Source organism: Kibdelosporangium persicum, assembly GCF_013280595.1.
Taxonomy (GTDB): domain Bacteria; phylum Actinomycetota; class Actinomycetes; order Mycobacteriales; family Pseudonocardiaceae; genus Kibdelosporangium; species Kibdelosporangium persicum.
The window spans coordinates 1-57,160 of record NZ_JAAATY010000006.1 but is presented as its reverse complement, the minus strand read 5'-3'; the positions used below and the strand labels follow the sequence as shown (position 1 = coordinate 57,160).

The 57,160-nt window shown below is 68.9% G+C and carries 55 protein-coding genes and 1 tRNA gene (1 of these 56 cut by a window edge); 33 read left to right on the top strand and 23 right to left on the bottom strand.

The features are described from left to right. On the bottom strand, window positions 1-70 hold the 5' portion of the coding sequence (locus GC106_RS12990) for a hypothetical protein (protein ID WP_173128987.1). The gene continues 1,169 nt to the left of window position 1, outside the view; only the first 70 of its 1,239 coding nucleotides appear in the window; the start codon lies at window positions 68-70; its stop codon lies beyond the left edge, outside the window. A gap of 101 nt (window positions 71-171) precedes the next feature. Between GC106_RS12990 and GC106_RS12985 the strand changes: the two genes are divergently transcribed. Further along, a complete protein-coding gene (locus tag GC106_RS12985) occupies window positions 172-516 on the top strand; it encodes an MmcQ/YjbR family DNA-binding protein (RefSeq protein ID WP_173128985.1) in 345 nt (114 codons plus the stop codon). Between the two features lie 24 nt (window positions 517-540). Here the strand turns inward: GC106_RS12985 and GC106_RS12980 are convergent, their stop codons facing one another. After that, a complete protein-coding gene (locus GC106_RS12980) occupies window positions 541-891 on the bottom strand; it encodes a hypothetical protein (RefSeq protein WP_173128982.1) in 351 nt (116 codons plus the stop codon). Window positions 892-1,178: 287 nt separating this feature from the next. On the opposite strand from GC106_RS12980, the gene GC106_RS12975 reads away from it, so the two are divergent. Further along, the gene (locus GC106_RS12975; RefSeq protein ID WP_173128980.1) at window positions 1,179-2,687 is read left to right on the top strand and encodes an alkaline phosphatase D family protein; all 1,509 of its coding nucleotides are present in this window, start codon (window positions 1,179-1,181) and stop codon (window positions 2,685-2,687) included. Between the two features lie 11 nt (window positions 2,688-2,698). Then, window positions 2,699-3,901, top strand: coding sequence for a hypothetical protein (locus tag GC106_RS12970; protein ID WP_173128978.1), 1,203 nt, complete (start codon window positions 2,699-2,701; stop codon window positions 3,899-3,901). Here the strand turns inward: GC106_RS12970 and GC106_RS12965 are convergent. Then, window positions 3,898-4,974: a calcium:cation antiporter gene (locus GC106_RS12965; protein WP_173128976.1), complete on the bottom strand. Its 1,077-nt coding sequence runs from the start codon at window positions 4,972-4,974 to the stop codon at window positions 3,898-3,900. The genes GC106_RS12970 and GC106_RS12965 overlap by 4 nt on opposite strands. Before the next feature lie 669 nt (window positions 4,975-5,643). Between GC106_RS12965 and GC106_RS12960 the strand changes: the two genes are divergently transcribed. The 3 genes from GC106_RS12960 to GC106_RS12950 all read left to right on the top strand — a co-directional run bounded on the left by GC106_RS12960 (window position 5,644) and on the right by GC106_RS12950 (window position 11,042). Further along, on the top strand, window positions 5,644-9,354 hold the full coding sequence (locus GC106_RS12960) for an nSTAND1 domain-containing NTPase (protein WP_173128974.1): 3,711 nt from the start codon (window positions 5,644-5,646) through the stop codon (window positions 9,352-9,354). A gap of 153 nt (window positions 9,355-9,507) precedes the next feature. Next, window positions 9,508-10,125 carry a DUF2461 family protein gene (locus tag GC106_RS12955; protein ID WP_217280457.1) on the top strand — a complete coding sequence of 206 codons (618 nt, stop codon included), beginning with the start codon at window positions 9,508-9,510 and terminating at the stop codon, window positions 10,123-10,125. A gap of 251 nt (window positions 10,126-10,376) precedes the next feature. Further along, window positions 10,377-11,042 (top strand): hypothetical protein, encoded by a 666-nt coding sequence (locus GC106_RS12950; RefSeq protein WP_173128970.1) that lies wholly within the window; start codon window positions 10,377-10,379, stop codon window positions 11,040-11,042. 578 nt (window positions 11,043-11,620) lie between these two features. On the opposite strand, the gene GC106_RS12945 is transcribed toward GC106_RS12950, so the two are convergent. After that, a complete protein-coding gene (locus GC106_RS12945) occupies window positions 11,621-12,076 on the bottom strand; it encodes a MarR family winged helix-turn-helix transcriptional regulator (RefSeq protein WP_173128967.1) in 456 nt (151 codons plus the stop codon). Window positions 12,077-12,182: 106 nt separating this feature from the next. Here GC106_RS12945 and GC106_RS12940 point away from each other — a divergent pair, with 106 nt between their 5' ends. The 3 genes from GC106_RS12940 (at window position 12,183) to GC106_RS12930 (ending at window position 15,201) form a co-directional block, all read left to right on the top strand. Beyond that, complete coding sequence (locus GC106_RS12940) at window positions 12,183-13,166, top strand: ring-cleaving dioxygenase (protein ID WP_173128964.1); 984 nt, start codon at window positions 12,183-12,185, stop codon at window positions 13,164-13,166. Window positions 13,167-13,360: 194 nt separating this feature from the next. Continuing rightward, entirely contained in the window at window positions 13,361-14,551 is a 1,191-nt protein-coding gene (locus GC106_RS12935) for a sensor histidine kinase (protein ID WP_173128961.1), read from the top strand. Continuing rightward, window positions 14,548-15,201, top strand: a complete 654-nt coding sequence (locus tag GC106_RS12930; protein ID WP_173128959.1) for a response regulator — start codon at window positions 14,548-14,550, stop codon at window positions 15,199-15,201. The genes GC106_RS12935 and GC106_RS12930 overlap by 4 nt, the downstream gene beginning before the upstream one ends. Here the strand turns inward: GC106_RS12930 and GC106_RS12925 are convergent. The 5 genes from GC106_RS12925 to GC106_RS12905 all read right to left on the bottom strand — a co-directional run bounded on the left by GC106_RS12925 (window position 15,185) and on the right by GC106_RS12905 (window position 20,183). Beyond that, entirely contained in the window at window positions 15,185-17,407 is a 2,223-nt protein-coding gene (locus GC106_RS12925; RefSeq protein ID WP_173128957.1) for a xanthine dehydrogenase family protein molybdopterin-binding subunit, read from the bottom strand. The genes GC106_RS12930 and GC106_RS12925 overlap by 17 nt on opposite strands. Then, entirely contained in the window at window positions 17,404-18,384 is a 981-nt protein-coding gene (locus GC106_RS12920; protein WP_173128955.1) for an FAD binding domain-containing protein, read from the bottom strand. The genes GC106_RS12925 and GC106_RS12920 overlap by 4 nt, the downstream gene beginning before the upstream one ends. A gap of 1 nt (window position 18,385) precedes the next feature. After that, window positions 18,386-18,979 (bottom strand): (2Fe-2S)-binding protein, encoded by a 594-nt coding sequence (locus tag GC106_RS12915; RefSeq protein WP_173128953.1) that lies wholly within the window; start codon window positions 18,977-18,979, stop codon window positions 18,386-18,388. A gap of 200 nt (window positions 18,980-19,179) precedes the next feature. Then, the gene (locus GC106_RS12910) at window positions 19,180-19,485 is read right to left on the bottom strand and encodes an HAD family hydrolase (protein ID WP_173128951.1); all 306 of its coding nucleotides are present in this window, start codon (window positions 19,483-19,485) and stop codon (window positions 19,180-19,182) included. An 80-nt stretch (window positions 19,486-19,565) separates the two neighbouring features. Beyond that, window positions 19,566-20,183: a pyridoxamine 5'-phosphate oxidase family protein gene (locus GC106_RS12905; protein ID WP_173128949.1), complete on the bottom strand. Its 618-nt coding sequence runs from the start codon at window positions 20,181-20,183 to the stop codon at window positions 19,566-19,568. 134 nt (window positions 20,184-20,317) lie between these two features. On the opposite strand from GC106_RS12905, the gene GC106_RS12900 reads away from it, so the two are divergent. Continuing rightward, window positions 20,318-22,324, top strand: a complete 2,007-nt coding sequence (locus GC106_RS12900) for a neutral/alkaline ceramidase (protein WP_173128945.1) — start codon at window positions 20,318-20,320, stop codon at window positions 22,322-22,324. 36 nt (window positions 22,325-22,360) lie between these two features. Here GC106_RS12900 and GC106_RS12895 read toward each other — a convergent pair whose 3' ends face one another. Beyond that, a complete protein-coding gene (locus tag GC106_RS12895; protein WP_217280455.1) occupies window positions 22,361-24,763 on the bottom strand; it encodes an ABC transporter permease in 2,403 nt (800 codons plus the stop codon). Between the two features lie 8 nt (window positions 24,764-24,771). After that, window positions 24,772-25,515, bottom strand: coding sequence for an ABC transporter ATP-binding protein (locus GC106_RS12890; RefSeq protein WP_173128939.1), 744 nt, complete (start codon window positions 25,513-25,515; stop codon window positions 24,772-24,774). 149 nt (window positions 25,516-25,664) lie between these two features. Here GC106_RS12890 and GC106_RS12885 point away from each other — a divergent pair, with 149 nt between their 5' ends. The 3 genes from GC106_RS12885 (at window position 25,665) to manD (ending at window position 28,869) form a co-directional block, all read left to right on the top strand. Further along, complete coding sequence (locus GC106_RS12885; RefSeq protein WP_173128937.1) at window positions 25,665-26,807, top strand: sensor histidine kinase; 1,143 nt, start codon at window positions 25,665-25,667, stop codon at window positions 26,805-26,807. Next, complete coding sequence (locus tag GC106_RS12880) at window positions 26,804-27,472, top strand: response regulator (RefSeq protein ID WP_173128934.1); 669 nt, start codon at window positions 26,804-26,806, stop codon at window positions 27,470-27,472. The genes GC106_RS12885 and GC106_RS12880 overlap by 4 nt, the downstream gene beginning before the upstream one ends. A 209-nt stretch (window positions 27,473-27,681) precedes the next feature. Then, entirely contained in the window at window positions 27,682-28,869 is a 1,188-nt protein-coding gene (gene manD / locus GC106_RS12875) for a D-mannonate dehydratase ManD (protein ID WP_173129777.1), read from the top strand. Between the two features lie 16 nt (window positions 28,870-28,885). Here manD and yczR read toward each other — a convergent pair whose 3' ends face one another. Then, window positions 28,886-30,340, bottom strand: a complete 1,455-nt coding sequence (gene yczR / locus GC106_RS12870) for a MocR-like transcription factor YczR (RefSeq protein WP_173128931.1) — start codon at window positions 30,338-30,340, stop codon at window positions 28,886-28,888. A gap of 61 nt (window positions 30,341-30,401) precedes the next feature. On the opposite strand from yczR, the gene yczE reads away from it, so the two are divergent. The 5 genes from yczE (at window position 30,402) to GC106_RS12845 (ending at window position 35,354) form a co-directional block, all read left to right on the top strand. Next, window positions 30,402-31,067 (top strand): membrane protein YczE, encoded by a 666-nt coding sequence (gene yczE / locus GC106_RS12865; RefSeq protein WP_173128928.1) that lies wholly within the window; start codon window positions 30,402-30,404, stop codon window positions 31,065-31,067. 133 nt (window positions 31,068-31,200) lie between these two features. Beyond that, a complete protein-coding gene (locus GC106_RS12860; RefSeq protein WP_173128927.1) occupies window positions 31,201-32,220 on the top strand; it encodes a LacI family DNA-binding transcriptional regulator in 1,020 nt (339 codons plus the stop codon). 28 nt (window positions 32,221-32,248) lie between these two features. Then, window positions 32,249-33,559, top strand: a complete 1,311-nt coding sequence (locus GC106_RS12855) for an ABC transporter substrate-binding protein (protein WP_217280454.1) — start codon at window positions 32,249-32,251, stop codon at window positions 33,557-33,559. Beyond that, window positions 33,556-34,536: a carbohydrate ABC transporter permease gene (locus GC106_RS12850; RefSeq protein ID WP_173128925.1), complete on the top strand. Its 981-nt coding sequence runs from the start codon at window positions 33,556-33,558 to the stop codon at window positions 34,534-34,536. The genes GC106_RS12855 and GC106_RS12850 overlap by 4 nt, the downstream gene beginning before the upstream one ends. Continuing rightward, window positions 34,533-35,354, top strand: a complete 822-nt coding sequence (locus GC106_RS12845) for a carbohydrate ABC transporter permease (RefSeq protein ID WP_312872621.1) — start codon at window positions 34,533-34,535, stop codon at window positions 35,352-35,354. Before GC106_RS12850 ends, GC106_RS12845 begins: the two co-directional genes overlap by 4 nt. A 117-nt stretch (window positions 35,355-35,471) precedes the next feature. Here GC106_RS12845 and GC106_RS12840 read toward each other — a convergent pair whose 3' ends face one another. After that, on the bottom strand, window positions 35,472-36,149 hold the full coding sequence (locus GC106_RS12840; RefSeq protein WP_173128922.1) for a type 1 glutamine amidotransferase domain-containing protein: 678 nt from the start codon (window positions 36,147-36,149) through the stop codon (window positions 35,472-35,474). Between the two features lie 107 nt (window positions 36,150-36,256). Here GC106_RS12840 and GC106_RS12835 point away from each other — a divergent pair, with 107 nt between their 5' ends. Continuing rightward, on the top strand, window positions 36,257-37,153 hold the full coding sequence (locus tag GC106_RS12835) for a LysR family transcriptional regulator (protein WP_173128919.1): 897 nt from the start codon (window positions 36,257-36,259) through the stop codon (window positions 37,151-37,153). Here the strand turns inward: GC106_RS12835 and GC106_RS12830 are convergent. After that, a complete protein-coding gene (locus tag GC106_RS12830; protein ID WP_173128917.1) occupies window positions 37,119-39,170 on the bottom strand; it encodes a prolyl oligopeptidase family serine peptidase in 2,052 nt (683 codons plus the stop codon). The genes GC106_RS12835 and GC106_RS12830 overlap by 35 nt on opposite strands. A 127-nt stretch (window positions 39,171-39,297) precedes the next feature. On the opposite strand from GC106_RS12830, the gene GC106_RS12825 reads away from it, so the two are divergent. Further along, window positions 39,298-41,037, top strand: a complete 1,740-nt coding sequence (locus GC106_RS12825) for a discoidin domain-containing protein (RefSeq protein ID WP_173128914.1) — start codon at window positions 39,298-39,300, stop codon at window positions 41,035-41,037. Here GC106_RS12825 and GC106_RS12820 read toward each other — a convergent pair. Beyond that, on the bottom strand, window positions 41,025-41,972 hold the full coding sequence (locus GC106_RS12820) for an AraC family transcriptional regulator (protein WP_173128911.1): 948 nt from the start codon (window positions 41,970-41,972) through the stop codon (window positions 41,025-41,027). The two genes, GC106_RS12825 and GC106_RS12820, sit on opposite strands and share 13 nt — an antisense overlap. Window positions 41,973-42,052: 80 nt before the next feature. Here GC106_RS12820 and GC106_RS12815 point away from each other — a divergent pair, with 80 nt between their 5' ends. Next, window positions 42,053-42,886, top strand: coding sequence for an NAD(P)H-binding protein (locus tag GC106_RS12815; protein ID WP_173128909.1), 834 nt, complete (start codon window positions 42,053-42,055; stop codon window positions 42,884-42,886). Between the two features lie 136 nt (window positions 42,887-43,022). Here the strand turns inward: GC106_RS12815 and GC106_RS12810 are convergent, their stop codons facing one another. Further along, window positions 43,023-43,376 carry a hypothetical protein gene (locus GC106_RS12810; protein ID WP_312872620.1) on the bottom strand — a complete coding sequence of 118 codons (354 nt, stop codon included), beginning with the start codon at window positions 43,374-43,376 and terminating at the stop codon, window positions 43,023-43,025. Between the two features lie 82 nt (window positions 43,377-43,458). Here GC106_RS12810 and GC106_RS12805 point away from each other — a divergent pair, with 82 nt between their 5' ends. Next, the gene (locus GC106_RS12805; protein WP_173128905.1) at window positions 43,459-44,091 is read left to right on the top strand and encodes a TetR/AcrR family transcriptional regulator; all 633 of its coding nucleotides are present in this window, start codon (window positions 43,459-43,461) and stop codon (window positions 44,089-44,091) included. A gap of 63 nt (window positions 44,092-44,154) precedes the next feature. Here GC106_RS12805 and GC106_RS12800 read toward each other — a convergent pair whose 3' ends face one another. Next, a complete protein-coding gene (locus GC106_RS12800) occupies window positions 44,155-44,493 on the bottom strand; it encodes a hypothetical protein (protein WP_173128903.1) in 339 nt (112 codons plus the stop codon). 225 nt (window positions 44,494-44,718) lie between these two features. Here GC106_RS12800 and GC106_RS47720 point away from each other — a divergent pair, with 225 nt between their 5' ends. The 3 genes from GC106_RS47720 to GC106_RS12790 all read left to right on the top strand — a co-directional run bounded on the left by GC106_RS47720 (window position 44,719) and on the right by GC106_RS12790 (window position 45,611). Further along, window positions 44,719-44,964 carry a hypothetical protein gene (locus GC106_RS47720; protein WP_246365625.1) on the top strand — a complete coding sequence of 82 codons (246 nt, stop codon included), beginning with the start codon at window positions 44,719-44,721 and terminating at the stop codon, window positions 44,962-44,964. Then, complete coding sequence (locus GC106_RS49295) at window positions 44,943-45,317, top strand: response regulator transcription factor (RefSeq protein ID WP_312872619.1); 375 nt, start codon at window positions 44,943-44,945, stop codon at window positions 45,315-45,317. Before GC106_RS47720 ends, GC106_RS49295 begins: the two co-directional genes overlap by 22 nt. A gap of 99 nt (window positions 45,318-45,416) precedes the next feature. Continuing rightward, window positions 45,417-45,611: a hypothetical protein gene (locus GC106_RS12790; protein WP_173128901.1), complete on the top strand. Its 195-nt coding sequence runs from the start codon at window positions 45,417-45,419 to the stop codon at window positions 45,609-45,611. A 59-nt stretch (window positions 45,612-45,670) separates the two neighbouring features. On the opposite strand, the gene trxA is transcribed toward GC106_RS12790, so the two are convergent. The 5 genes from trxA to GC106_RS12765 form a co-directional block, all read right to left on the bottom strand. Then, complete coding sequence (trxA, locus tag GC106_RS12785; protein ID WP_173128898.1) at window positions 45,671-46,033, bottom strand: thioredoxin; 363 nt, start codon at window positions 46,031-46,033, stop codon at window positions 45,671-45,673. A gap of 166 nt (window positions 46,034-46,199) precedes the next feature. Then, window positions 46,200-47,000, bottom strand: coding sequence for an IclR family transcriptional regulator domain-containing protein (locus GC106_RS12780; RefSeq protein WP_173129746.1), 801 nt, complete (start codon window positions 46,998-47,000; stop codon window positions 46,200-46,202). A 41-nt stretch (window positions 47,001-47,041) separates the two neighbouring features. After that, on the bottom strand, window positions 47,042-48,484 hold the full coding sequence (locus GC106_RS12775) for an amidohydrolase family protein (RefSeq protein ID WP_173128895.1): 1,443 nt from the start codon (window positions 48,482-48,484) through the stop codon (window positions 47,042-47,044). Between the two features lie 3 nt (window positions 48,485-48,487). After that, entirely contained in the window at window positions 48,488-48,997 is a 510-nt protein-coding gene (locus GC106_RS12770; RefSeq protein ID WP_173128892.1) for a DoxX family protein, read from the bottom strand. Beyond that, window positions 48,994-49,857 (bottom strand): dioxygenase family protein, encoded by an 864-nt coding sequence (locus tag GC106_RS12765; protein WP_173128890.1) that lies wholly within the window; start codon window positions 49,855-49,857, stop codon window positions 48,994-48,996. Before GC106_RS12765 ends, GC106_RS12770 begins: the two co-directional genes overlap by 4 nt. Before the next feature lie 127 nt (window positions 49,858-49,984). Between GC106_RS12765 and GC106_RS12760 the strand changes: the two genes are divergently transcribed. The 4 genes from GC106_RS12760 to GC106_RS12745 all read left to right on the top strand — a co-directional run bounded on the left by GC106_RS12760 (window position 49,985) and on the right by GC106_RS12745 (window position 53,375). Next, window positions 49,985-51,121 (top strand): CaiB/BaiF CoA transferase family protein, encoded by a 1,137-nt coding sequence (locus GC106_RS12760; RefSeq protein ID WP_173128888.1) that lies wholly within the window; start codon window positions 49,985-49,987, stop codon window positions 51,119-51,121. Beyond that, on the top strand, window positions 51,118-51,882 hold the full coding sequence (locus GC106_RS12755; protein WP_246365623.1) for a citryl-CoA lyase: 765 nt from the start codon (window positions 51,118-51,120) through the stop codon (window positions 51,880-51,882). The genes GC106_RS12760 and GC106_RS12755 overlap by 4 nt, the downstream gene beginning before the upstream one ends. A gap of 216 nt (window positions 51,883-52,098) precedes the next feature. After that, complete coding sequence (locus GC106_RS12750) at window positions 52,099-52,869, top strand: D-Ala-D-Ala carboxypeptidase family metallohydrolase (RefSeq protein WP_173128883.1); 771 nt, start codon at window positions 52,099-52,101, stop codon at window positions 52,867-52,869. A gap of 80 nt (window positions 52,870-52,949) precedes the next feature. Further along, window positions 52,950-53,375 (top strand): DUF6010 family protein, encoded by a 426-nt coding sequence (locus tag GC106_RS12745; protein WP_376777738.1) that lies wholly within the window; start codon window positions 52,950-52,952, stop codon window positions 53,373-53,375. Between the two features lie 90 nt (window positions 53,376-53,465). On the opposite strand, the gene GC106_RS12740 is transcribed toward GC106_RS12745, so the two are convergent. Next, window positions 53,466-54,812 carry a M20/M25/M40 family metallo-hydrolase gene (locus tag GC106_RS12740; protein WP_312872618.1) on the bottom strand — a complete coding sequence of 449 codons (1,347 nt, stop codon included), beginning with the start codon at window positions 54,810-54,812 and terminating at the stop codon, window positions 53,466-53,468. Between the two features lie 97 nt (window positions 54,813-54,909). Between GC106_RS12740 and GC106_RS12735 the strand changes: the two genes are divergently transcribed. From GC106_RS12735 to GC106_RS12720, 4 genes are all read left to right on the top strand, one after another. Next, window positions 54,910-54,993 (top strand) — tRNA-Leu (locus GC106_RS12735). A gap of 200 nt (window positions 54,994-55,193) precedes the next feature. After that, a complete protein-coding gene (locus tag GC106_RS47710; RefSeq protein ID WP_246365621.1) occupies window positions 55,194-55,571 on the top strand; it encodes a hypothetical protein in 378 nt (125 codons plus the stop codon). Continuing rightward, a complete protein-coding gene (locus tag GC106_RS12725; protein WP_173128877.1) occupies window positions 55,568-56,620 on the top strand; it encodes a tyrosine-type recombinase/integrase in 1,053 nt (350 codons plus the stop codon). The genes GC106_RS47710 and GC106_RS12725 overlap by 4 nt, the downstream gene beginning before the upstream one ends. After that, on the top strand, window positions 56,610-57,155 hold the full coding sequence (locus GC106_RS12720) for a hypothetical protein (protein ID WP_173128875.1): 546 nt from the start codon (window positions 56,610-56,612) through the stop codon (window positions 57,153-57,155). The genes GC106_RS12725 and GC106_RS12720 overlap by 11 nt, the downstream gene beginning before the upstream one ends. Window positions 57,156-57,160 lie beyond the last annotated feature (5 nt).

Here is a 57,160-nt window from a genome sequence, read left to right as displayed (position 1 = left end):
GCTCGGCCGCCGTGCACCCGGCGCCGACCAGGCCCAAGCCCAGTAGTCCGATCGCCAGCCACCGCGTCACCCACATCACCCTCTCCCTGTGCGCGGCGACGGTAACCACGGCCGATCGGGAGGGGTCCCCGGCCCTTAGAATGCCTGCCTGGACTGTTGGGGGTTGAGGGCATGGCCGTGCACACTGATGAGTTCCACCGGATCGTCGACCGGCTGACCGGGGTCGAGCGGGCCGAGGGCAGCAAGTGGACGTCGTTCAGCGTGCGCGGCAAGAAGTTCGGGTACTACTGGCCGCGGACGCGGACCGCCGGGTTGAAGCAGACGATCTCCGAACAGCTGGCGCTGGTGGCCGAGCGGCCGGACGTGTTCGAGGAGCAGTTCACCTCGGGCGGGTTCGGCTGGGTCGTGGTGTACCTCGATCGGATCGAGGCCGACGAGCTGTCCGAACTGGTCTACGAGGCCTGGCGGTTGACCGCGCCGGACGAGCTCGTCGACGCGCTGCCGTTCCCCTACTGATCCCTGACCCGGCGGGGTGCGCTGTCAGTCCATCGGTTCGCGGGCGGGCGGCAGCCCGGGCTCTCCGGCGGGCCCGGCCGAGACCAGGGCGGGCATCTCGTCCGGCACTCTGTCGGCGTGCTCCGCCAAGGCGAGCCGGTGGGCCTCCAGGGCACGGATGTGCGCGGCCCGCAGGTCGTTGCCGTGCCGCATCTCGTAGTAGAGCGCCAACATCGCCGATGCCTGAACCTGCGCGGTCAGCTCCGAGGACGGTTGCGGGGCCGCGTTGACGTCCGGGGCCTCCGCGAACAGCATCTCGGCGAACTCGACCCGGGCATGGCCCATCGCACGGTCCTCACCGGTCGAGACTGGGGGAAACTCGGGCTGGTCGGTCATATCCGGCACGGTAACCCCGGATCCCCCGCCAATCCGAGCGTGCACACCGGATATCACTGACTACGGTCACACGGCGTGACCTGACAGGGCGACTTCGGTTACAGTAAGTGAGGCGGTCCCGCGCCTGCGCGCGGCCGCCCGGCCCACCACCGGCGACACCCTCCGAAGTCCACTATAGACACACAGCGTGGACTTCCCGGGACGGACACGCCGCCGGTGGCGTAACGTCCTGCAAATAGTCGGTTCGCGGCTTCCGCACAGTGCCACGGCGCAGGTAGAAGAAGCTCATGACCCGACTGCATCGAAGGACGTTCCTCGTCGGTGGCCTGGCCGCCGCGGGGGCGCCGCTGCTCAGCACGAGCACCGCGAACGCCTTGGCGTACCCGTTCACCCTGGGTGTGGCGTCCGGCGAACCCACCGCCGACGGATTCGTGTTATGGACGCGCCTGGCCCCCAGACCGCTCAACGCCGACGGGCTCGGCGGCATGCCGGACACCCCGGTCACCGTGGACTGGCAGGTCGGCCTGGACCAGGCCTTCAGCCAGCTGGCCGCGTCCGGCTCGGTGACCGCCGTCCAAGCCTCCGCCCACACGGTGCACGTCGAGGTCGCCGGCCTGCAGCCGGATCGTGAGTACTGGTACCGGTTCCGTGCCGACGGCCACATCTCCCAGGTCGGTCGTGCCCGCACGGCGCCCGCGCCTGGTTCGGGTTCCGCGCTGACGATGCTGTTCGCGTCCTGCTCGCACTACGAGACCGGATACTTCACCGCGTACCGGCGAATGGCCGAAGACCGCCCCGACCTGATCCTGCATCTGGGCGACTACATCTACGAAGGCGCGGCCAACGCACGGGTGCGCACCCACTCCCCTGCCGCTGAGATCTCCAGTCTCGCGAACTACCGCGTGCGGCATGCCCTGTACAAGATGGACGTCGATCTGCAGGCCGCGCACGCCGCCGCGCCCTGGCTTGTGGTGTGGGACGACCATGAGGTCGAGAACAACTACGCCAACCTCGTGCGCAATGACACCTCGCCCGCCGGCGATTTCCGTGCCCGCCGTGAGGCGGCGTATCGCGCGTACTTCGAGCACATGCCGCTGCGTTCGGCGCAGGCTCCGGTTCGGGAGAACATGCAGCTGTACCGCCGTGTGAGGTGGGGCGGCCTGGCGACGTTCCACATGCTCGACACCCGTCAGTACCGCGACGACCAGGCGTGTGGCGACGGCTCGAAGCTCTGCCCCGAGGCCGACTCGCCGACCCGGACGCTGACCGGCACCGCGCAGGAGAGCTGGCTGCTCAACGGCATGGGACAGCGCCTGGGCACGTGGGATCTGATCGGGCAGCAGGTGTTCTTCGCGCAGAAGCTGGCGAAGGCGGACGGCACCAAGAGCATGGACTCGTGGGACGGCTACACCGCCAACCGCAAGCGGATTCAGGACGGCTGGCAGGCGCGTGGCAACACCAGCACGGTCGTGCTGACCGGTGACGTGCACCGCTCGTGGGCCAGCAACCTGATGAACGACTACAGCACCCAGGACAAGGTGATCGGCACCGAACTGGTCACCACGTCCGTCTCCTCGGACGGGGACGGCAACGCCACGGACAACGGCCTGTCGAGCCTCAACCCGCATGTGAAGTTCTACAAGAACCTGCGCGGCTACGTCCGGACATCGATCACGCCGACGCGGATGAACGTCGACTTCCGCGCGGTGGACAGGGTGAGCGTCCGGGACATGCCGGTCAAGACCATTCAGAGTTACGTGATCGAGGCGGGCAACCCCGGCCTGCAGGCGCCGTGAGAGGGACGGACATGAAGCGCTTACTCACCATTACGGCCGTCGGCATGCTGGCCTTCGCGGGCACGGCCGTCGCGGACGGCACCATCACGTGGGCTGCCGCGAACAGCACGGCCACCGGCGACCAGGACAACGCCTCGATTTCGGCCGTGCGCAACGGATATGTCGCCGTCGTCTGGGAGGACGACCGTGACTCCGCCGCGCCGGAGAACTCCGTGCACAGCGATGTCTGGATTCGTGTGTACCGGGACGGCACCTCGCTGTACGAGAAGAAGCTCTCGGCGGGCGGCGAAGGCAACTGGAGCCACCTGCACCCCGACGTGGCCCTGCACGACGACGGCACCGCGGTCGTCGTCTGGGCGGATGACAAGGACGGCAACGGCTACTACCAGATCGCGGTGCGTACGTTGAACACCGCGGGCACGGTCACCGGCTCGGCGACCGCGAACGCCAACTCGGCGGGCCAGCAGATCAACCCGGCGGTCGCCGCGGACCCGGACGGCCCCGGGTTCGCGGTGGCGTTCCAGGACAAGCAGGGCACAGCGGCGCCGACGGTCCGGCTCTCGGGGTACACCTCGATCACCACCAAGGCCTACGAGGTCCAGGTGAACGCGGCCGGCGGTACGCACCAGAACCCCGACGTGGCCATGGGCGCGGCGCAGAACGCGATCGTGGTGTGGGACGAGGACACCGACGCCAACGGCTACTTCAACGTCGCCCGCAAGGCTTTCACGCCGTCCGGTGGCGTGAAGCTCGCGCAGACGGGCGTGAACGCCGAAGGCGGCGGCCAGCAGCAGCACGCGTCCATCGCGGCCAACTTCAACGGTGACCACGTCGTCGGCTGGGAGACCGACCACACCGGAACCGTCCAGATCGGTGTGCGTTCGTTCTCCGCGACCGGCGCGGCCGTTTCCACAGTGGACACGTACGTGCCCGGTACGGACCCGCAGGTGGGCATCGACGACCAGCGTGCCGCGGTGGTCAACTGGACCGAGGCGCAGGACGTCTTCGTGCAGGGCGTCAACCCGGACGGTTCGACCGCGGGCCGCCAGCCCCGGATCACGGCCAACACGAACGTGACCGGCCGTCAGGACGAGCCGGCGGTCGGCGTCAACCCGTGGGGACAGATCTTCCTGACCTACACCGACGACGCCGACGGCAACACGTTCGACCAGGTCTATCTCGGGACCGGGCTGAACAACAGCACCTGGTCCTAGGGGCTGATCGCCAGGAAGAGGAACGCGGCGAGCAGGGCGAGGTGCACCCCGCCCTGCAGCCGCGTCGCCCGGCCCGGAACCACGGTCAGGATCGCCACGACGAACGTGAGGGCCAGCAACACCATCTGCGTGGCGCCGAGCCCCAGCAGCAGCGGGCCGTCCAGCCAGATCGACGCGACGGCGATGGCGGGGATCGTCAGCCCGATGCTCGCCATCGCCGAGCCGAAGCCCAGGTTCAGGCTGGTCTGCATCCGGTCACGGGCGGCGGCGCGCACCGCGGCGAACGTCTCCGGCAGCAGCACGAGCAACGCGATCACCACCCCCACGAAGGACTGCGGGAAACCGGCCGCCGCGACACCGGCCTCGATGGCGGGCGATTCCACTTTGGCCAGTCCGACCACCGCGACCAACGACACGAGCAGCATGCCGAGGCTGATCCACGCCGCCCTGACGGTGGGCGGCGGCGCGTGGTCGTCCTCGGCGGACACGCCGACCGGCAGGAAGAAGTCGCGGTGCTCCTTCGTCTGGGTGAAGACGAACAGGACGTACAAGGCCAGCGAGGCCAGGGCGGCGAAGATCAGCTGACCCGACGAGAACTGCGGTCCGGGCGTCGTCGTGGTGAACGTCGGCAGGACCATGCTGAGCGTGGCCAGGGTCACGACCGTCGCCAGGGCGGCGCCGGCGCCCTCGGCGTTGAACACCATCACCCGGTGCCGTGTCGCGCCGACCAGTAAGGCGATCCCGACGATCCCGTTGCACGTGATCATGACGGCCGCGAACACCGTGTCGCGGGCCAATGAGGCGGTCTCGGGGCCGCCCGACACCATCAACGTGACGATCAGCGCCACCTCGATCACGGTGACCGCCACCGCGAGCACGAGCGAGCCGAACGGCTCACCGATCCTGTGCGCTACCACTTCCGCGTGGTGCACCGCCGTGGACACCGCGCCCGCCAGCGCCAGCGCCACGAGGATCACCAGGACGACGGGCAGCTCGATGCCCCACGTCAGCGCGAGAACGGCCAGCGCGAACAGCGGGACGGCAAGGGGCCAGGACCGGATCAGCGCTCTCATGCCTACACATTCGCACATCGCGCCGCCGCGATCACATCGGCGCGATTGTCGCTTGTGGACCACGAGATACCGGTTGACGCTGCCCCGCCTTGTTTGTCACGTTGTCAGACAGTCAGGAAAAGTGACCAGAATCTCGCACCCGCCGATCCTGGCGGCGTAGGGACGTCCGCTCGCGGGTACTCCGAATCGCGGACATGTGGGACAACGAAAGTGAGGTCAGCGGATGGGCAACCTCGGCGGACTGGAAATCGTGATCATCGGTCTCTTCGTGCTCGTCGTCATCGGGGCGATTGTGGCGGCCACCATCGCGACGAAGAAGCACTGAGCATTTCTCGTGAGCGAAATTGTCTTGAAGGCCCCGGGCCTTTGTCACCCCGCACCGCCCCAGCACCACCACCGGGGAAGGCGGCCGGCATCCGGGTACCCCCAGCCCCCGGATGCCCGCACGGCCGATCAAACGATGACGAGCCCCACCTCAGCTTGGAACCAGTCGCGGTCCTGACGCTGCCCGTACATCCCTGCTCATCCTCTCCATCGATCACCCGGCGGCCTGACCCGGCCGCCGACGCATGATCTAAACGCGGTTAGGTTGTTCCGTATCGAGGGCGGCGCACCGAACAAACAAACCGGGAACAACGCGCGCCTGTGCCACCTGCCTGGAGGGACACCATGCCGAGAGCTGAGCGCCCGCTGGCCACGGGCGATTCGGCGCTGCTGCGGTTCGCCGCCGACCTGCGGCTGCTGCGGCAGAAGGCCGGCAATCCGACGTACCGGGAACTGTCCAAGCGTGCGCACTTCTCGGTGACCACGCTGTCCAGCGCGGCCAACGGCCGCCAGTTGCCCAGCCTCAACGTGGCGTTGGCGTATGTCCGCGCCTGTGACGGTGACGAGGCGGAGTGGGAGCAGCGGTGGCACCAGGTCGCGGCGGAACTTGCAGTCACTGAAACGAAATCAGCCGACGCCGAGGCGGACGTCCGTGCGCCGTACGTGGGTCTGGCCGCGTTCCAGCCGGAGGACGCCGACCTGTTCCACGGCCGGGAACACCTTGTCGGCGAGCTCACAGAGAGGATGATCCGACAACGGTTCGTGGCCGTGTTCGGTGCTTCCGGCGCGGGCAAGTCCTCGCTGCTGCGCGCCGGGCTGGTGCCGCGCTGGACGGGCCCGGTCGTGTTGTTCACGCCAGGGCCCCATCCGGTCGAGGAGTGCGCCGTCCACATCGCACGACTCGCCGGGACCGCCCCGGGCCAGGTGCACACCGACTTCATGGCGGACGCGCAGAATCTGCACCGCGCCGTGCGGATGGCGGCCGACGAGGACGTGCTGATCATCGTCGACCAGTTCGAGGAGACCTTCACGCTCTGCCGTGACGAGGCCGAGCGCACCAGGTTCGTCGATCTCCTGCTCACCGCCGTGACCAGCCCGAACAGCCGCGCCAAGGTCGTGCTCGGCGTCCGCGCCGACTTCTACAGCCACTGCACGCGGCATCCCGGGCTGGTCAGGGCCATGGTCGACGCGCAGGTCGCCGTCGGCCCGATGACCACCGGCGAGCTGCGGCGCGCGATCGTCCAGCCCGCCGTGCGGGCCGGGTGCACGGTCGAAGGTGCCCTGCTCGCCGAACTTGTCGCGCAGGCGGCGGGCAATGCCGGTGTGCTGCCGTTGTTGTCGCATGCACTACGGGAGACGTGGCGGCGCCGTAAGGGAAACGCGCTGACGCTCGCGGCATTCCAAGCCGCGGGCGGGGTCGACAGCGCGCTCGCACGCACCGCGGAGTCCGTCTACTCCGGCCTTACCGAGGCACGGCAGCACCTCGTGCGGGATCTTTTCCTCCGGCTGACCGCGCTGGGCGAGGGAACCGAGGACACCAAACGTAGGATCACCCGATCCGAAGTGGACAAAGACACCACCGACGTCCTCGACGTGCTCGCCGAGGCGCGGCTGATCACCGTCGCCGACGAGACCGTGGAGATCGCGCACGAGGCGCTGATCCACGCGTGGCCGAGGTTGCGGCAGTGGCTCGCCGCCGACCGGGAAGGGCTGCGCACGCACCGGCATCTGACCGAAGCCGCCCAGGAGTGGTCGTCGCTCCGCGAGGACCCCGGCGCGCTTTATCGCGGCGCCCGGTTGATTGTCGCGAAGGAATGGGCGGCGAAGGCCGGTACTTCGCTCAATCCGGTGGAACGCGCGTTTCTCGACGCGAGTGTCGAGCAGGAGGAACGGGAAACCGCGGCGGGCAGGCGACGCGCCCGGCAATTGCGTTATCTCGCGGTGGGGCTGGCCGTGCTGCTGGTGGTCGTGACCGTTATCTCGGTCGTCGCCGTCGAGCAACGAAAGGACGCCGAACAAGCACGGCAGGTCGCCATTTCCCGGCAGTTGGCCACCCAGGCGCTGACGATCGCCGAAACCGATCCCGGGCGCGCGAAACTGCTCAGCCTCGAGGCATATCGCACCGAGCCGACCCTGGAGGCGCGCGGTGCGTTGTTGAGCATGTCCGCGCACAGCGATTACCGCACCGAACTCCCGGCTCACACGGGCGCTGTGTCGCAGATCGCGTTCCGGCCGGACGGCTCGATCGTCAGCGTCGGACGCGACCGGACGGTCGCGGTGTGGGACCCGGCCCGGCGTACCCGGATCGCCACCATGACCGGGCACGACACCTGGCTCAAGGCGCTGGCGACCACCCCGGACGGCAGGTTCGCGGCCACGGGCGGCGACGACACCCGCGTGGTGCTGTGGGACCTGGAGAAACGTGTGATCGCCGGTTCGTTCGACCAGCACACGGCAACCGTCCGGGAGATCGCGTTCAGCCCGGACGGGCGGGTGATGGCGTCGGCCGGCAACGATCAGACGACCCGGCTGTGGGATGTCGCCAGCCGGACGCCTCTGGCCACGCTCACCGGCCATGTCGGCGCCGTGACCACGCTGGCGTTCAGCCCTGACGGCAAGACGCTCGCGACCGGCGGCGACGACCAGACCATCGCGATGTGGGACGTCGCGAGCGGGACGCGCGTCGCCACGCTCGCCGAGAACGTGGGCGCGGTGAAGTCGCTCGACTTCAGCGCCGACGGCACCATGCTGGCCTCGGCGGGCTTGGGGCCGGCCGTGCACCTCTGGGATGTCCGCGGCCGCACGAGGATCACGACCTTCACCGGGCACACCGAGGAGGCCGTGATCGCGCTCAAGTTCAGCCGGGACGGCAAAACCCTCGTCAGCGCGGGCAACGACATGGTCATCCGGATGTGGGACGTGCCCAACCGGGTGCCGCGCGCGGTGCTCGCCGGGCACCAGGCCAGCGTGTACACGCTCGCCTTCAGCCCGGACGGCCGCGTGCTGGCCTCCGCGGGCGAGGAGGGCAAGATCATCTTCTGGGACCCGCAGGCCCCGTCGTTGCGCGGCCTCGGCAGCGTCTACGACATGGCGTTCACGCCGGACGGCCAGACGCTCGCCACGGCCGGCCCGGGCAACACGACCCTGTGGGACGTCAGGACACGCTCGCCCCGCCGCGTCGAGGTCGGCGGCGGTTCCGTCAACGGCATCGCGTTCAGCCAGGACGGGCGCACGGCCGCGACCGTCAAGGAAGCCCCACGGCAGCCTCCCGGGCAGCCCGGCAACGACCTGGAACTCTGGGATCTCACCACGGGCGCGCCACCGGTCAGCCTGCCTGGCCACAGCGCGGCGGTGACGGACGTCGCCCTGACCCTCGACGGGCGCACGGCCGCGACGGCGAGCGCGGACCGGACGGTGATCCTCTGGGACGTGGTCAACCGCACGCGCCTGGCCACACTGGACATCGCCGCCGTGTCGTCCGGGCTCGCGTTCAGCCCGGACGGCAGGCTGCTGGCCGTGGCCGACCACGACAACCAGATGGTGACCTTGTGGGACATCGCGACCCGGTCGCGCAAGGCGCAGTTGCGGGGCCATGGCGGCTGGGCCCGGAGTGTCGCGTTCAGCCCGGACGGCCGGATTCTGGCGTCAGCCAGCAGCGACCAGACCGTGATCCTGTGGGATCTGGCCACGGGCGCGCAGATCACGCGCCTCACCGGGCACAAGGACGCGTACTTCAACGGCCTCGCGTACAGCCCGGACGGCAAGACCATCGCGTACACGAGCGCGGACGACACCGTGCTGCTCTGGGACGTCGAACGCCGGACGGTGTCCGCGCGCCTCACCGGGCACCTGGCCGGAGTCCGGGCGGTCGCGTTCAGCCCGGACAGCCGCACGCTGGCGACCGCAGGCGCGGACGGCACCATCATCCTGTGGGACACCGATCCCGAACGTGTCGCCGACGGCATCTGCGGCACCGTCTCGCGCAACCTCACCGCTGAGGAGTGGGCGCAGTTCGTGCCGGAGCTGGCGCCCCGGGACACCTGTCCCGCGCGCTGAGCCAGGTCAGGCGATCGTCGCGACGAGCGGATCGGCGACCGCGTTGACCCGCACCACCTGGATCGCGCGCAAGTGGCGGGCGACCGATCGGCACGGACGTTCAGGTGACCGCAACCATCGCCCGGCGAAAACATGCCATGCCAGGATGACCAGGTGACCAGGCATTTCACCGGGTGGCCGCGGCAGGCGTACGACGTGCTGCTGGGTCTGGAGGGGCTGCCGTCCAACGAGACCCGCGAACGGCTGCGTCAGGACCGGGAGCGTCTGGTCCGCCGCCCGATGATCGACCTGCTCAACGACCTCGCCGGCGACAACCCGCGCTACGCCGACTTCTCCGTGTGGAGTTACGGCAAGGACCCGTTCTGGTGGCAGCACCAAGGCGGGATCATCCGGATCGCCCGGTGCGTGGAGTACGTCGTCCGGTTCGACCTGGACGGCCTGCACGTCAAGGGCGCGTGGCACTACCCCGATCCCGGTCAGGTACCGCGCTACCGGGCAGCGGTGCACCACAGCGGCCGCGAACTCGCCGCGCTGCTGGATTCACTCCGTGCCAAGGACTACGACATCACCGGCGATGTCATGAAACGGATGCCACGCGAGTACCCGGCCGACCATCCGTACGCGGACTTGTTGCGCCACAGGACACTCGTCGCCGGCCGGACACTGTCCAACGAGGACTGTCTGTGGACTGCCGAGGCTTTGGCGTGGCTCGCTGAGCGCGCCGAGGAACTGGACGACCTGATGGACTGGCTGGCCGGTGCCGTCGCCTAGGCCGTGTTTCAAATGCCCGATCGCGATAGCCGGGCCGGATGCGGCCCCTGACGCCACCGCGGGACCGCCCAAAGACAACCAGTATTCGCGGCGATCCCGCGGCGACGCCAGGAACCGCCCCGATCCCGACTCTCATCGACCGGGACATTCGAAACACGACCTAGATGTGCTGCGGGCCGGGAACATCACGCGGCCGGTGTTCGTCTGTCCAATGGACAACGGCAACACCACCGAAGGGAGCGTGAGAAACCGTGACGGCCACGGACGTCAGGGAGGATCTGGTGCCGCTGCGGACGGACTTCGATCTGGTCTGGCGGGGATACGACCGCGAACAGGTCCAGCACTACGTGCACACCGCCGAGGCCGAGATGACCATCCTCGCGGCCGACCGGGACGCGGCGGTCGCCCGCACCGAGCAACTGGCCCGTGAGCTGGACGACGCCCGCGCCCAGATCGACGCCTTGCGGGCGCGGATCGACCGGATCAGCCGGACACCGATCCCCGCCGACGCGCTGTCCGATCGGCTGCGGCACATGGTCGAGCTGGCCAACGCCGAAGCCGCGGACATCACCGCCCGGGCCCGCGCGGCAGCCCGGCACAGCTGGGCCATGGCCGACCAGGCCGACGCACTGGCCCGCCAGGCGGCGCGGCGCCGTCGTGAACTCGACGAACAAGCCGCGCAAGCACGCGAGCAGGTGCAGGCGGACTTCGAAACCGCCATGGCCGCGCGCCGTGCCGAGGCCATGCGCGCACTGGCGGAGCAGGAGCGGGCCGCCACCGAACGCGCCGCCAGGATCGTCGCCGAAGCACAGGCCGAGGTCGACCGCCTGCACGCGCACAGGGCCGAACTGATCGAGGAACTCCGTGCGGTACAACGAATCCTGACGGACGCCGAGCCGTTGCTGACAACCTCTTGACACGTTCCCGGTTCGTGGTTATAAGAAAAGTATCGGTCAGAGACCCGGTGTAGCCGTCCTGGGAGTGATCGAGATGCCGGACCGGAGCGTGTTGCCGCGGCACAGGGAGTTCGCGGACATCGTGCTCGCCGACCAAGACTGGGTGCGGGCCGAGTTCGATGCCATTGTCGACGCGAACTTCCTCCTCCCCGTGCCGCGTCGCCCACGTCCGCAGTGGCCGCGGATTCCCCCGCGCGACCGCTGGGTCAGCACTCCGTCGCGGGCACCGGGCCGGGTGGAGCAACGGGAACGCTCTCCTCCGGCCGCCTGGTGTCTCGCTCCACAGAGGACTGCGAGGAGGTGACATCAAATCCGGCGCGGTCTTGCTCGCCCCCCGAACGAGCCGGAGGCCGATTCACGAGCCCGGCATGGCGTCACGTGACGCGTACCGCGAGAAGACCGGCCCGCTCATGGTGATGACACATTCTTGGCAAGAAGATTGAGTCCGTTCCCGCCCGCCGTGGCCGCCGGCCGCGGCGGGCACCGCCGACCACCCTGGCGAGCTGACGTTTCAGCGGCGCGGCAACGGTGATCCCGGCTCACTCCGTGGCCCCGTTGGTCGCGCGCAGCGTTCGCATCGCTTCGGCCAGTTCGGTCGACCGGCGCTCCCCCAGCGGCCCCAGCACACGTGCCCGCAGCACCTCGGCGGTGAGCTCGCGGGCGCGCCGGGCCATGTCCAGCCCGTGCGGGGTCAGCACGGCGTGCGTCACCCGCCGGTCGGTCTCGCTGGGTTCCCGCCGAATCAGCCCGGCCTCGGTCATCCGGTCCGCGATCTTGGTGAAGCCCCCGCTGCTCAGCGCCGCCTCCCTGGCCAGGCGCGTCATCGGCAGCCGGTGCCCGGGCGACCGGAGCAACCGCAGCAGGATGTCGAACGGCCCGGGGGCCAGCCCGAGCCGGCTCATCACCTCGGCCAGCAGGCGCTCCTGCGTGGCCTGGTAACCCTCGATCACCAGGCCCCACCACGTCACGATCTCGTCATCCCCGACGTCCGGCATGCGCACAGCCTACCGCGATCACTCGCCGGAATATATCTTGTGAGAAAGATGTTTACGAGATAGATTCTTCTCCACACCGCATGGCGGAACGAGCCAGGAGGCAGTGATGGCGATCAGGACGCAGGGTCTGCACCACGTCACGGCCATCGCCGAGAACCCGCAGCGCAACGTCGACTTCTACGCGCGCACCCTCGGGCTGCGCCTGGTCAAGACCACGGTCAACTTCGACGACCCCGGCGTGTACCACCTCTACTACGGCGACGAGGCCGGCCGCCCGGGCACGATCATGACGTTCTTCCCGTGGAACCAGGTCGCCAAGGGCCGCCACGGCACCGGGCAGGCCACCACGACCGCGTTCTCCGTGCCCGCGAACTCGATCGGGTGGTGGGCCGAGCACCTCGGCAGGACCGGCGTGCCGACCAGCCGGGTCACCACCCACGAGGAAGAGGACACGCTGTCGTTCACCGATCCGGACGGCCTCACCATCGCGCTCGTCGCACACAAGCAGCCAGACCCGCGTGCCCCGTGGGACACGCCGTTGGTGCCGGCCGAGCACGCGATCCGCGGCCTGCATTCAGTGACGCTGTCGGTGGCCCAGGAGGACGCCACCGCCGAGATGCTCACCGAAGGCCTCGGCCTGACGTTCCAGCACCAGGACGGCAACCGGCTGCGGTTCGCCGCGGGCGACGGAGGCCCTGGCGCGCTGGTTGACGTGCTGGTCACCCCGGACGCCCCGCAGGGCCTGGTCGCGGGCGGCACCGTGCACCACGTGGCGTGGCGCGTACCCGACGACGAGACCCAGCGGGCGTGGCGCGAGGAACTGGTCGGCAAGGGCGTGAACGTGACGTCCATCCTGGACCGGCAGTACTTCCACTCGATCTACTTCCGCGAGCCGGGCGGCACCCTGCTCGAGGTGGCCACCGACGACATCGGGTTCACAGTGGACGAGCCGTTGCTGGAGCTCGGCCGGGCGCTGAAGCTGCCGCCGTGGCTGGAGCCCGACCGTGAGCAGATCAGGGCCGGCCTGGCCAAGCTCGACCTGCCCGACGAGAACAACCCCGAGGTCGCGGAGAAGCTGGCCACGCGATGACACTCGACCCCTCGGAGATCGCCTACCGGGACAAGCTCAGCGCTCAGTGACCCATGACCGGGTGACCGGTCCGCGGTGGCCTGCGCCGATCGTCGGCACCGGCCGACCTGTGCCGTCCACAATGGACTGGCCGGGTTCTCAGGATGACGACGATAGCCTAGGCGGCGCCCCGGCCCCCGGCTCATCGAGGTCTCATGGTGACGTCCCGAATCGAGCGGCTGTTCGACCGCAGAGCGACGCTCGTGCGCGTGTCCGCCCTGCTGGCGATGTGCGCGGGATACCTGACGTTTCTCACCGACCCGGCGGACCTACCCGGTGTCCTCGGCGTGCTGCTCTTGCTCGCGGCGGTGACGGTGAGCACGCTTTCCGCGTGGTGGCCGTGGGCGTGTGCGCTCGTGCTGGCCGGTCTGCTCGTCGGGGTGGCGTGGGTCGGGGACGGCGGCACGGATCTGGTGGAGTTCATGGCCAGCTTCGCCCTGTTCCAACTGGCCATGCGTGCGTCGGGGTGGCGGTTGTCGGCCGGCGCGGCGGTGGTGGGCCTGGTACGCCTCGCGATCGCGTTCACTGACGACGGCGCGGACCTGGTGTACGAGGCGTACAAGACCGCGGTCGTGGTGGGTGGGCCGGTGGTGCTCGGCGTCTACATCAGGGGGTTCCGGGTGCGGGCGCGGCAGGCGGAGGAGCGGGCGGAGGCACAGGAGCGGCTGCGCCGTTCGGAAGTGGCGATGGCACGGGTGACGGAACGCACGGCCATCGCCCGGGAGTTGCACGACGTGGTCGCCCATCATGTCGCCTCGATCGTGCTGCGGGTGGGTGTGGCCAGGCACCTGAGGACGGCCGGTGACGCGGGTGCACGTCAGGTGCTGGACGACGTGCACGAGACGGGGACGTCGGCGCTCGCGGAGTTGCGGCGGCTGGTGGCCGTCCTGCGTGATCCGGCGGCACCGGACACGCCCGGCGGTGACCTCGTGGACCCCGCGGAGCTCCCTGCCGCGCTCGCGGCCGCCGTCGAGCGCGGCCGGCAGGTCGGGCTCCATGTCGACGCCGTCGTGGACCCAGCGGTCGCGCGGCTCGACGCGGTACGCGCGCTCGCGGTGCTGCGGCTGGCGCAGGAGGGGCTCACCAACGCCGTGAAGCACGCCGGGCCGAGAGCGCGTGTGCGGTTGTCCGTCGAGCTCGTGGACGGCGACGTTCGGGTCGAGGTCAGCGACGACGGCGGAGGTGTCCCCGCCCGGCTCGGTCCGTCCGGGCACGGCCTGGCAGGCATGCGAGAACGGGTCGAGCTCCTGGGCGGCACGCTGAGAGTGGGCCCGGAAGGTACGGGATGGCGTCAATGTGCCGTGCTGCCCGCGCACGACCTCAGGCTGGGGGTGACCTCGCCGTGATCCGCGTGCTGCTTGTCGACGATCAGCGGCTGGTCCGCGCCGGTCTTCGCGCGCTGTGCGAGCCGGCGCCGGACGTGTCGGTGGTCGGCGAGGCCGAGAACGGTCAGCAGGCCGTCGTCCTCGCCGAGCGGTTGCTGCCCGACGTGGTGCTGATGGACCTGCGGATGCCCGGTGTGGACGGCGTCACGGCCACTGGCCGGATTCTGGCCGCCCGCCCGGCGACCCGGGTGGTCGCGCTGACCACCTTCGACGACGACGATCACCTCTATCCGGTGCTGGCCGCCGGAGCCTGCGGGTTTCTGGTCAAGGACACGTCCCCCGCCGAGTTGCTGGACGGAGTTCGGCGTGCGGCTGACGGGGACGGTCCGTTCAGCCCGGCCGTGCTGCGCCGCCTGGTCCGTCGCGCGGTGGCGGCGCATGCCGCCGCGGGCGCGACGGCGGAGACGGCCGTCGACCTGACCGCGCGGGAACGCGACGTGCTGGCGCTGGTCGGGGCTGGCTTGTCCAACGCGGAGATCGCCGAGCGGCTGCACCTCGGCGTCACCACCGTGAAGACCCACCTGCGCGGTCTGCTGGCGAAGACCGGATGTGCCAACCGGGCGCGGCTCGCGGTGTACGCGGCGCAGGCCGGAGTCATCCCGACTCCCTGACCAGGCGGGCCAGCTTGTCCGGGGTGATCGGCAGTTCGCGCACGCGGATGCCTGTCGCGTGGTAGACGGCGTTTGCGATGGCCGCGTGCACACCCACGCACACCACTTCGCCGAGCCCCTTGGCGCCGTGCGGGTGGGCGTTGTAGTCCGGCTCCTCGACGAACGACACGTCGATCTCGCCGACATCGGCGTGCACCGGCACGTGGTAGTCGGTGAACGCGGGCGTGACGAACAGGCCGGTCGCCGGGTCCTGTGTGAGCTGCTCGGAGAGTGTCTGCCCGGCCGCGAAGACGATGCCGCCCTGCGCCTGGTTCCTGGCCGTCTTCGGGTTGAGCACGCGGCCGATCGCGAACACGGCCACGTGCCGGGTGACGCGTACGCGCGGCACGTTCCTGTTGATGCGGACCTCGGTGAAGTGTGCGCCGAATGTGGCGAAGGCGAACTGCTGGTTCTTCGCGTTCGGGTCGTGGTGGCCCTCCTCCGTGACGGCCTTGACGTGGTTGCGTCGCAACAGGTCCTGATAGGACTCGCCGCGCTCGGGCGCGTCCACCGCGAACAGTCGGCCGTCCGCCGCACCGACCCGGTCCGTCGGCAGGCCATGCAGCGGTGACCGTGGATCGGCCACGGCGAGCCTGGTCGCGGCCAGCCGGGCGTTCTGCGCCGCGAGGTGCACGGCCGTGCCCGTGCTGCCGGTGGACCGCGAGCCGTGGGTGGGCGCGGCTTCTGGCAGGTCGGTGTCGCCGGACACGATGCCGAACCGCCGCACCGGCACACCGGTGCCGTCCGCGGCGATCTGTACCAGCGTCGTCAGGTTCCCGGTGCCGATCTCCGCGATCGAGGTCCGAACCTCGGCGGTGCCGTCGTCCAGGATCGCCACGGTCGCGGTGGCCGCGGTGTGGGGCTCGAGGCGCTGCGCGGAGGACATGCCGAACCCGACCCAGTCGTCGCCGTCCCGCATCGCGCGGGGCCGCGGCGCGCGCCGGTCCCAGCCAAACCGCTCCGCCCCGAGCGCGTAGCAGTCCAGCAGTTGCTTGCCGCTCCACGGTTTGCGCTTGAGGGGGTGGTGGGCGAGGTGGTTGCGGCGGCGCAGTTCGAGCGGGTCGAGGTTCAGCGCGTAGGACAGTTCGTCCATCGCGCTGCCGACGGCGAACATGCCGGGGCCGTCGCCCGGGGTGCGCAGGAGGGCGGGGGCGGGCATGTGCATGTCCGCGACCCGCACGTAGGCACCGAGTGCGGGCACCGCGTACATGCTCGCGCTCGGCGAGATGGTGGGCTCGGGGTCGTCGAACAGGATCGGGGTGCCGTTGGTGGTCTCGTGGATGATCGCCCGCAGCGTGCCGTCGGCGTCGGCACCGACCCGAAGATGCTGGATGATCGGCGGCTGGTGGCCGTGCCCGGTGAAGACCTGTTTGCGGGTGGTCACGAGCCGCACGGGCGGCCCGACCTGCCGGGACGCGACAGCGGCGAGCAGAGTGTGCGGCCACACCGTGGTCTTGTTGCCGAAGGCGCCGCCGACCAGGGTCGACCACACCCGCACATGGTCGGCCGGGACACCCAGCGCGCCGGCGATGATCCGGCGGTCGCCGTGCACGTCCTGGCTCGTCTTGTGGATGTTCAGCCTGCCGCGCTCCCACTGGGCGACGGTCGCGTTCGGCTCGATGGGGGCGTGGCTGTGGTACGGCGTCCGGTACTCGGCGTCGACCTTGGCGGCGGAGCCCGCGAACGCCTCCTTGGGCCCTCCGACCTCCACAACGGACGGGAACAGTGGCTCGAAGCGCCAGACAGGCTCGTGCGCGGTGGGCAGCGCCGCGTCGAGCGAGGCCACCACGGGACGTGCCTCGTACTCGACGGCGACAAGCCCGGCCGCGTACGCGGCCTGCTCCCGCGTGGTCGCGACCACCACGGCGACGCACTGGTCGTGGTAATGGATCTCCGTGTCGGCCAGCGGGAACCGCGGCTCCACGTAGTGCAGGTCGTCCGGCGTGCCATGCCAGCGCGGAACGTTGCGATGAGTGAGGACCGCCAGCACACCGGGCGCGGACTCGGCGGCCCGGGTGTCGATCGCGCGGAGCCGGCCTGCGGCGATCGTGCTGCCGACCATGACGGCGTGGACCATGCCCGGCAACTGGACGTCGGCCGTGTAGACGGCCTGCCCGTTGACCTTGCTCGGTGCCTCGATGCGGGTGATCGGCGTGCCGATGCTCATGACTGCTCCCTGAGTTCCGTCAGTGCCTGCCGCACGACCCCGTGCACCAGATCCACCTTGTACGCGTTGTCCGGCCGGGTCTGCGCGTCGCGGGTCGCCGCGTCGGCGGCAGCCTCGATGACGGCGTCGTCGAGCGGGCGACCGCGTAACGCCTCTTCCGCGGCGGTCGAGCGCCACGGCTTGGGTGCGACGCCGCCGAGGCAGATCCGTGACCGGCGCACCACACCGCCGCGCACGGCCACAACGGCCGCGGCCGAGGCGAGCGCGAAGGCGAAAGAGGCCCGATCGCGGGCCTTCACGTACGTCGAATGCGCGCCGAATGGACCGGCGGGCAACTCGACGGCGGTGATCAGCTCGTCGCGCCGCAGCGCGTGCTCCTCGTGCGGCGTCCGGCCGGGCAGGCGGTGCAGTTCGGCGACGGGGATGCGTCGGGTGCCTCGGGTGCTCTGCACGAGCACATGCGCGTCGAGGGCGAGCAGCGCGACAGCGCAGTCCGACGGGTGCACGGCGATGCAGTTCTCGCTCGTGCCGAAGATCGCGTGGTGGCGGCTGTCGCCGTGCAGCGCCGCGCAGCCCGCGCCGGGCGTGCGGCGGTTGCAGGCGAACTCGGGGAGCCGGAAGTACGGACACCGCACGCTCTGCAGGAGGTTCCCGCCGAACGTCGCACGGTTGCGGATCTGCGGTGACGCACCGGCCCGCAACGCCTTCACCAGCACCGGGTACGCGCGGCCCAGCGCGGGGTCGTCGATCGCGTTACGGCACAGGGCGCCGATCCGGACCGCCCCACCGGGCTGCCAGCTCACCTCGTCGAGGCCCAGACCGTTGACATCCACGAGGTGGGTCGGCGTCCGGATACCGTCACGCAGGAGCGTCACCAGGTCCGTGCCGCCGGCGATCACGTCCGCGCCGGGATGGTCGGCGAGCAGCCGGACGGCCTCGTCGACGGTGCGTGGCGACGTGTAGTCGAAGGTCCGCATGTCAGCCGTCCTCGCCCAGGCCGGCCGCGGTCGCGATCGCGTCGCGGATGTTGCAGTAGGCCGCGCAGCGACACAGGTTTCCGCTCATCAGCTCCGGGATCTCCGCGCGCCGCAGGTCCGGCTTCTCGGCCAGCAACCCGACCGCGGACACGATCTGGCCGGACGTGCAGAACCCGCACTGGAACCCGTCGAGGTCCATGAACGCTTGCTGCATCGGGTGTCGCCGGTCGCCGCTGGCGAGCCCTTCGACAGTCGTCACCTCGTCGCCGTCGTGCATGACTGCGAGCGTCAGGCAGGACAGCACCCGCCTGCCGTTCAGCAACACCGTGCAGGCCCCGCACGCACCCTGGTCACAGCCCTTCTTCGCGCCGGTCAGGCCGACCTGGTCGCGCAGGGCGTCGAGCAGGCTTGTCCGGGGATCGACCTCGAGGCGCCGTCTCGTCCCGTTGACCACCAGAGACACCGACCGTCGCGTGTTCGGCGCGGGTGTCGTGCCGGCGGTCGCTGTCCTGGCCAGTGTGGAGCCGACAGCGAGCCCCGCGCCGACCGTGAGCCCTCCGGCAAGAACCGTCCGGCGGTTCGTCCCCTCCGACATGCCTGTTCCCTTTCGACGACAGTGCTGTTCACCACCACCGTGTCGAAGCGGCGCCCTGGCCGACTCGTCCTTCGGGTCGCACCTGCCGACCTGAAGGACGAGCCTGCGCCGACCATGCACCTGACAGGTGCTCAGGCGCTGGCCGGGCAGGCGGCGGCGAGGCTACGGTGTAAGGGAGCTTGGTGCGACGGTCGACAGCATCAGACGGGAGGCTGCCGTCGCGCAGGGTCTCGAGCCGCCGCGTAGATGCGGGGATCGGGCTTCGCGAACCCGATTTCGCAGGACAGGACGACGACATCCACCATCTTCAGAAGTCCGGCGTTCGCCATCCCGCTGCGCATGTGCGGCCAGGCATTGCCGACGACGGCGAACTGCACCCGGCCGTGAAGGCGACGCAGCCCTTCCAGGAGGGCACCGTCCCACGTCTGCCTGGACACGAGGACCTGGTGGCGCATCTGCGGAAACGGTCGGTGAACCTCACCGCGCACCGCCACCCAGGCGGCCACCAGATCACCCCCGAAGCGGTCGACCTGGGCCCGCGAATGGCTCAGCCGGGGCACGCCTGACGCGTGCCCCGGTTTCCCGCTCAGTACTGGTACTGACTGCCTTTCTCCAGCATCGCGTCGAGTTCGGGGACCGATTGCGGGAGGCCCATCTGGCCCTTGAGGACCGTGCCCATGCTCGGCAGGGTCGCGCGGTCCGGCCAGGTCTCCGGCCGCCACAGCGACGACCGCAGAAACGCCTTGGCGCAGTGCATGTAGAGCTGCTCGACCTCGACCACCACGGCCAGCTTCGGCCGCTTGCCCTTGACCACGAGGTCCTCGAAGAACGGCGCGTCGGACACGAGCTTGGCACGGCCGTTCACCCGCAGCGTCTCGTTCATGCCCGGGACGACGAACAACAGCCCGGCGTGCGGATTGGCCACGATGTTGCGCAGGCTGTCGTGCAGCTTGTTGCCCGGCCGATCGGCGAGCACCAGCGTACGATCGTCCACAACCAGCACGGACCCCGCGGGATCACCACGCGGCGACACGTCACAGGAACCGTCCGGCGCCGCCGTCGCCAACAGCACGAACGGCGAGTGGGCTATCAGCGTGCGGGCGTGCGCGTCGATCCGGTCCTGGATCTTGCACCGCACCTGGTCGAGCGGCTCCCCCGTCAGTTCGACCAGTTCATCGAGTGTCTTGATCTCCGTCATCCCCACCTTCGCAGGCTAGCAGCGCCCACCGACAGGCCATGGTGATCACGCTGTGTCTTGTCCTCGATGCGCTGGATCACTATCGTGCCGAGAAAGATGAATTCCTTTCGCGTATTTCGGTGGCGAGGCGAGGAGGAGCGATGCGAAGGTCGGGCATGCCGGCGGTCCTCGCGGCGGCACTGGTGTTCACCGGGCTGCCGGCCACCGCGGCGCCGGAACCGTACCTGGTCGGACGCGGCATCTCCGACGTCACCGGGCCCGCCGCCGAGAACGGCATGATGGGCTACTCCAAGTTCGACCAGAAGACCACCGGCATCCACCAGCGCCAGCGGTCCCGCGCGTACGTCGTGGTCGACCGGGCAAGCGGCAAGCGGGTGGCGTACGTCAACGCCGACCTCGCGATGATCTTCCGGGCCGTTCAGGAAGCCGTGCTGGCCAAGCTGAAGCCGCGGTACGGCGACCTCTACACCAAGGAGAACGTGCTCCTCTCCGCCACGCACACCCACGCGGGCCCGGGCGGTTACTCACACAACCTCGCGTACAACCTCTCCATCCTCGGCATGCAGCCGCAGACGCTCAACGCGATCACCGACGGCATCGTCGAGTCGATCACCGAGGCGCACGACGACCTCAAGCCCGGCTCCCTGTCGATCGGCCGCGGTGAGCTGACCAACGCGAGCGTGAACCGGTCACGGGTGGCGTTCAACGCCAACGCGGCCCCGGACAAGGCCTTCTTCCCGAACGCCATCGACCCGGCCATGACAGTCCTGCGGCTCAGGCAGGGGTCGACGGATGTCGGCGCGATCACGTGGTTCGCCACGCACAACACGTCGATGACCAACGCGAACACATTGATCAGCCCGGACAACAAGGGCTACGCCGCCTACCAGTGGGAGCACGACGACGAAGGCGTGCGCTATCTGGACAACCGGCCGGGGTTCGTCGCGGCGTTCCCGAACACCAACGCCGGGGACATGTCGCCGAACCTGAACCTCAAGCCCGGCTCCGGCCCGACCGAGGACGAGGTCGAGAACACCCGGATCATCGGCGAACGGCAGAACCGCAAGGCGCAGGAGATCTACAACGGGCCCCAGACCGCGATCACAGGCTCGGTCGACCACCGGATGCGGTTCGTGGACATGAGCAAGGTGGCGGTGGACGGCAGGTACACCACCGACGGCAAACCGGGCAGCACGTGTTCCGGGGTCGTCGGGGCGTCGACCATGGCGGGCAGTGTCGAGGACGGCCCGGCCCTGCCCGGGTTCGACGAAGGCATGCAGAGCCCGTGGAAGAAGCTGTTCGAACCACTGAACATCGAAGTGCCGCAATGGCTGCGCGACTGCCAGTACCCGAAGGCCTCACTCGTCCCCACCGGAATGGTGCAGGCGACACCGGACATCGTGCCGTTGCAGATCGTCAAACTCGGCCAGCTGCACCTGGTGGCCGTTCCCGGCGAGGTCACGATCGTCGCCGGGCTGCGCATCCGCCGCAGTGTCGCCCAGGAACTGGGTGTTCCGGTGGAACACGTGCTGATCCAGGGCTATGCCAACGAATACAGCCAGTACGTCACCACACCGGAGGAGTACGACCTCCAGCAGTACGAGGGCGGCTCGACCCTGTTCGGCCGCAACACAACCCCGGCCTACCAACAGGAATTCGGCAAACTCGCGGCATCCCTGCGCGCCGGGACCGCACTGCCCGCGGGCCCGGCGCCGGGCAAACCCCCGTTCACCGACATCAACCTGCAGACCGGCGTGGTGTTCGACGACAAGAACCCGTCACACAGCTTCGGCCAGGTCCTGACCCAGCCGGCCGCGAGCTACCGGCCCGGTCAGACGGCCACGGCGGTGTTCGTCACCGGCCATCCGAAGAACAACCTGCACCGCAACGGCACATTCCTTGAGGTGCAACGCCTTGTCGACGGCACCTGGACGCGGCACGCCGACGACGGCGACTGGTCCACGCGCTACCACTGGAAGCGAGCCGGCATCGCCAACTCGGAAGCGACGATCACCTGGACGATCCCGGCCGGCACTCCCCCGGGCACATACCGGATCGTGCACAACGGTGACTGGAAGAACGGCTGGACCGGCGCCATCACCCCGTTCACCGGCACAACCACCACCTTCACCCTCGTGAGTGGTTAGCAGGGTTAGAACCCGGATAAACACTCACGAGGAGGATCAGTCGGTGTCGGTGTGGACCGCCTGGAGGATCGGGATCCTGGCTGCCTTCCACGCGGGCCACAACGCCGCCAGGATGCCGATCGCGGCCGTGACGACCACGAACAGGCCCAGCCGGTCCCATGGCATGACGATCGGGATGCCGCCTTGACTCCGCACGGCCACCGCACCGACGACGCACCCGGCCACCAGTCCGGCCACGGCACCCAGGACGGCGATGATCACCGACTCCAGCCGCAGGATCGTACCGACCTGACGACGGGCGAGACCGACCGCGCGCAACAGGCCGATCTCCCTGATCCGTTCCATTGTGGACATCGTCATCGTGTTCACGACGGCCAGGGCGCCGATCAACACCGAGATGCTGAGCAACGCGTAGAGGACGTTCAGCACGGTGTCGAGTTCGCCGCCCGCGGCCTCGACGTACTCCGCCCGGGTCCGCACCACCAGGGTCGGATTGTCCAGTGTGCGCTGGATGTCCGCCTTGAGACTGTCGGTTTTCCCCGGCGCCGCCCTGACCAGGATCGTCGACGGTGACTCTCCCGCAGGCGCTCGGGACTGGTCCACCAGCGCCTCATACCGGAAACCGTCAGGCGCGTCGAAGATCGCCACGACCGGCAGCGGCAGGTTGCCGGGAACCACGCTGCCCACCGTCCAGTTGTGACGGTTGGCCTCCGTGCTGCTCACCGCGATGCCGTCGGCCAACCGGTCCAAAGAGCCCGCCTGGACGTGCAAGGACAGGAAGTCCCCGATCGTCGCGGCGTTCACGCCGGCCGCGTTCAGCCAGTCCCGGCCGAACTGGATGTTCACCGGGACGTACGGCGTGACGGCCGCGACATCGGGCAGCTGAGCGATCTGGGCCGCGGTGTCCGGGCCGATCTCGGCGAAATCGATCCCGGTGACCCGGATGTCCGCACGATCCCCGGTGTCCGCACGCTGCGCGTCCTGCGCCGCGACCGACGCGATCGGCACGGTCACAGCGGCGCAAATGGACAGCCCGATCATCAGGGCGCTGGCTGTCACGCCTGTCCGGCGCGGATTGCGGCGCGTGTTCTCCACGGCCAGCGTTCCCCGAACGCCCGCCAGCCGCGTCATCGGTCGCCGCAACAACGCGGTCAGCCAAACCCCGAACAGCGGCGTAAGGATGATCAACCCGATCAGCAACAGCGGCGCGCCGAAGTAGATCAGGTCCTGGGTACTCAACCCCGCCACCGTGGCTAGCGCGCCGAGACCGGTCACCACGAGACCGGTAATGTTGCGACGGCGCAACGACTTCCCGGACGGCGGGAGCCCGGTCCGCAGTGCGGCGATCGGCGGAATCGAACCGGCTCGGCGGGCAGGAACGTACGCCGCCAGAACCGTCACGCCCACGCCGACACCGAGCGCGGCGAGAACCGGGCCGACGCCGAACACCCGCAACTCGACCGGTGGCCCGTCGGTGACCGAGAACAGCGAGCTCAACAGGGCCGCGCCGCCGATCCCCAGCAGATAGCCGAGAACCGTGGCCACCACGCCCAACACGACGGCTTCGGTAAGCACCATCCTCAGTACGTAACGACGCTCGGCTCCGACAGCCCGCAGCAGCGCATGTTCCCGGGCACGTGCCGCCGACAGCATGGTGAATGTGTTGGCCACGAGGAAAACCGACGCGAACAACGCCACACCGGCGAACACCAGCAGGATCTCGGTCAGTTTGTTGTCGGAGCCCGGTTTGGTCATCTCCGTCGCCGTGTCGGCGACGAAGTCCCTCGACAGGACAGCGCTGACATTCGCCGCGAGCGTGCCCTCACTCGTACCGGGAGCCGTGGTCAGGTTGACCGCCGTGTAACTGTCCGGCGACTTGGCGAACAAGTTCCGCGCGGTCGCCTCGTCAAACGCGGTCAACGTGCCGCCCTGCGCGACGCGAGCATCGTCCGGGGCAGTGAAGATCCCGACCAGCCGGACCTGCCGGGCCGTCCCGCCGACGACGACACGGAACTGATCACCCACCTGGTAACCGGTACGTTTCGCCGTCCAGTCGTCGATCGCGATCTGGTCCGAAGACGCCGGTTCCTGTCCACCGACGAGCCGGTGGTGACCGTCGTAATTCACGCCACCGGCCAGCACCGGCGGCCCGACCAGCGACCCGTTCTTGTCGAGGATGAACGCACGGCCTTCCGCGACGGGCCGTACTTCGCCGACACCGGGCACGCCGCGCAACTGTGACACCAGGCTCGCGGGCACCGGCGTGGTGATCACCCGTGGGCTGACCTGCACCGCGAAGTCCGGCTGGGTACGATCCAAAGTGGCCTGGACCGAAGCGCCGTACAGCAGCGAACCCGAGACGAACGCGACGCCCAGCGTGACGGCCACCAACGGCAGCAGGAAACGGACTTTTACAGCCAGGATCGAACGAATCGCCATCCGGAACATCAGTGCACCGCCTGCGCGTCGAAGCGGCGCATCCGGTCCAGCACGCGGTCGGCGGTCGGCCGCGCCATCTCGTCGACGAGCCGTCCGTCAGCCAGGAACAGCACGCGGTCGGCGTATCCGGCGGCGATCGGGTCATGCGTGACCATCACGACCGTCTGCCCCCATTGGCGTGCACACATCTGAAACAAGCCAAGGATCTGCGCGCCGGTACGGGAGTCGAGGTTACCGGTCGGCTCGTCCGCGGCGATGATCTCCGGCCGCGAGACCAACGCCCGAGCACAGGCGACGCGCTGCTGCTGGCCACCGGAGAGCTCCGACGGCCGGTGGCCGAGCCGGTCGGCCAGCCCGACCGCATCGATGACCTGCTCGGTCCACGCCGTGTCCGGACGCACGCCGGCCAACGACAGCGGCAACACGATGTTCTCCCACGCGGTCAGCGTGGGCAGCAGGTTGAACGACTGGAAGACGAACCCGATCTTCTCCCGCCGCAGCCGGGTGAGCTTGGCCTCGGTCAACGAGCCGAGGTCCACCCCGCCGATCCACGCCTTGCCCGAGGTCGGCGTGTCCAGCCCGGCCAGGCAGTGCAGGAACGTCGACTTGCCCGAGCCGGACGGCCCCATCACCGCGGTGAACTCGCCCCGCTGGAACCGCGCCGACACCCCCGCCAGGGCCGTCACGGCCGCCTGGCCGGTTCCGTAGACCTTGCCGAGCTGGTCGGCCGCGGCGACCGTTCGCTGATCCATCACACACCGTTCTCGTCGCCTTGATCTGACGCCACCGATCATGTGCGCGGGCGACGGCCCGGCGGATCAGCCACACAGGCGAATGAGAGCGGCACCGCTCAGCCGAAAGAATGAGGCCGGTGGATCACCGCTGTCGTAGCGTTGCCGCCATGCTGGGCATCTTCGACAGACTCTCCTGGCCGCAGCGCGTCACCACCGCGGTGCTCGCCGCGGTGGCTGTGTTCCTGGTGATCGTCGAGGCGCTCAGCGTCGAGTCGGTGCCCGGCGCGGTCGGCATCCTGCTCTGCGGCCTGCTGCCCGTGGCGACGCTGCTCATGCCGACCGTGTCCGCGGCGGCCGTCAGCGCGATCGCCGTGCTGTCGATCACGTTCACCATCATCTGCACGCAACTGCCGGTGCCGCCGGACAACACCTTCGGCATCATCGAGATGCTCGGCCTGGCGACGCTGACGGTCAGGGTGATCATCCAGTTCCGGCCGCTGCCAGCGACGTGGCTGACGGCGCTGTTCGTCGTCGCGGCGCCGCTGTTGCCGTTGCGCCTCCCGGACGAGGAGTACCGGCCTCTCATGGGCGCGGCGATCCTGTTCGGCATGGCCTTCGTGGCGATGCTCGGCATGTACATGCGCCTTTACGACCGGCGGCGCGTCGACGCCTTCGAGCTCGCCCGCCAGGCACAGCGCCTGGAATACGCCCGTGACCTGCACGATTTTGTCGCCCATCACGTCACCGCGATCGTCGCACAGGCCAAGGCGGTGCGGTTCACCACGGCGGCTGGCCTGCCGCCGTCACCCGAGGCACTCGACGACATGCTCGCCGGGATCGAGAAGGCCGGCTCCCAGGCGCTGGTGTCGATGCGCGGCATGATCACCGTGCTGCGGGACGACGGCGAACCGGTCCGTCCACATCAGACACTGCCGGACGCGGTGGCCGCGGCCGCGGGCACCTTCACCGGTCCCCCGGTGACGACGTCGATCGACGAGAGCATCGCCGCGCGTGATCTTCCGCAGGAGACGCTCGACGCGGCGAAACACGTTGTCCAGGAATCGCTGACCAACATCCTGCGGCACGCTGCGGAGGTGACCCGGGTGAAGATCCGCGCGCGTGACGAAGGGAGTTCCGTGACGATCACCGTGACCAACGACGGCATCGCCGCCGACAACGGCCTGCCCAGCGGCGGTTTCGGTCTGGTCGGGCTCACCGAGCGCGTCGAGTCGGCCGGTGGCCGGCTGACCGCGGGGCCAACGGGTGGCGGATGGTCGGTCACCGCCGTGCTGCCATCATCAACGGCATGACGATCCGTGTGCTGATCGCCGACGACCAGGAGATGATGCGATCGGCGTTCCGGATGATCCTCGACTCCCAGCCCGACATGCGGGTCGTCGCGACCGTCGGCGACGGGGAGGCCGCGGTCGACCAGGCCCGCGGGCTGCGCCCGGACGTGTGCCTGCTCGACATCCGGATGCCCAGACTGGACGGCCTGGAGGCGACTCGGCTGCTGGCCGGCCCGGACGTCCGCGATCCGCTGAACGTGGTGATCGCGACCACGTTCGACCTGGACGAGTACGTCTACCGGGCGCTGCGCAACGGAGCCTGCGGGTTCCTGCTCAAGGACATGTCCCCCGCCCTGCTCGTCGAGGCCGTCCGGGCGGCGGCCAACGGGATGTCGTTGATCTCCCCCACGGTGACCGTCCGGCTGCTGTCGCATCTGGCTCCACAGCGCACAGACGAACCCGCCGCACCGGAACAGGCGCCCATCGAACCGTTGACCGAGCGGGAACTGGCGGTCGTGAAACTGGTCGCACAAGGCCGAACGAACGAGGAAGCCGCGGCCGAGTTGTACGTCACCCAGGCGACGGTGAAAACGCATCTGGCGAACGTGCAACGGAAACTCGGCGTGCGCAACCGGGTCGAGGTCGCCGCTTGGGCGTGGCGCACCGGAATCTGCCAAGCAGGCTGAGCGAATTCGCGGCGACGGTGGCGGACGCCGGGCCCGCTGCCCCGTCCTTGCGATGGCTTTATTTCGTCACTATCTATTTTACCGTGTTCGTAGTCCTAGATGCAGTTACCCGGCCATGCACACCATCCCTGAACCCCGTGAAAAACTCGCGCTCGCCACCGTCTCCGGCCGGACTGCCGGGGCGACCAAGGGGTGAAGGGAATCCATGGATCGTCGCCGCGGACGTGATCGTGACCAGTCCTGGCCGCAACTTCGTCACACTGAAGATCGAGACCGACGACGGCGTCACCGGGCTCGGCGACGCCACGCTCAACGGCCGTGAACTGGCCGTCGCCACCTACCTGTCCGAACACGTGGTGCCGTTGCTGACCGGCACGGACCCGCACCGGATCGAGGACACCTGGCAGTCGCTCTACCGTGGCGCCTACTGGCGGCGCGGACCCGTCACGATGGCCGCGATCGCCGCTGTGGACGTGGCGTTATGGGACATCAAGGCCAAGGTGGCCGGTCTGCCGCTGTACCAGTTGCTCGGCGGCAAAAGCCGTGACCGGGTCAGGACGTACGGGCACGCGCACGGAAGCGACATGCCCGAGCTGTTCGACTCCATCAACGCCCGGATCGCCCAGGGCTATCCCGCGATCCGGGTGCAGACCGGCATCCCGGGTCTCCGGAAGGTGTACGGCGTCCGGTCCACTCTGGACCAGGGCGTGCTGCCGGTGGTCGAGGACTGGGACTCCGCGGCCTACATGCGGCACGTGCCCGCGGTGTTCGAAGAAGTCCGCAACGAGTTCGGCCCGCGACTGCCGCTGCTGCACGACGTCCATCACCGCCTCACCCCGATCCAGGCGGCCCGGCTGGGCAGGGACCTGGAGCCGTACGACCTGTTCTGGCTGGAGGACTGCACACCGGCGGAGAACCAGGACGGGCTGCGTCTGGTCCGCCGGAACACCACCACACCGCTCGCGATCGGCGAGGTGTTCAACTCGGTCTTCGACTACCAGACACTCGTCAACGAGCAGCTCATCGACTACGTCCGGTCCTCCGTCACGCACTTCGGAGGAGTGACGCCGCTGAAGAAGCTGTTCGACTTCGCCGCCCTGCACCAGATCAGGAGCGGGATTCACGGCCCCGAGGACATCTCCCCCGTCGGCATGGCCGCCGGAATCCACCTGGACCTGGCGATCCACAACTTCGGAATCCAGGAGTACTCCGGGTACACGGACCTGACTCATGAGGTTTTCCCGCACGCCTTCACCTTCACCGACGGCTACCTGCATCCGGGTGACGCTCCCGGGATCGGCGTCGAGCTCGACGAGCAACTCGCCGCCGCGCATCCGTACGCACCGGCCTACCTGCCCGTGAACCGGTTGCTCGACGGGACCGTCCACGACTGGTGACACTCCATCGGGCGGCCTACGCGACGGGCACGTTCACCGCGGGCACACCAGCGCAGCTGCGAACTGACGCCACCGCGAGACTCAACCGCCGCACGGCCTCGCTCAGGTGCTCGGACGGCAGGGCGAAAGGCACCCGCAACCACCGTTCCATCCCGCCGTGCACACCGAACCGGGAACCAGGCGCCAGCTGCACGCCGTGGTTCGCCGCGGACACGGCCAGTCGCGTGCTCATCGGCTTGGGCAGCCTGCACCACAACGAAAGCCCGCCGGACGGCATCGTGAACGTCCAATCCGGGCAGTAGTGGCCAAGCGCCGCGGCCAGCGCGTCCCGCCGGCCGCGGAAATCCTGCCGCCGCTGGGCCAACGCCGCGTATCCGGCGGGTTCCAGCATCGCGGCGAGCACCAACTGCTCGAACACCGGAGCGCCGAGGTCCACGGCGAACCGCGAGGACAGCAACCGGTCCAGCAGATCGGCCGAGGCACGGATCCAGCCGAGCCGCAGGCCGCCCCAGTGCGACTTCGAGGCCGAGCCGAGAGTCAGGGACAGTTCTCCCGCGAACGACGCCAGCGGCGGCGGCCCGTCGAGTGGGTCACTGTCGTAGTCGAGTTCCACCAGGGACTCGTCGATGACGACCGGCGTGCGTGTGCGGGCGAGCAGGCCACCGAGACGCTCCCGCTGCTCGGCATCGAGCCGATGGCCCGTCGGGTTCTGGAAGTCGGCCATGAGATAGGCGAACCGGGGTGACGCCTGGCGCAGCGCCGCCTCGACGCCCGCCAGATCCCACCCCTCGCCCGGGTCCAGCGCGACTGGCACGGGCAGGGCATGCGCGGCGCGCAACGCGTCCAGCGCGTTGGGGTACGTCGGCTGCTCCACGAGCACCCGATCGCCCGGCCCGGCCAGCATTCGCAGGCACAGCACAAAAGCCGAGTACGCGCCGCCGGTGATCATCACCTGCTCCTCGGTGGTCGGCAGGCCACGCGCGGTGTACCGCTCGGCGATCCGTGACCGCAGGGACGGCAGACCACCGGTGACGTAACCGTTGCCCGTGACGTACGCCGCGAGGTCATGGCGTGCCGCGTCGGCCGCGGCCGTCAGCCCGGGCAACGCCGAAGGCGCGGCTTTCGCCAGGTCGAAGATGCCGTCGGTGACCGGGATCTCGAGGTCTCGGCGGCGTGCGCCCGTGCCCGCGATCCACGATCCCGCGCCCTGACGGCTGGCGACGATCCCGTCCTCCCTGAGGCGGTCCAATGCCGCGCCGATCAGGGTGCGGCTCACGCCCAGGGCGGCCGCCAGCTCCCGCTCCGCAGGCAGGCGCGTCCCGATCGGCAACTGGCCGTCGAGGACGTACATCTCGACGGCGGCCGCCAGATCAGTCGATCCGTGCCGGGAGCCGCGACGCCGCCACTCCCCCAGCAAAACGGCCAATCTCTCGCCCGAAATGCGGCTTCCCAGCGGGATGGTGGCGGTCATAAGGCCAATTATCCGCCATTGGCCCTGGAATGCCAGACCAGTTGTCCCGGAGACTGACGCCGTGGCACCCGTTGATCTCAGTTCACTCAGTCTCCGTCATGCGCCGGTCCGCCGGTGCGGCCAGTTGCTCGCCGGTCTCGTGCTCTACGGCGTCAGCATGGCCATGCTGTCCCGCTCCCACCTGGGCCTCTTCCCGTGGGACGTGCTGACCGACGGGCTGACCAAGCGCACTGGGCTCACGTTCGGCACGATCACGGCCATCGTGTCGCTGGTGGTCATGCTGCTGTGGATTCCGCTGCGGCAACGCCCCGGCGTCGGCACGATCGCCAACATCGTGGTGGTCTCGGTGTCGGTCGACCTGGCCAGGGCCGTCCTGCCGGACCAGCGGCTCCTCGCGTGGCAGATCGTGTTCCTGGCCGGGGGCATCGTGCTCAACGCCGCCGCCACCGCGGTCTACGTCGGCGCCCGCCTCGGCCCCGGCCCGCGCGACGGGCTGATGACCGGTCTGACCGCCCGTACCGGCTGGTCGGTCCGGCTGGTGCGGACCGGGATCGAAGTGATCGTGCTCGGAGCGGGCTGGCTGCTGGGTGGCACGGTCGGCGTCGGCACCGTGCTCTACGCATTGGCCGTCGGACCGCTCACGCAACTGCTCCTGCCCCTGGTCACGTGGCGGGCAGCGTCGCGTGCACCATTCCGGCACCGCGTGTCCACCACTGCCGCACCATGAGCCACCCAGGGCCACTCCCCGTCGCGTGATGGCCGAACGGATCGCCCAGCCTTGACAGGGGGCGACCGGTCGGCCACAGTTGGTCATTTGACCGGTCAAATGACCAGGCGTGACCGGCGGTCTGGAGTGGGCAGTGACGACAGACGGACAGGCGGTGACGCTTCGGCAGGTCGCGGCGCAGGCCGGCGTCTCCCGCCAGACCGTCTCCAACGTGCTCAACGCCCCCGAGCGGGTCGACCCCGCCACCCGGCTCAAGGTCCGGGCCGCGATCGAATCGCTCGGCTACCAGCCGAGCCGGACCGCGCGCAGCCTGGCCACCCGCCAGGCCGGGCTGATCGGCTACTGCCTCGCCCGGCACCCCGGCCGGAGCCTGTTCACCGACCCGTTCCTGCACGCGCTGACCGAGGCCATCGAGGCCACCGGGCGGCGCCTGCTGGTGTTCACCGCACCCGAAGGTGCCGAAGGCCTGGCCACGTACGCCGATCTGATCGCCCAGCGGGCGGTGGACGCCTTCATCCTGTCCGACACCGTCGACGGAGACCCCCGGCACGGGTGGCTGGCCAGTCGCGGCGTCCCGTTCGCGTCCTTCGGACGCACCTGGCCCGAGCAGGGCGAGCAGCCCGGGCGGTGGGTCGACGTGGACGGCGCTGGAGCGTGCGCCGAGCTGGTCCGCGGGCTGCATTCGGCGGGCCACGACCGGATCGCGTTCCTGGGCTGGCGCGATCCGGTGCCCGTGGGCGCGGCGAAGGACCGTCAGCGCGGATGGCGGGACGAATGCCGCCGCCTGGGCCTGCCGGAGCAGGCGGCGTACGCCGATTCGGACAGCATGGAAGGCGCCGCACACGCTGCGGCCACACTGCTGGACGCGGCACAACCGCCGACAGCCATCGTCGCGGCGGGTGACCTGCTCGCGGTGGGCGTGATCAGCGAGGTGCGGCGCCGCGAACTGCGCCCCGGGCATGACATCTGGGTGACCGGGTTCGACGACTCACTGCTCGCGACGTCGGTGGAAGGCGGGCTGACCACTGTCCGCCAGCCGGCCGCCGAGATCACGGCCACCCTCGTCCGGCTGCTCGACGCGGGGCCAGGCCGGTCCGGCGTGCTGCTGGACGGCCGGATCGTGTCGCGGAGCAGCGCGCCCCTGGATTTGTGACACCTCAACCGGTGATGGGAGAAAGCTGATGGCGGGGTCAAAGACGACCGGGCTGCGCATGGCTGCCTTGGCCTGCGTGGGATTACTGGCCGTGTCGTGCGGCAGTGACAGCGGCGGATCGGGATCTCCCGGGGGCACGAACGCCGCTCCGGCGCTCGAAGGCCGTGGCGAGATCACCATGGTCACCGGCAAGGACACGTCCAACAACATGCAGCGGCTGACCGACGAGTGGAACGCCCAGCACCCGAACGAGAAGGTCCGGATCGTCGAACTGCCCGAGTCCGCGGACGCCCAGCGCCAGCAGCTGGTGCAGAACGCGCAGGTCAAGTCCGACTCCTACACCATCCTCAACCTCGACGTGGTGTGGACGGCCGAGTTCGCCGCCAACCGCTGGGTCGTCGAGTTGCCGCGTGACGAGTTCGACCTGGAGAACTTCCTCAAGCCCGCCGTGGACACGGCCGAGTACCGCGGCAGGCTGTACGCCGTGCCGGTGTACTCCGACGGCGGATTGCTGTACTACCGCAAGGACCTGCTGGCGAAGGCGGGCGTCCAGCCGCCGAAGACCTGGGACGAGCTGACCGCCGCGTGCCAGAAGGTCAAGGCGCTGCCCGAAGCCGCGGCCATCGGCTGCTACACCGGCCAGTTCGAGAAGTTCGAAGGCCTGACGGTGAACTTCGCCGAGGCGGTGAACTCCGCGGGCGGCACGATCGTGGACGAGTCCGGCAAGCCCACTGTGGACACTCCGCAGGCCAGGGCCGGGCTGGACAAACTGGTGCGGGGCTTCCAGAGCGGGGTCATCCCGCAGAAGGCGATCACGTTCAAGGAGGAGGACGGCCGCCGCTCGTTCCAGGCCGGTGAGCTGGTCTTCATGCGGCAATGGCCCTACCAGTGGGCGCTGGCCAACAAGACCGACGGGTCGTCGCAGGTCGCGGGCAAGTTCGACGTCGCGCCGCTGCCCAGTGACGGAGCCGGCCCCGGGGTGTCCAGCCTCGGTGGGCACAACTTCGCGATCTCGGCGTTCGCCAGGAACAAGGCGACCGCGCTGGACTTCATCAAGTACTTCACCAACGACGTGTCCCAGCGCTCGAACCTGCTGGCCACCTCGCAGGCGCCGACCCGCACCAAGCTGTACGACGACCCTGAGCTGGGCAAGCAGTTCCCGTACCTGCCGATCCTCAAGCAGTCCATCCTCAGCGCCAAGCCGCGGCCGAAGGCCGTGCGCTACGGCGACGTCACCACCGCGATCCAGGAAGCCGCGTACGCGGCGCTGACCGGCGCCAAGGACAGCGGCACCGCGTTGCGGGAGTTGCAGGTCAAGCTCCAGGACCTGCTCAAGTGACCGTGCTGCCCCGGCGTGGCAGGGCGGCGGGTGAAGCCGGACGGCTCGCCGCCCTGCTGCTGTCCCCCACCTTCGTCGTGCTCGGCCTGGTCGTGGGCTATCCGCTGGTGGCGGCCCTGCGGGAATCGCTCTACCAGACCGGGCAGACGGTCGACGCCGAGGGATTTGTCGTGCAGGGCGAGCGGTTCGTCGGACTGGACAACTACGCGGCGATGTTCAGCGGACCGGCCGCCGCGCGGTTCTGGAACGCCTTTGGCAACACCACGTTCTTCACCGTGGTGACCGTGGCCGCCGAGGTGGTCATCGGCGTCGCGATGGCGCTGGTGATGCACCAGGCGCTGCGCTGGCGTGGCATCGTCCGGGCGGGCATCCTGGTGCCGTGGGCGATCCCCACGGCCGTCTCGGCGATCCTGTGGCAGTGGATCTTCCAGGCCGACGGCGTGGCGAACGCGATCATCGGCAGCCAGGTCCTGTGGACCACCGAGGGCTGGCAGGCCAAGGCCGCCGTGATGATCGCGGACATCTGGAAGACCGCGCCGTTCATCGGGTTGCTGGTGCTGGCCGGGCTGCAGATCATCCCGCGGGACGTCTACGAGGCCGCCAGAGTGGACGGTGCCGGCCCGGTCCGCCAGTTCTTCTCGATCACGCTCCCGCTCGTCCGGCCGGTGCTCGTGGTCGCGGTGTTGTTCCGGGTGCTGGACACGTTGCGGATGTTCGACCTGCCGTTCGTGCTGATCGGCAACCGCAAGGAATCCGTGGAGACCCTGACGATGCTGGCCTGGGACGAGGCCAGCAACCTCAGATTCGGGCCCGCCGCGGCCTACGCCACGGTCTTGTTCGGCTACGTCGCTGTTGTCGCGCTGGTGTTCGTGAAGCTTCTGGGCGCGGACGTGATCGGCGAGGCGCGGGAACGCATCAGAAAGGACCGTGCGCGTAAGGAAGAACCGTTGGTGCGACCCGGGGTGGTGCACGCGTGAACACTCGTGCTGTGCTCCGGTACGCCGGGCTGGCGGCGATCCTGATGTACTGCCTGTCGCCGTTCTACTGGATGCTGGTGTCGGCGTTCCGCCGTCCGTCGGACCAGTTCTCGTTGTCCCCCATCCCGGACCCCATCTCGGTCACGAACTTCACCGCGGTGTTCGGGGTGGACGTCGGGTTCGGCCGCGCGCTGGTCAACAGCGTGGTGGTGGCCGGGATCGCCACGGTGCTGACCCTGCTGATCGGTCTCTCCGCGGCGTACACCCTGGCCCGGCTGAGGTTCCGGTTCAAGAACGCGGTCGCCGCGCTGATCATCGCGACCTCCATGTTCCCCGGCATCTCGCTGGTCGTGCCGTTGCTGAAGCTCGTCACGGACATCGACTGGATCAACACCTACCAGGCGATGATCGTGCCGAGCATGTCGTTCGCGCTGCCGCTGGCGGTGTGGAACCTCACCGCGTTCTTCCGGCAGATGCCCGGGGAGCTCGAAGAGGCGGCGATGATCGACGGCTGCACCCGGTTGCAGGCGTTCCGCAGGATCATCCTGCCGTTGGCCGCGCCCGGCGTGTTCACCACCGCGATCATCACGTTCATCACGGCGTGGAACGAGTTCATCATCGCGTTGTCCATGGTGAATGACAAGTCGATGCAGACCGCGACCGTGGCCATCTCCCGGTTCACCGGCGCGTACGGCTTCGACCAGCCGTTCGGCACCCAGATGGCGGCGGGCGTGGTCGTCACGGTCCCGCTGGTCGTCCTGGTCCTGGTGTTCCAGCGGCGGATCATCGCCGGGCTCACCGCCGGAGGCGTGAAGTGAAGTCGTTGTCCTGACAGCACTTTCACCCGGGGCCGCGCCCGGTGCCGGGCGCGGCCCCGGCACGTGTGTCAGGATCGAACCGTTCGCGGCACCGTCCATGATAGACAGTGCCGACGTTCATCGGCTTTCGTTCCGCAAGGCGGCGACCACGTGGTTCGCGGTCTGTGTGCTCGACTGCGGGTTCTGGCCGGTGATCAGGGTGCCGTCGACGACCACGGTGTCCGACCACGGCGCGCCGACCTCGACGATCGCCCCGAGTTCGCGCAGCCGGGTCTCGACGAAGTACGGCGTCTTCTCCCCGGTGCCGCCGTTGAGCTCCTCGGCGTTGCTGAACACCGTGAGGCGCTTGCCCGCGAACGCGAACTCCCCGCCGGCAGCCGTGCTCAGCAGCGCGGCCTGACCATGGCACAGCGAGCCGACGATCTTGCCCTGGTCGACGGAGGCACGCAGCAGCCGTGCCACGTCCGGGTCCTGGGCGAGGTCGGTCATCGGGCCGTGACCTCCGGGGAAGTAGATGGCGTCATAGTCGTCGATGGACACCTCGCTGAGCGCGAGCGGCTTGGCGAGGACGTCGGCGATGCCGTCCAGGTACTCCACGAACGGGGCGACCATGCTGCCCTGGTCGGGCGTCGGCCGCACACCGCCCGGGGTGGCGATGTCGACGTCGATGCCTGCCTCGGTGAACACCTTGTGCGACGCGGCCACCTCCTCGGCCCAGAAGCCGGTCGGGTGCACCGAACCATCGGTCATCACGAGCGAGTCGGCGCCGGTGAGGACCATCAGAACCTTGGCCATCGGGATGTCTTCCTTTCGTACGCGGTGCTCACGACAACGGCCATTCCATCAGAAATCATCCGGTAGGCTCACCAGAGCCATAACGATTCTTATGGATGGGGTGTTGCGTGCCGAACCTCGATCTGCTCGTCACGTTCCTGGCGATCCACCGCACCGGGTCGCTCACCGCGGCCGCCGCCAGGCGTGGGCTGACCCAGCCGGCGGTCAGTGGCCAGCTGGCGAAGCTGGAGCAGGAGCTCGGCACGCCGTTGTTCGTCCGTTCCGGCCGTGGCGTGGTCCCCACGGCCTTCGCCGATGATCTCGCCGCTCGCGTCGGCCCGCATCTCGATCAGCTCACAGTGGAGCTCGACACCGGCTCCCAGGTCTCCGGCACGGTGCGGCTCGGCGGGCCCGCCGAGATGATGGCGGCGCGCATCCTGCCGGCCCTGGCTCCGCTCACCAGCCGGGGTCTTCGGCTGGACATCACGCTGGACCTCGCCGAGAACCTGCTCGCCGCGCTGTACGACGACCAGCTCGACCTCGTGATGTCGGCCATCCGGCCCAAGCGCGGGAACGTCGTCGTCACGACCTTTGTCGACGAGGAGTTCATCCTGGTCGGACCACCGCCGCTCGCCCGGACGATCGACGCCGCCCGGCTGGCCGAGGATCCGGTGAAGGCGTTGGCGCACCTGCCTTTGGTGGCCTACGACCGGAACCTGCCGATCATCCGCCGGTACTGGCGGTCGGAGTTCGGCCGCAGGCCACCCAATGCCACGTCCATCACGGTCCCGGACCTGCGTGCGGTGCTCGCGGCGGTGGTCGCGGGCGCGGGCGTCTCAGTGCTGCCGCGCTACATCGCCGAGCCCGCGCTCACCGCGGGTTCGGTGGAGATCCTGCATCAGGCGCAGGTGCAACCGCTGAACACCGCTTTCCTTGTCACCCGCCCGGGTGGGTTGGCCACGCCGTCGATCGCCCTGGTGCACGACCAGCTCAAAGCGCGGTCGCGCGTGTGGGGCGCGCTGTGAGACCGAGCTGATCCATCACAAAAGCCAGGATCTCGGCCCGGACCTCGGCGCCGATCACCGGATCGATGCTGCCGTGACCGACGTCGTCCCAGATCCGCAGCAGCACGGGCCGGTCCGACGTGGTCGCGTACTGCAGGGCGGCCGTGAACTTCCTGCCCTGGAACGGCGGGCAGCCGATGTCGTGCTCGCCGATCACCTGGAGCACCGCCGGATACGCGACGTCCGGCTGCACGTTGTGGTACGGCGAGTACGCGGCCATGACCTTGGCATCAGCGGGATCTTGGGCGTCGCCGTAATCCTTGGCGTAGACGGCCAGGATCGCGCCCGCACCCTCCACACCGGACAGTGGTTCCAGCACGTCCAGCACCGGCACCTGGGCGACGACGGCCTGCCAGAGCTCCGGCTGCTGCACCGCGGCCACGCCCGCGAGCAGACCGCCGTTGGAGGCTCCATGGAACGCCAGCGAACTGGCGATTCCGCGGTCGAGCAGGTCTTCGGCGACCGCCCGCAGATCGTCGAAGACGTTCTGTTTGTGCTGCCGCCGCCCGGACTCGTACCAGTCGCGCCCGTACTCGCTGCCCCCGCGCAGGTTCGCCCGCACGTAGATGCCGCCTGCTTCGAGGAACGGCAGAGTGTCGCCGAGGAACACCGGCAGCCACGGGATGTTGAACCCGCCATAGGCGTTGACCAGTGCCGGCCTTCCGCCGGTGGCGCCCCCGCACGCGAGGACGAAGTACGGCACGCGGGTGCCGTCGGCGGACGTCGCGAAGAATTGCTCGACCGTGATGCCGTCGAGGGTCTCGCCGTCCTCGAGGACTTCGAGATCGACGCCGGCCACGTCCAGCCGGTACTTGGTGTCGGCCGACGTGAAGGTGTTGGCCGCGAAGGTGAACTCCTCGGACCGTGGCCGGACGCGATCCAGCACGAGCCCGAACGACGCGCTGGCCCGCGGCAGGGGTGCGGTGCCGACGAACGTGCCGTCCAGTTCGTGCACGCTGATGTCCAGGGAGACGTCCTTCAGGGCGGCGATGACGATCCGTCCGTCCACAATGTCCAGCGACCGCAGGACACGCTCGCCCGCCGGGATGATCTCCCGCCAGGTCTCCCGGTCGGTCGAGGTCGCCACCGGGATCGCCACGACTCGGCCCCGTGGCGTGTCGGTCGCGATCGCCAGGTAGGTCTCCTCGTCGAGCCAGGCGCCGTGGAGTTCTTCGGTGAAACCGGCGGGCGTGAACCGGCGCCATTGCCCGGTCTCCAGGTCCCCGATCACGGACGCCACGTATTCGTGCGGCACGGTCACGCCCAGCACGTACCGGCCCGACGGTGAGACCTGGGGCGTCAAGCCCAAAGCGGTCGGCGAGACGTCGGTGAACTCGAACACCGCCTCCGGGTGCTGGGGCGCGTCCTCGGCGACGCGTGCGAACCGGAGTGCGTGCTTTCCTTCGGGTGTGCGGCCGTGCAGGAAGAAGCCGGTGCCGTCCGGCAGCCAGTCGACACGCAGCATGTTGCCCTGCATGGTGGGTTCCGCGACGTCCAGCAGCCGGCCGGTTTCCACGTCGGCGACACCGTAGTGGCCGAACGGCTCGCCGCCTGCCGAGTGGCTGAACGCCACTTTCCTGCCGTCTGGCGACGGAATCGCGTACAGGAAGGCCGTCGGCCGCCCGTCTCCGCGCTGTGCCGTGATGTCGTCGGAGTCGACGAGGACCCGGTCGTCCACGCGAAGGACTTGAGCTGTCCCCTTGTCGTTCCGCCCGAGCCAGAACCGCTTCCCGGCTGCTTTCACGCTGGCGCTGAGCGTGGCCTCGACAGCCAGGGGCCGTGCGCGCACGGACTCCAGCACCGGCTCGAAGTTCGGCGACGACCGGATCGCCGCCATGGCCTTGGACACCTGCGCACGCTGCCAGTCCCGCACTTCGTCGGTCTCGGCGTGCAGCCAGTCGTAGGGATCTTCAAAGGTCACGCCGCCGATCGTCTTGCTGACCGGGCGGCGGGGCGTCTGTTCGTCAAATGCTCTCATCATCCAGATGATGTCATCATCTGAAGTTGGCGGGCAAGGCGGGGCGGTTGACACCGAAGCGATGGCACGGCAACACTCGGGTGACCTTCGGGAGAGCGCTCTCCAAGCCCCTGCGTTGGGAGTAACCATGACTCGACGGTCCCTGTACCGTGCCGTCACACTGCTGTCCGGGTTCGCGCTGTTAGCCGGATTTTCTGTCATCACGGCAGCCATCACCGCGGCCGCCGCCGCTCCGAGCGTCACGAGAGTGACGGGCAGCCAGGGCAACTGGCAGTTGACCGTGGACGGCGCGCCCTACGTGGTGAAAGGCGTCACCTGGGGGCCGCCGATGTCCGAGGCCGCCCGCCGGATGCCGGACCTGCGGTCGATGGGCGTCAACACGGTCCGCACCTGGGGCACCGACGGCACAACGTTGCCGTTGCTCGACGCCGCCGCGGCCAACGGGATCAAAGTGATCAACGGGTTCTGGCTGCAACCCGGCGGCGGGCCGGGCAGCGGCGGCTGCGTGAACTACGTGACCGACTCGAACTACAAGTCGGCCATGCTCACCGAGTTCTCCCGGTGGGTCGAGACGTACAGGGAACATCCCGCGGTCCTGATGTGGAACGTGGGCAACGAGTCCGTGCTCGGCATGCAGAACTGCTTCTCCGGCGCCGAACTCGAGGCGCAGCGCGCCGCGTACGTCCAGTTCGTCAACCAGGTGGCGCAGCGGATCCACAGCATCGACCCGAACCACCCGGTCACCTCGACCGACGCGTGGACCGGCGCATGGCCGTACTACAAGGCCCACGCGCCCGATCTCGACCTGTACGCGGTGAACGCCTACAACGCCGTCTGCGACGTGCAACGCGACTGGGTCAACGGCGGCTACACCAAGCCGTACATCATCACCGAGACCGGACCGGCCGGTGAATGGGAGGTTCCCGACGACGCGAACGGCGTTCCGACCGAGCCTTCCGACGTGCAGAAGCGTGACGGGTACAGCCGCGCGTGGTCGTGCATCACCGGCCACACAGGTGTCGCACTCGGCGCGACGCTGTTCCATTACGGCATCGAAGGCGACTTCGGCGGCGTGTGGTTCAACCTCATTCCGAACAACGAGCGGCGGTTGTCGTACTACGCGGTCCGCCAGATCTACGGCGGCACGCCCGTGACCAACACTCCCCCGGTGATCACGTCGATGAACCTGAGCCGGACCACCGACGTGCCTGCCGGAAGCACGTTCACCGTCGACGCCCGGGTAACCGATCCCGACGGCGATGCCGTCACGTACACGATGGGCTACAACAGCAAGTACATCAACAACTCCGGCGGCATCATCGCGGCACAGTTCACCGGGAACGGCCCGTTCACGGTCACAGCGCCACAGCAACTGGGCGTGTGGAAGCTGTACCTGTACGCCCGGGACGGGCACGGCAACATCGGCATCGAAACCCGTTCACTGCGGGTGGTCGCTCCACCCGTCACCGGAACGAACGTCGCACAAGGCCGCCCTGCCACGGCATCCTCACACCAGACGGCCGGCGATGGTGCGCCGTTCACCCCGGCATTGGCTGTCGACGCAAACCTGGGCACCCGCTGGGCCAGCGACTGGAGCGATCCACAGTGGATCCAGGTCGACCTCGGCTCGGTGACGGCCTTCCAGCACGTCCAACTGGTGTGGGAAACCGCGTACGGCAAGGCATACGAGATCCAGACCTCCGACGACGGCAACGCCTGGCGAACCGTGTACTCGACAACCTCGGCCGACGGGAACGTGGACTCCGTCGAGCTCAACGCGTCCGGCCGGTTCGTGCGCGTCAACGGCACCGCGCGCGGCACAGGCTGGGGCTACTCGCTCTACGAGTTCGGCGTCTACCGGCGCTGACCGGCCAGCGCCTCGCGATGCTCCTGCGGGCTCACGCCACGAACCCGTTTGAACGCGGCGCTGAGCGCGAAACTGCTGCCGTAGCCCACTTTCCTGGCCACCGACCCGACCGTGGTCTCGGGCTCCTGCAACAGGTCCGCGGCCAGGGCCAGCCGCCAGCCGGTCAGGAACGCCATCGGTGATTCGCCGACGAGTTCGGTGAAGCGCCGGGCGAACGTGGCGCGGGAAACGCCGGTCGCGTCCGCGAGCGACGCGACGGTCCACGGGTGGGCGGGGTCGTTGTAGATCATCCGCAACGCCGCGCCCACCACCGGATCGCCGTGCGCCCGGTACCACAGCGGTGTCCTGGCGTCATCGTGGGCGAACCACGCGCGCAGGACCGTGATGAGCAACAGGTCGAGCAGCCGGTCCAGCACGACCGACTGGCCCGGCTCGTCCTTGACGATCTCCTCGGCGAGGATCGGCACGACCGGCGAATGCCAGCTGCCCGCGGGCACGATCAGCGTGCGCGGCAACGCGTCCAGCAGTCGCCGGGTCACCTCGCCGGACATGTGGTACGTGCCGATCAGCATCATCGTGCCGCCGTCCACGTTGTGGCCCCACGTCCGCACGCCCAGGCCCAGCTTCTCCGCCAGCGGTTCGCCCCACAGCGTGGTGCAGTGGTCGCCCGGATGGATCACGACCTGCGGTGGCGTGGCGGGATCGTCCGCCACGATGTACGGCCGCACGCCCCGGACGACCAGCACGTCGCCGACGTTCACCCGCATCGGCTCGTCACCGTCCGGAATGACCCAGCCACCGCCGCGCACCATCGTGAGCACCGCGAGGGGAGCCTCGTCCCGCACGTGGATGCTCCATGGCGGGTCGAGCACGGCCTTCAGCAGGAACGCGCCCCGGGCGCGCGGGCCGTCGAGCAGGTTGGCGAGGACGTCCACACCCCCACCTTAGACGCACGCTTATGGAAACGAGCTCCTCAACCATGGTTCGTCTCATCCGGATGCCGTGTACTGGAGCCATGACAGAGAACCCGATCCTGATCCTCGGCGGCACCGGCAAGACGGGCGGCCGCATCGCCGACCGCCTGACCGCTCGCGGGGTGCCGGTCCGAATCGGCTCCCGTTCCGCCGAACCGGCGTTCCACTGGGAGGACGACTCCACCTGGGCGCCGGTCCTGCGTGGCGCCGCGGCCGTGTACATCGCCTACTACCCCGACATCGGTGCCGCCGGCGCCTCGACGACCGTCGGATCGTTCGCGAAACTCGCCGTTTCGCTTGGCGTCACCCGCATTGTCCTGTTGTCCGGCCGTGGTGAGCAAGAGGCCGAACGCAGCGAGCAGGCAGTCCGCGAGTCCGGCGCTGAGTGGACCGTGCTGCGTGCCAGCTGGTTCGCCCAGAACTTCAGCGAGAGCTTCCTGCTGGATCCGGTGCTCAGCGGCCAGGTCAGGCTCCCGGCCGGTGCCGTGGTCGAGCCGTTCGTCGACGTCGACGACATCGCGGACGTGGCCGTGGCCGCGTTGACCGAACCCGGGCATGTGGGCGAACTCTACGAACTGACCGGGCCGTACGCGGTGTCCTTCGCCGACGCCATCGCCGAGATCTCGGCCGCGTCCGGCCGGGAGATCAGCTACGAGAAGATCTCGATCGACGAGTTCGCCGCCGGGCTGGCCCACGAGATCGGCGACCAGCCCGAGTACATCGACTTCCTGAAGTACCTGTTCACCGACATCCTCGACGGACGCAACGCCCAGCCACAGGACGGCGTCCGCCGGGCACTCGGCCGCGAACCGCGCTCGTTCCGGGACTACGCCAAAACCGCCGCGGCCACTGGGGTGTGGGCGACCAACGCGTGAACCGGCCACCCTCTCGCGACCTCGACGCCCGCGACCGGGTAGTCGTGCGGGACGGGTGGTTCAGGGCGAAATGCTGGGCCACGAAGCCACCGTGTGAGTGGCCCAGCATGTGGGCCTCGGGACGCCGTGGACGTCGCTATCCGTCCAGCCGGACGGTCACCTTGAGCCGGCCGCGCTTGTCCCGGCCGGCTGTCGCGTGCCCGGTGCGGTCCCGGCCGTCGAGTTCCAGTGTTATCGGGCCGCCTTCGCCGGTAAAATTACGCCACCAGTTCTTCGCCTCCGGCAATCTGACCCCGATCGTGACGACGTCGCCGTTCCGGCTATATCCGACCGGCGTGCTGAAAGTGCGCCCGGATCGCCGCCCGGTGTATGTGACGATCGTCAAATGCCTGCTGACCAGCGGACCCAGCCGCCGTGAATCCCGCAGCGACACCGCACAGGAATTGACGCGACCCACCACGCGCCGAATGATCGGCGTATCGACCCGCACAGAAAACCTCCTCGAATTCATCCTGGTTTCACCGTAGCATCGTAAGTGGAAACCGCTGTCCACTTGACCTGAAGTGAGAAGGATGAGCACTGAGGCTTCTCGGATGCGTGCCGACGCGCGGCAGAACCGCGACCGGATCGTCGAGGTCGCCCGCGAGTTGTTCGCCGGCCGTGGCCTCGACGTGCCGATGGCCGCGATCGCCCGGCGGGCGGGGGTCGGGATGGCGACGCTCTACCGCCGCTTCCCCACCAAGGAGTCGCTGGTCACGGAAGTGTTCTCGGACCAGTTCGCCGAATGTGTGTCGATACTGGACGACGCACTGGCCGATCCCGACCCCTGGCACGGCCTGTGCACCGGGATCGAGCGAATCTGCGCCATGCACGCCGTCGACCGCGGCTTCACCGCCGCGTTCGTCTCGGCCTTCCCGCAGTCGTTCGACATCGACGGCGAACGAGCTCGCGCCGACTCGGCGTTGACGGAGCTGATCGACCGTGCCAAGCGGGCCGGTCAGTTGCGCGCGGACTTCGCCCTCGATGACGTCACGCTGGTGCTGATGGCCAACAGCGGGATCATCGCCGGCACCCCGGAGGCGTCCCTGGCCGCGTCCCGGCGACTGGTCGCGTATCTTCTCAGCGCCTTCCGGGCGGACAACGCCCATCCGCTCCCGCCGCCCGCGCCGCTCAACCTCTTCGACGTGCTGCCGAAGAGAAGGTGACCCAGTGACCACAGTGGACCCGGTGGACGCGGTGACCGGACCGGCCGGTCACCGCGTGAAGGGTCACCACCAACCGCCGCAGCGGCCGGCCAGGCGGTCACACAGCCGGAAGGCGATCTTGCTGACGTCGGTGTAGCTGCCCGAGAAGGACGAATTGATCACAGTCCCGTCTTCCGACCGCTGCAGGTAGGTCTGCGACGGCAGCGACGACGGGCCGTTGGTCCACCACTTGCCGTCGTAGTCGTTGCCGTCCCAGTTCCACGACTTGCACAACGGCAACGAGCCGCCCGCCGGACCACTCAGGTTCCCGCACTGCTGAGCCGCCGCGGCCGGGCTCGCGGCCATGATGCCCGCGCTCGCCACAGCGACCGCCACAACGCTGATCCTCCGCACAATCGACACGCTTCCCCCTTGGGATCACTGGATTCCGGCGCGGACCGTAACCACAAGGAATCAAGAGAACATACAAAACCGGTCCGTTCACTTCTCGTTCACAGGCGAGCCGTCGGCATGACACCGGACGTCCACCCGGACCGGACGTCCCGTCGGACCGCTTCCGGGAGCTCTCCCTGACGTCCTGTCGTCCAATTCCGGCGAGAGGTCACTGCCGATCGGAGGTTCCCCGAAGTGCACAGCCACGACGTCGACACGCTGCTCGCCGCGGCCACCACCGAGGTCGTCGTGATGAGCAGCCTTTCCCCGGGCCGCACCGACCCGATCAGCACCTTTCGCCTGCCCGGTCAGGTCCGGCCGGGCGTGCGGTGCCGGATTCTCGTCCCGGACACCGCCCGTGTGACAGCGTTACTGGCGGGCGCCTGGCGACTACGCCCGCGGTACGTACCGTGCCACACGTGCCGGCCGACGCGCTCGTGATCGACGGCTGCACCGTAGTCGTGCCCACCGAACGAGCCCGGCTGGCGGTGTTCCGTCTTCCCGCGGTCGTCACGACCACGCTGGAGCTGTTCGAACAGATCTGGGCCCGGGCCGTGCCGTTCCTCGCTTCCGACCTGCCGCGGGCGTCGGAACTGACTCCGCGGCAACGAGAAGTGCTGGCGCTGTTGTGGGAAGGGCACACCGACGAGTCGGCGGCCACCCGGTTGCAGATCTCCGTGCGCACGATCCGCCGGACGGTGGCCGAGATCATGGCCAGACTCGGTGCGCGCAGCCGGTTCCAGGCAGGTGCCAAGGCCGCCGACCGCGGCTGGCTGCTGGCGCAGGCGGGCTGAACGCGCACTTCACCTGTTGTTGACGGACACCGGCCGGCGGAGTCCACTTAGGTGTTGCCTGCGTGGCGCATGCTCGAAGCAGCTTCGAGAGGTGTCGCCATGGAGCTCACCGGACTGGCCGATCTCACGCACACCCGACGTGTCAGCCTGTACCGCCTGCGGCCGGGCGAAGACCTGTATTCGATGCGGGCACCACGCGTGATCCAGGGCGACCACGAGTTCATCACCTTACGTGTCACCGTCGGCGGACTGCCCGCGCTGCTGGTCGCCGGACTGCCCGAGGACTCCTCGTGAGTGGTTATCGGCGTTAGAACCCTGATAACCACTCACGAGGAACGCCTCATGCGGCCAACTTACGCCTGTTCGCTGGCGATCGAGGCACGGACCTCGTCCATGTCGAGATCCTTGACCTTGCCGATCAGTTCCTCCAACGCGGGCGCGGGCAACGCGCCGGGCTGCGCGTACACGACAACACCATCGCGGACCGCCATCAGAGTGGGGATCGACGAGATGCCGAAAGCCTGTGCCAACGCGACCTGAGCCTCGGTGTCGACGGTGCCGAAGGTGATGTCCTCGTGCTCCTCCGACGCGCTCTCGTACACCGGGGCGAACATGCGGCACGGGCCACACCAGGACGCCCAGAAGTCGACGAGCACCGTCCCCGGCGCACTCACGACCTCGTTGAAGTTCTCCTCGGTCAGTTCCACGGTCGCCACCGCGATCTCCTTTGCTCGGGACCTACCGGGTGCAACACGGCGCCCGGCCCCGATGTTCCACGCCCGTTCTGTGTCGAAGGACCGTGAAACGCGAGAGGGTCGTGGTGGCGGCGAGGCTGTTCGCCGCCCTGGCCTGGCGTCGTCGCCGATCGGTACAAACGGGCGATCAACCCGCGTGCACGGCGATCGGACGCGCCTCCCACGCCGCCCAATCAGCGCTGATGGCGCCCGCGGCACGCAACAGCAGCGGCAGGTGGTCCTCCACGAGGTGCTCGATCGACGTCTCAGCGGCGTGCGCGTTGACGTTCACCGCGGCGATCGTGCGGCCCTCGCCGTTGCGGATCGGCGCGGCGACCGACCTGATGCCCAGCGCCAGCTCCTGGTCCGTCGCGACCCACCCTTTGGCACGGACGTCCCGCAGGAGCTCGTCGAGTTCCTGCCGGGTCGGGGTCCAGCGTGGCGTGATGCCCGACCGGCTCGGCGACGCCAGCACTTCGTCGAGTTCGTCGCCGCTGAGCGACGCCAACAGCACTTTGCCCAGCGACGTCTGGATGGCCGGGAACCTGGTGCCGATGGTCACCGACAACGCCACGAGCTTGGGCACCGCGACACGGGCGACGTAGACGATGTCCGAGCCGTCGAGCTGGGCGATCGAACAGGACTCGTTCGTCCTGGCCACCAGGTCACGCAGGTGCGGCTCGGCCAGCTCCCACAGGTTGCGCGACCCGATGTAGGCCATGCCGAGTTCGAGCACACGCGGGGTGAGCGAGAACCCGGCCTCCTCGGCGCGGACGTACCCCAGTGCCTCGAGCGTGATCAGGACGCGCCGGGCGGTGGGCCTGGCGAGGTCCGCCTTGGCGGCGACCTCACTCAGCGTCATCACCGGCCTGCCCGGTTCGAACCCGCGCAACACATCGAGGCCCCGGGCGAGGGCCTCGATGAAATCCGGGCTCGCGTCCCGCCGCATCCGCCGTCCTTCCAGCCTGTTGTCGCTCGTCAGCGTACCGATCACGGGTCGCTGCGCACGGCGACGCCCTGGCCCTGGTAGTCGGTGTACGTATACGGGTTGGCGATCACGTCCGTCGCCGGGATCTCCGGGTTCATGCAGGCGTGCCACTCCTGACCGCCCATCTCCCGCCGGGCGAACTCCACCGTGGCCGTGACCGCGCTGCGTGCCTTGCCGAGGTCGATGCCGACCAGTTCGTGCTCGTACTTCACGATCCGGCCGTTCACCAGCACGGTGTGCACGTCACCGCGGCCCGCCTGGAACACGACGTGGCCGTACGGGTGCAGGATCGGGAACATCACCGGCGACCGGTCGTTCTTGATCAGCACCACGTCCGCCTTCTTGCCCGGCGTCAACGAGCCGATGACGTCGTCGAGCCCGAGCGTCCGCGCGCCGCCCATCGTCGCCCACTCGACCACGTGCTCGGCACGAAGGCTGTTGTGCACCACGGTCTCCCCCACGGCCTGGGTCTCCAGGTGTTCGCGTGACCGGTCGGCCGACAACGTCGCGCGCATCGCGGAGAACAGGTCGGCGCTCCACCACACGCTCGTGTCCATCGACAGCGACGCGGGAATGCCGTATTTGCGGAGCCGCCAACTGGTCGGATACCCCTGTCCCGCGCTCTGCTCGCTTTCCGTCGCGACGGACACTGACCCGCCGGACGCGGCGATCCGGTGGTACGAGTCGGGGCTGAGCGTGCTGGCGTGCACGTACGTGACCTTCGGCGTCATGAAACCGTGCTGCCACATCAGATCGATGCTGTCGTCGGTGGTCGCGCCCCAGACTCCGGCGTGTGTGGTGACCCGGAGGTCGAGGTCGCGGGCAGCCTCGAACGCGCCCTTCTCCGGGAACGCGGCGTCGCCCGTGATGTCGAAAGCCAGTTGCAGGCCGAGCATGTCGTCCGGCGAGCTGAAGTTCCGGTCCACAAAGGCCCTGAACTCCGCCGAGTTCGCCCATTCCCATGGCGCGCCGAGCAAGTTGCCGTACGCCAGCACAAACCGGCCAGGCACCGCACGTAACGCCTCCACCGCGGCGTCGCCGTGCTCCGGCGTACGCAGCCCGTGCGACCAGTCCAAAGTGGTGGTGACGCCCGCGTCGAGCGACTCGATCGCGGAGAGCAGGTTGCCCGCGTGGACGTCCTCCGGCCGGAAGATCTTGCCCCAGTTGAGGTAGTAGAAGACGAAGTACTGCGTGAGCGTCCAGTCCGCGCCGAACCCGCGCAGCGCCGTCTGCCACATGTGCCGGTGCGTGTCGATCATGCCGGGCATCACGATCCCGCCGGCGGCGTCGATCACCTGGGCGTCGCCCGGCGCGGTCAGGCCGCGGCCGACCTGGTCGATCCGTTCGCCCCGGACCAGCACGTCCCCGCCCTCGACCACGCCGATCGCCGGGTCCATGGACAGCACGGTGGCGTTGCGGAACAGAATCGGTCTGCCGGCTTCCATATCTCAATCACCTCGCTGTGATTCGCGTGACCGCAGGACACGGGCTCGCATGGCGATCGGGGGCACGGCGGCCAGCACACCCGCCAGCAGCGCCACGACACCCCACCAGAGGTTCCAGGTCAGGCCGAGCGCGTGGTCGAGTGACCACTCCCCCGGCCCGCTGAAGGCGATCACGGCGGCCAACGCGCCGTAGACGAACGGGACCTCGCAGCCGCCCCTGTTCGCCCAGAATCCGTTGTGGACGGTGGCGGCCGCGGCCACCGCCATCGTGCCGATCACGACCGCGGCACCGGCCGGGGTGAGCAGCCCGGTCGCGATCGACGCGGCACCAAGCAGTTCCAGCGTCCCGGCGAAGACGGCCAGCCGCGTTCCCGGCACGAACCCCCACTCGTCGAAGATCTGTCCGTGGCCGCGGGGACCGAGACCACCGAACCAGCCACGCAGTTTCTGCATGCTGTGCCCGAACAGCAACGCGGCCAGCAGCAGCCGGAGCAGCAGCACGCCGAGGTTCACGGTTCGGGCTCGAGCACGAAGTCGTACGTGGCGTGCAGGTACGGCCGGTCGATCTCGGTGCCGTCGGGCGCCGGACCGGCGGGTTTCTCAGCGAACCGGACGACCAGCGCGTCCTTGGTGCCGAACACGACATCGGTGTCCAGGTAGTCGGAGCCTTCCTGGAACAGGTGCGTGATCAGCTTGCGGTGACCGGGTTCGTCGAGCAGGAAGTGGATGTGCGCGGGCCGGAAGTGACTGATCTCCGTCTGGCCGATCAGCGCTCCGACCGGGCCGTCCATCGGGATGGCGTAGCCGAGCGGCGCGATCGTGCGGACGCAGTAGCTGCCGTCCTGCCTGGTCTGGTACTTCGCGCGCAGCCGGGCCTCGTCGATGTCGGGCAGTTGGGCCTCGTAGACGCCGTCCGTGTCGGCCTGCCACACGTCCAGGACCGCGCCGGGCAGCGGGTTTCCGTCGGTGTTCCGCACCGTGCCGGTGATGAACAGCGGTGTGCCGGGCAGGCCGTCGGACATGTCGTGCCCGAACCCGGCGGGCGGCGATCCGTCGATGTGGAACGGTCCGAGCACGGTGGCCGGGGTGGCCTTCCCGGAGAACCGGTTGTTCAGCTGGACGACCAGGGTGCTCAGCCCGAGCACGTCGGAGGCCAGGATGAACTCCTGCCGTTTGTCGTCGGTGATCCGGCCGGTCGCGGCCAGCCAGTCCATCGCGGCCGCCCACTCGTCCTCGGTCAGCCGGACCTCGCGGGCGAAGGCGTGCAGGTGCCGTACCAGAGCGGTCATCAGCTCGGCGGTCCGCGGCGAGCGCGCCGTGGACCAGCGCTGGACCGCGAGATCAGTGATGTTGTCCTCAGTGACGAAAGCCATCGATCTCCTCGATTCGGACAGTGGTCCGATATGCGTACAGTCTTGTACTGACCGGATCGGTGCGCAAGCCCTAGGATGTAGCTATCGCAATCGTCCGCTTGGCGGACATCTGTCCGAGGAGGCAGGGATGGACCGAGGTGCCCTGGACGGGCTGCTGATCGCCGACTTCTCCCGGATCCTCGCCGGTCCGTACGCCACGATGTTGCTGGCCGACCTGGGCGCCGAGGTCATCAAGGTGGAGTCGCCCGGCGGAGACGACACGCGGACATGGGTTCCGCCCGAGCGCGACGGCGTGTCCACGTACTACCTGGGCATCAACCGCAACAAGCGGTCCATCGCCCTGGACTTCGCCGACCCGGACGACCTGCGGCTGGCCAGGAGGCTGGCGGCCCGCGCGGACATCATGATCGAGAACTTCAAGCCGGGCGGACTGCGCCGGTTCGGCCTGGACTACAAAACCGTCAGCCAGGACAACCCCCGGCTGATCTACGCGTCGATCAGCGGTTTCGGCAGCGGCGCGGGCGCGTCCCTGCCTGGTTACGACCTGCTCGTCCAGGCGGCGTCCGGCCTGATGAGCCTGACCGGGGACGCGGACGGGCCGCCGTACCGGGCCGGCATCTCGGTGTTCGACGTGATGACCGGCATGCACGCGGCCATCGGCATCCTCGCCGCGTTGAACCACAGGCACGAGACCGGCGCCGGCCAGCACGTGGAGGTCAACCTCCTGTCCTCCGCGTTGTCGGCGCTGGTCAACCACACTTCGGCGTACGTGTCCGGCGGAGTCGTGCCCCATCGCATGGGCAACGCGCACCCGAGCCTGTTCCCGTACGAACCGCTGCCGACCGCGGACAAGGACCTGATCGTGATCGCGGGCAACGACGGCCAGTTCCGCAAGCTGTGCCACGAGCTCGGGTTGGCACACCTGCTGTCGGACGAACGGTTCTCGAGCAACGAAGCCCGTACTCGCAACCGGGAAGTCCTCCGGCCGCTGCTGGTCGAGCGCCTCCGGCAGCGTCCCGCCGACGAATGGTTCAAGCAACTGTCGGCCGCGGGCATCCCCTGCGGCCCGATCAACCACGTCGACGGCGGCGTGGCGCTGGCCGAGGAGCTGGGACTGCGTCCGGTGGTCGACGTCCAGGACCTGCCGATGATCCGCAACCCGATCACCTTCAGCGCCACCAGGACCCGGCACGACCTGCCACCGCCCGCACTGGACGAACACGGAGCCGAGCTCCGCGCATGGCTGGAGGAATCGACACCATGACCTACCCCACCTCGATCGGCACGTCGGACGCCGACACCATCAGCCTGCTCGGCCAGAACCTGGCGGACGACCTGATGGGCAAGGTCGGCTTCGGCGAACTGGCGTTCTGGCTCGTCACCCACCGCCGCCCCGGTGCCGGTGAGGCCCGCGTGTTCGAGACGGTGCTGGTGGCGTTGGCGGACCACGGTTTCACGCCCACGGCGATCGCCGCGCGGATGACGTTGTTGTCCGCGCCCGAGTCGATCCAGGGCGCGCTGGCCGCCGGCCTGCTCGGCGGCGGATCACGGTTCCTCGGGGTCACCGAGGACACTGGACGCTTTCTCGCCGCCGTGCTCGCCGAGACCGACACCGATTCCCCGGACTGGGACTCGGTGGCTCGTCAGGCGATCGTCGAACAACGGGCCAAGGGCGGGCTGATCCCCGGGCTGGGTCATCCCGTGCACAAACGGCAGGACCCCCGGACACCCGTGATCATCCGGATCGCCCGGGAGGAGGGCGTCTACGGTCCGCACCTGGCGCTGTTCGAGGCCATCGGCCGGGTCGCGCCGGAGATCCTCGGCCGGACACTGCCCCTCAACGGCGCCGGGGTCTGCGGCGCGGCACTGGCCGACCTCGGCCTGCCCGTCGAACTGCTCCGCGGCTTCGCCCTGCTCGCCCGGACCGCCGGTCTGCTCGGCCACCTCGCCGAGGAACTCCGCCAGCCGATCGCCAACGAGATCTACCAGTCCGTCGACCGCAACGCGCGGTACGTGAATCCGTAACGCCTGCGCGAAGACTCGGTGAAAGCCAGTCTTACCAAGACGTTCACCCGGCACGCCGCCGTAGCGGCCGATCCCGGGAAGATCCACTCCGCCTGCCGTGGCGGCTATCCGGGTGGTTTCTCGCCGTCAAACCAGGCGTTTAGTTGGTTGGTCATTGACAAATCCGGGATGGACTCGACACGCTGCACCTCCCTGTGATCGAAAGGTGGCGCTGTCATGAAACTCCGCTTGGTCTTACCGGTGCTCGCCCTGCTCGTCGGCGTCGGCGTCACGCCCGCCGCGGCAGAGGCGGACCCCGTGATCGCCGACGCCTGTTACACCTGGGGACGCACCCTTTCGGAAGGAGCATCGGGCGACGACGTCCGTCAACTGCAGATCCGGGTGGCCGGTTATCCCGGCTACGGCGGCGTCCTCGGCCTCGATGGACAGTTCGGGCCCGCCACCAAGGCGGCCGTGACCCGGTTCCAGCAGGCCTACGGCCTCGCAGCCGACGGCATCGCCGGGTCCGCGACGTTCACGAAGATCTACGAACTGCAGGACAACGACTGCACACCAGTCAACTTCTCGTACGACGAGCTGAACAACTGCAACTCCGACTGGTCGGGCGGCAACGTCTCCGCGGCGACCGCACGCGCGAACGCCCTGGTGTCCATGTGGAAGCTGCAGGCCATGCGGCATGCCATGGGCGACAGGCCGATCGACGTCAACGGCGGCTTCCGTAGCGTCGCCTGCAACAACGCGGTCGGCGGCGCGCCCGCGAGCCGTCACCTGTATGGCGACGCCGTCGACCTGGGCGCCGGCTCGCAGGGGTTCTGCGCGTTGGCGCGGCAGGCCCGTAACCACGGCTTCAACGAAATCCTCGGCCCGGGCTACACCGGTCACAACGACCACGTCCACGTCGCCCACCGCTCCACCCGCTTCTGGTCCGCCCCGAACTGTGGCGTGTCCCGCGAGGGCATCGAGGCGCAAGGCCCGGTGGACTACTGACCGCCGCGGCCGGCTGGCGACTATCCGTTGCCATCTGGCCGGAAACCGCATGGTGTCACGGCGATCAGCGACCTACGTTGATCGCCGTGATCCTGACCGTTGTGCTGCCGATCCTCATCGGACTCTGCTTCGCCGCCCTGAACTCGCTGATCCCCGAGGCACACCGCCGCAGGTTCAACGCGATCTTCGTGGCGGGCGCGGGGGCGGCGTATCTCAGCGGCGGCGCGATGGGCGGCTGGGAGTTCGCCTTCACCGCTGTGGCGACATACTGCGCGTTCCGCGGACTGGACTCGTGGACGTACATCGGCATCGCCTGGCTGTTGCACACGGCGTGGGACGTCGTGCACCACATCAAGGGCGCGCCGATCATCCCGTTCGCCCACGATTCCAGCCTGGGGTGCGCGATCTGCGACCCCGTGATCGCGATCTGGTGTTTCGCCGGCGGGCCGTCGCTGATCAGACGCAAGCCGGCTCCGGGAAGCACGGTCGAATCCGCCCAAGCCTGACGGGACGCCGCGCCGCCGGTCACGCCTTCACTGTCCTCACCGGACACTGACGGTGTCAGCACACCTCGTCAAGCCGACCCGCCGGACACGTCAGCAGTTGCGCAGGAACCGGTCGAGCACCCGGGTGCCGAACTGCAGCGCGTCGACCGGAACCCGCTCGTCCACACCGTGGAACAAGGCGGAGAAGTCCAGGTCCGCGGGCAGCCGGAGCGGCGCGTACCCGAAGCACCGGATGCCCAGCTGAGCGAACGACTTGGCGTCCGTGCCGCCCGAGAGCATGTAGGGCAGGGCCTTCGCCCCGGGGTCCTCCGCGAGGATGGACGCCGTCATGTGGTCGACGAGGGCACCGTCGAAGGTGGTCTCGAGTGGCGGGAGGCCGACCCATTCCCGCTCGATGTCCGGCCCGAGGATCTCGTCGAGCTCGCGTTCGAAGGCCTCCTGGCGGCCCGGCAGGATCCGGCAGTCCACAGTGGCCTCGGCGACCGACGGGATGACGTTGGACTTGTACCCGGCCTTCAGCATGGTCGGGTTGGCGGTGTCCCGGAGCGTGGCGCCGATCATCCGGGCGATGTTGCCCAGTTTGGCGACCGAGCCCTCGAGGTCGTCCTCGTCCACGGTGAACCCGGTGATGTCGCTGATGCCGTGCAGGAAGTCCCGGACCGAGTCGGTCAGCACGATCGGGAACCGGTGCGTGCCGAGCCTCGTGACAGCCTCTGTGAGTTTGGTAACAGCGTTGTCGTCGTGAACCATGGACCCGTGCCCGGCGCGGCCCCGGGCCCGCAGGGTCATCCAGGCGATGCCCTTCTCGGCGGTCTCGATGAGGTACGCCCGGACACCGTCCTTAACGGTGATAGAGAACCCGCCGACCTCGGAGATGGCCTCGGTGGCGCCCTCGAACAGGTCAGGCCGGTTCTCCACCAGCCATTGCGCCCCGTAGTGGCCGCCGGCCTCCTCGTCGGCGAGGAAGGCGAAGATGATGTCCCGTTTCGGCTGGATACCGTCCCGCTTGAGCCGCCGGGCCAGCGCGAGGGACATGGCGACCATGTCCTTCATGTCGACGGCGCCGCGGCCCCAGACGTACCCGTCCTGAACAGCCCCGGAGAACGGGTGGACGGACCACTCGGAGGCATCGGCGGGAACAACGTCAAGATGCCCATGGACCAGCAAAGCACCACGGCTGGGGTCACTCCCGGCGAGACGGGCGACGACATTGCCCCGGCCAGGCGCCCCCGACTCGACGTACGTGGTCTCGTACCCGACCTCGGCAAGCTTCTCGGCCACGTACTCCGCGGCAGCGCGCTCCCCGACAACGGTGTCCGGGTCGCCGGTGTTCGTAGTGTCGATCCGGATGAGCTCACTGGCGAGCGTGACGACCTCCTCCTCGGCGAGGGAGGTGTCCGGAACGTCAGGCGTGGTGGGTGGCAACGGTGCAGTCACAAGGGCCTTCCTATCACTGATTTCATCGAACCCCACCCCCGATTTGGGATGATCAAGAACCATCCGCTACGCTATGCCCACTGCAGCAAGACCGCAGGTCCGGGTGGCGGAATGGCAGACGCGCTAGCTTGAGGTGCTAGTGCCCGTAAAGGGCGTGGGGGTTCAAGTCCCCCCTCGGACACTCCAGCAGGTGAGATTTCCCCAGCAGCGACAGGTACTTGAACACCCTCATGGTGACGTCGCAGACAGCTGGTTCAGTGCCCCTCATCGGGGGCGGCCATGACCGAACGTGTCGTGGCTCCCGTGATCCCATGGTCGACTAGCAAGGGTTCCTCACGTTCGGGTGACCTTGCCGGGTCGCGTGTGGCGCGGGTGCTTCCGTTGGCCGTCCCGCCCGACCTTCCTGCGGCCCCGCCGGTGGATGTGATCTACGGCATGGGCCGGATCGACGCATCCGGCAGGATCGCCGACCGGGGTGTGACGCGGGCGTTGGGCTGGCAGATCGGTGACCGGCTCACCCTGACCGGCACTCCACGCAAAGTGGTCGCCCGTCGTGACCCGGCCGGCATGCTCGCCCTGGGCCACAAACCCTATGTCGCCATCCCCGCCGCGCTGCGCGCCCGGTGCGGACTGTCCACAGGCGACCGCGTGTTGCTGGCCGCCATGCCCGGCGACGACGTGTTGACCGTCTATCCGTTGAGCACGGTTCACCAGGCCATCCGCGGCACTGTGCCCGGCGAGGGCGGTGACCCGCGATGACCAGCACCCAACCGGACAAGGCGGCCGCGTTGGACGCCGCCCGAGTCGTGTTGGCCGGTATGGGCCTGTCGGCTCAAGACCTGATCACCGAACCCGACACCCGGCCGCTGGCGCCGACGTTCGCCGAGTACATCCCCGTCGTGTCCGCCGCTGTCGGTGCGGGCACCCGCCGGGTCTACGGCTCGTACTGGAACCGCATCCTGACCCAGTGGGCCGAACGTCGCCTTGACGAGCCCACCTCATCGGACGTCCGGGCACTGGTCGAGTACGTCAAAGCCAACGTGGTCCCCCGGCGAAACTCCCGCGGGGGACGCAGCGCCGCGGAACACTTGATCGCCGCGTTGCGGTGTGTCTACCGGCACGCCGAAGACGACGAACTGATCCACAAGGACGACAACCCCGCGCGCAAGGTCGACAAGCCACGTCGGTTGCCTTCCACCCGCCGTGCGGTCGCGGACAACAGGCTCGCCGAGATCAACACCACCGCGGCGACCACCGGCAACGATCCGGCACTCGACACCCTGTTGTTGCGGCTGCACACCGAAACCGCCTGCCGCCGCGCGGGCGCTCTCGCGCTGCGTCCTCAGGATCTCGACCCCGACCAGTGCCTGATCTTTCTGCGGGAGAAGGGGGAAACGGTGCGGTGGCAACCGGTCTCCCCCACCCTGATGACCCACCTCGTCCACCACGCCGAAGACCGGCACGCACCCCGGGACGGGCAACTGCTGCGCTACCGCAACGGCCAGCCGATCACCTCACGTCGCTATGACCACCTGTGGCACCGCATCGGCCAACACCTGCCCTGGGTAGCGACTCAGCAGATTTCCACGCATTGGTTGCGGCACACCACCCTTACCTGGGTTGAGCGCAACTTCGGCTACGCCGTGGCCCGCGCGTTCGCCGGGCACACCGACAGCGGCAACGAACCCGGCGCCACCGCCACTTACGTGCGCGCCACCCTCCCCGAAATCGCCGCCGCACTTGCCGCGCTCACCGGCGAACCCCACCCCCTCGCCGAGCAGGCCGGAGGTGACCCCCATGACCAGTGATCACGAGACCGACTCGACTCCAGCAAACCCGGTCCACGTCGGTGAGGAATCCGCCACCATCCCGGATTCCAGTGGGTGCGTGAGGCCCGTGGCGGGGACGTGGCGGGAACGGTACCGGGCACAAGAACACGGCCGGCGCCGGTTGGCCGAACGCTACGGCAGCATCCTGCAAAAGCAGTGGGCCGCCGACCCGAACGCGCCCCGTGTGGACGCGCTCAGCCTGCTCTACGCCTTCCTGTTCAAAGCCGGCCCCGCCGCGCTGCGCTCACCCGAACTGGAACACGCCCCACATCTGGAACGCAACGACGCCATCGCCGCCGCGCACATGATCCGCGTCGCCCGTGACGACGCCCGCTACCGCGAAACCGCGGTAATGCGGCACGTCGTGGCGCACGGCGTCACGTGGGGCGAGCTGGCCCACCTGTTGGACACCACACCCGAGGAACTACAGGGCTGGCTACGCCGTCACGGCGAACAACCCGACACCTGGACACGTCCCGGTGGCCCCTCGTCAACGGACACGACCAACCTCTGAACCTC

Bases quoted from the DNA above. Each gene is read 5' to 3' on its own strand.
- GC106_RS12985 (WP_173128985.1), top strand. From the start codon at position 172: ATGGCCGTGCACACTGATGAGTTCCACCGGATCGTCGACCGGCTGACC.
- GC106_RS12980 (WP_173128982.1), bottom strand. From the start codon at position 891: ATGACCGACCAGCCCGAGTTTCCCCCAGTCTCGACCGGTGAGGACCGT.
- GC106_RS12975 (WP_173128980.1), top strand. From the start codon at position 1,179: ATGACCCGACTGCATCGAAGGACGTTCCTCGTCGGTGGCCTGGCCGCC.
- GC106_RS12970 (WP_173128978.1), top strand. From the start codon at position 2,699: ATGAAGCGCTTACTCACCATTACGGCCGTCGGCATGCTGGCCTTCGCG.
- GC106_RS12965 (WP_173128976.1), bottom strand. From the start codon at position 4,974: ATGAGAGCGCTGATCCGGTCCTGGCCCCTTGCCGTCCCGCTGTTCGCG.
- GC106_RS12960 (WP_173128974.1), top strand. From the start codon at position 5,644: ATGCCGAGAGCTGAGCGCCCGCTGGCCACGGGCGATTCGGCGCTGCTG.
- GC106_RS12945 (WP_173128967.1), bottom strand. From the start codon at position 12,076: ATGCCGGACGTCGGGGATGACGAGATCGTGACGTGGTGGGGCCTGGTG.
- GC106_RS12940 (WP_173128964.1), top strand. From the start codon at position 12,183: ATGGCGATCAGGACGCAGGGTCTGCACCACGTCACGGCCATCGCCGAG.
- GC106_RS12935 (WP_173128961.1), top strand. From the start codon at position 13,361: ATGGTGACGTCCCGAATCGAGCGGCTGTTCGACCGCAGAGCGACGCTC.
- GC106_RS12925 (WP_173128957.1), bottom strand. From the start codon at position 17,407: ATGAGCATCGGCACGCCGATCACCCGCATCGAGGCACCGAGCAAGGTC.
- GC106_RS12920 (WP_173128955.1), bottom strand. From the start codon at position 18,384: ATGCGGACCTTCGACTACACGTCGCCACGCACCGTCGACGAGGCCGTC.
- GC106_RS12915 (WP_173128953.1), bottom strand. From the start codon at position 18,979: ATGTCGGAGGGGACGAACCGCCGGACGGTTCTTGCCGGAGGGCTCACG.
- GC106_RS12900 (WP_173128945.1), top strand. From the start codon at position 20,318: ATGCGAAGGTCGGGCATGCCGGCGGTCCTCGCGGCGGCACTGGTGTTC.
- GC106_RS12895 (WP_217280455.1), bottom strand. From the start codon at position 24,763: ATGGCGATTCGTTCGATCCTGGCTGTAAAAGTCCGTTTCCTGCTGCCG.
- GC106_RS12890 (WP_173128939.1), bottom strand. From the start codon at position 25,515: ATGGATCAGCGAACGGTCGCCGCGGCCGACCAGCTCGGCAAGGTCTAC.
- GC106_RS12885 (WP_173128937.1), top strand. From the start codon at position 25,665: ATGCTGGGCATCTTCGACAGACTCTCCTGGCCGCAGCGCGTCACCACC.
- GC106_RS12880 (WP_173128934.1), top strand. From the start codon at position 26,804: ATGACGATCCGTGTGCTGATCGCCGACGACCAGGAGATGATGCGATCG.
- yczR (WP_173128931.1), bottom strand. From the start codon at position 30,340: ATGACCGCCACCATCCCGCTGGGAAGCCGCATTTCGGGCGAGAGATTG.
- GC106_RS12855 (WP_217280454.1), top strand. From the start codon at position 32,249: ATGGCGGGGTCAAAGACGACCGGGCTGCGCATGGCTGCCTTGGCCTGC.
- GC106_RS12840 (WP_173128922.1), bottom strand. From the start codon at position 36,149: ATGGCCAAGGTTCTGATGGTCCTCACCGGCGCCGACTCGCTCGTGATG.
- GC106_RS12830 (WP_173128917.1), bottom strand. From the start codon at position 39,170: ATGAGAGCATTTGACGAACAGACGCCCCGCCGCCCGGTCAGCAAGACG.
- GC106_RS12825 (WP_173128914.1), top strand. From the start codon at position 39,298: ATGACTCGACGGTCCCTGTACCGTGCCGTCACACTGCTGTCCGGGTTC.
- GC106_RS12815 (WP_173128909.1), top strand. From the start codon at position 42,053: ATGACAGAGAACCCGATCCTGATCCTCGGCGGCACCGGCAAGACGGGC.
- GC106_RS12805 (WP_173128905.1), top strand. From the start codon at position 43,459: ATGAGCACTGAGGCTTCTCGGATGCGTGCCGACGCGCGGCAGAACCGC.
- GC106_RS12790 (WP_173128901.1), top strand. From the start codon at position 45,417: ATGGAGCTCACCGGACTGGCCGATCTCACGCACACCCGACGTGTCAGC.
- GC106_RS12780 (WP_173129746.1), bottom strand. From the start codon at position 47,000: ATGCGGCGGGACGCGAGCCCGGATTTCATCGAGGCCCTCGCCCGGGGC.
- GC106_RS12775 (WP_173128895.1), bottom strand. From the start codon at position 48,484: ATGGAAGCCGGCAGACCGATTCTGTTCCGCAACGCCACCGTGCTGTCC.
- GC106_RS12765 (WP_173128890.1), bottom strand. From the start codon at position 49,857: ATGGCTTTCGTCACTGAGGACAACATCACTGATCTCGCGGTCCAGCGC.
- GC106_RS12760 (WP_173128888.1), top strand. From the start codon at position 49,985: ATGGACCGAGGTGCCCTGGACGGGCTGCTGATCGCCGACTTCTCCCGG.
- GC106_RS12755 (WP_246365623.1), top strand. From the start codon at position 51,118: ATGACCTACCCCACCTCGATCGGCACGTCGGACGCCGACACCATCAGC.
- GC106_RS12750 (WP_173128883.1), top strand. From the start codon at position 52,099: ATGAAACTCCGCTTGGTCTTACCGGTGCTCGCCCTGCTCGTCGGCGTC.
- GC106_RS12725 (WP_173128877.1), top strand. From the start codon at position 55,568: ATGACCAGCACCCAACCGGACAAGGCGGCCGCGTTGGACGCCGCCCGA.
- GC106_RS12720 (WP_173128875.1), top strand. From the start codon at position 56,610: ATGACCAGTGATCACGAGACCGACTCGACTCCAGCAAACCCGGTCCAC.